Genomic DNA, 56,288 nt, shown 5'->3' with positions numbered 1-56,288 from the left:
GATTCGAACAGCGTGTTCTCCTCCTCGAAGTCGAACAGCGCGCGCGAGGAAATGGCCACCACGAGCTGGTGGCCGTCAAGGGTCGGTGCAGCCATGCCCGGATGATAGGGCCCCGGTGCCGGCGCCCCCTGCACCGGGGACGCCGGCTACTGCACGAAGCCGATCGGCGAGCGGCGCGGGCCGCCCTCGGGCAGGTCGCGCAGCTCGACGCGGCCGCGCCCGTCGAGCTTGGCGTTGCCGAAGGCGGTCATCCAGGCGCGGCGCATCTCGCGCGGCGCGAGCTCGCTCATGCGCTCGAGCACCGCGTCGCCCGGCTCCGGCTCGAAGCGCGAACCCCAGTCGTGCTCGCCGCGCAGCGTCCTGTAAAGACGCGTGGCGATCTTGCGCGCCGCGTCGCGGTCCGGGGGCGCGACCTCGTAGACGTTCATCCGGTTGAGGATCGGGTCGGGGATGGCGCGCTCGTCGTTGGCCGTGGCCACCCAGATCATCTGGCTGGTGTCGATCGCCACCTCGGCGAACTCGTCGGTGAAGTTCGACGCCGTGTCGTGCTCGAGCAGGCTGTAGAGCGCGCCGAGCGGGTCGTAGGCCGACTCGCCGCCGGCCTTGTCGATCTCGTCGACCACCATCACCGGGTTGGCGTACTGGCCGTCGACCAGCGTCTCGAACACCTTGCCGGGGCGCGCGCCCTTCCACTGGCTCGAGGCGCCCGACAGCACCCAGCCGGCGGTGAGCGAGCTCATCGACACGAAGCCCATGCCGGTGCCGAGCAGCTGCGCGAGGTGGCGCGCGAAATGGGTCTTGCCGATGCCCGGGGGGCCGAGCAGCAGCATCGGCGTGATCTCCAGCGCGTCGCGGCTGTCCTCGCACAGCGCGAGCTGGCGCTTCACGTCGTCGAGCACCTCGGCGAAGTTCGGCAGCTCCTCGTACAGCGTCTCCATCGCGGGCAGGCCCGAGGGCTTGACCTGGAAGCGCTCGGGGCCGCGCTCGAGCATGCGCTCGTAGGTGGCGCGCAGGTTCTCGTGCTCCTTCTTCGGCAGCTTGTCGAGCCTCTTTTCCACCTCGTCGAGGCGGTAGACATGCCGCATATGGGCAATCGGGATCGCCGTGGAACGCACGGGCACCAGGTCGCGAGCACTCATGAAGATCCTCCAACGCTCAGGGGCGGCCGGCGCCTCTGCCGTCGGTGCCGCGGCGCGCCGGTTCCTGCAAAGGATTTAAGCATGAACCGTGCCGCCCCTGTCAAGCCGTGGCGACCCCGGAGGGCTCCCGGTGCGGAGGCGGGGCGGCGCTACTTGACCCAGGTGTTGAGCTGGATGATCGGCAGCAGCACCGCGAGCACGATCAGCATCACGATGCCGCCCATGCCGACGATCAGCAGCGGCTCGAGCAGCGTGGCGAGCTGCATCGCGCGGCGCTGCACCTCCTGGCCGAGCTGGCGTGCGGCGCGGTCGAGCATCGCCGGCAGCGTCCCGGTCTGCTCGCCGAGACGCGAGAACATGCTCAGCAGGCCCGGAAAACGCTTGCGCCCGGCCAGGGCGGAGGCCAGCGGCGCGCCCTCGCGCACCTGCACCAGCGCGTCGAGCGCGTCGGCGCGCATCGCGCGGTTGTGCAGCGTCTCGGCCGCCGCCTGCAAGGCCTTGAGGATCGGCACGCCCGCGCCGGCGAGCATCGCCAGCGTGCCGGCGAAGCGCGCCGCGTTGTAGCCTCGCGCGAGCCGGCCGATCAGCGGCAGGCGCAGCCAGCCGGCGTCGAAGCGCTCGCGGAAGGCCTCGTTGCGCAGGCTGACGGCGAGCAGCGCGCCGCCGGCGGCGAGCACGAGCGCGACCAGCCAGCCCCACTGCCGCACGAAGGCGCTCAAGCCCAGCATCGCCTCGGTCAGCACCGGCAGCGACTGGCGCGTGCCGGCGAACACCGAGGCCACCTGCGGCACCACGTAGCTGACGAGGAAGATCACGATCACCACCGCGATCAGCGACACGATCGCGGGGTAGAGCGCCGCGCCGATCAGCCGCGCGCGCAGCGCCTGGCGTTCCTCCAGGTCGTCGGCGAGGCGCTCGAGCACGAGGCCGAGGTTGCCGCTCTGCTCGCCGGCGGCGACCACCGCGCGGTAGACGTCGTCGAACTCGCGCGGCGCGGTGGCCAGCGCCCGGGCGAAGGGGGCGCCCGCGTTGACCTCGCTCCGCAGGTGCGCGACGAGCTCGCGCTGGCGCTCGTTGTCGGACTCGTCGGCGAGCGCGGTCAGCGCGCGCTCGAGCGGCAGGCCGGAGACGACCAGGCCGGCGAGCTGGCGGGTCCAGATCGCGAGGCCGGTGCTGTTGAAGACGCGGCCGCGCAGCTTCAGCCCGGGGCTGCCGGCAGTGCCTTCCTGGGCGACCGGGTTGACCTCCATCGGCACCAGTTGCTGCGCGCGCAGCTGTGCGCGCGCGGCGCGCGCGTTGTCGGCCTCGATCAGCCCGGTGCTGGTGCGCCCGGCGCTGTCGAGCGCTTCGAATCGGTAGGCAGGCATGGAGGCAGTGGAGTGAGGGGGGCCGGGTTCAGTCGCGCGTGACGCGCATCAATTCCTCGAGCGAGGTGGTGCCGTCGGCGACGAGGCGTTCGCCGTCCTCGCGCATCGTGCGCATGCCGTTGCGGCGCGCGGCCTCGAACAGCTCGCTCTCCGGCGCGCGGTTGTGGATCAGCGACTGCACCTGCTCGTCGACCACCAGCAGCTCGTACACGCCGGTGCGGCCGCGGTAGCCGGTCTGGCCGCAGTCGGGGCAGCCCACCGGGTGCCAGCGGCCCTCGCCGTCCTGGCGCCGGCAGGTGGGGCAGAGCTTGCGCACCAGGCGCTGCGCCTGCACGCCGAGCAGGCTCGAGCTCAGCAGGAAGGGCTCCACGCCCATGTCGGTCAGGCGCGTGACGGCGCTGACCGCGTCGTTGGTGTGCAGCGTCGCGAGGACCAGGTGGCCGGTGAGCGAGGCCTGCACCGCGATCTGCGCGGTCTCGAAGTCGCGGATCTCGCCGATCATGATCACGTCCGGGTCCTGGCGCAGGATCGCGCGCAGCGCCTTCGCGAAGCTCAGGTCGATCTTCGCGTTGACCTGCGTCTGCCCGACGCCGGCGAGTTCGTACTCGACCGGGTCCTCGACCGTCAGCACGTTGGTGGTGCTGGTATCCAGGCGCCCGAGGCCCGCGTAGAGCGTGGTGGTCTTGCCCGAGCCGGTGGGGCCCGTGACGAGCACGATGCCGTGCGGCTGCTGCAGCAGCCGGTCGAAGCGCGAGAGGACGTCGCCGCTCATCCCGAGGCTCTCGAGCGAGAACTTGGTCTCGCCCTTGTCGAGCAGTCGCAGCACCGCGCGCTCGCCGTGCGCCGAGGGCAGCGTCGAGACGCGCACGTCGATCGCGCGCCCGCCGATGCGCAGGGAGATGCGCCCGTCCTGCGGCAATCGCTTCTCGGCGATGTCGAGCTCGGCCATGATCTTCAGCCGCGAGATCAGCGCTGCGTGCAGCGCGCGGTTGGGCTGCACCACCTCGCGCAGGGTGCCGTCGACGCGGAAGCGCACCGCGGAGCTGCGCTCGTAGGGCTCGATGTGGATGTCGCTCGCCCCGTCCTTGGCGGCCTGCGTCAAGAGCGCGTTGAGCATGCGGATGATCGGCGCGTCGTTGACGGCCTCGAGCAGGTCCTCCACCGCGGGCAGGTCCTGCATCATGCGCGAGAGGTCGACCTTGCTCTCGACCTCGCCGATCACGGTCGCGGCGCTCGACTCGCCGCCGGCGTAGGCGGCGGCGATGCGGCTGACGAGCGTGCTGCTGGCCTCGCGCTCCATCGCGTCGACGCGGAAGTGGCGCAGCACCTCGGACAGCGCGGCCGGCGAGGGCGAGTCGCCGGCCCACAGCACGAGCCGGTCGCCGTCGTCCTCCAGCAGCAGCGTGTTCGCCTTCGCGAAGGCGTAGGGCAGGGGATGTCGGGCACTCATGGCGGATGGTCTCAGCTTTGCGGCTGCACCGGCGCCGCTTCGGGCGGCAGCGGCACGGCGGAAGGTGCCGGCTGTTGCGGCACCGGCTGCGGGATGGCCGGCGGCTGGGCCGCCGGGCCCTGCGGCTGCGCGGGCGCCTGGCCCGGCACCGGGCCGGAGGGCTGCAGCGGCGTGCCGGGCAGCGCGGGCAGGCCCAGCGGCGCGGCCTGCAGCGGCGCGATCGGGTGCACCGCCGGCAGCACCGGCGCGTCGTTGAGCTGCATCACCGGGCTCTGGCGCGGCTGCACGCCCTGCTGCTGCGCACGGATGAAGTCGTAGCGGTCCAGCGTCAGCGTGGTCGCGTCCTGCGCGGTGCGCATCACGACCGGCCGCAGGAAGACCATCAGGTTGGTCTTGTTGCGCGCGCGGCTCTCGCTGCGGAACAGGCCGCCGAGCACCGGCAGGTCGCCGAGCAGCGGCACCTTGGAGCGGTTGGTCGTGTACTGGTCCTGGATCAGGCCGCCGAGCACGATGATCTGGCCGTCGTCCACCGCCACGGTCGACTCGATCGAGCGCTTGCTGGTGGTGGGGCCGGCGTTGGCGGTGCCGGTGGCCACGTCCTGCACGGCCGAGGACTCTTGGAAGATCGTCATGCGCAGCGTGCCGCCCTCGCCGATCTGCGGCCGGATGCGCAGCGTCAGGCCGACGTCGCGGCGCTCGATGGTCTGGAAGGGGCTGGTCGTGCCGGTGCCGGTGTTGGTGTACTGGCCGGTGATGAAGGGCACGTTCTGGCCGACGACGATCTTCGCCTCCTCGTTGTCGAGCGTGATCAGGTTCGGCGTCGACAGGATGTTGACGTCGCCGTTGTTCTGCAGCGCGCGCGCGAGGATGCCGAGCCCGTAGGTGCCGCCGAAGTTGTGCACGAGCCCGACGTTGATGCCGGTGCCCGGCAGGCTCGCGAGGGTGCCGGTGGCCGCCTGCTGCGTCAGGTTCAGGATGTTGTTGCCGCCGCTGCCGAAGTTGGTGCCGACGCCGACGATGTTGCTGTCGCCGCTGTTGCCGAGCACGCCCTGCCACTGCACGCCCAGCTCGGACGCCTTGTTGGCGTTGACCTCGACGATCAGCGACTCGACGTAGACCTGCGCGCGGCGCGAGTCGAGCTGGTCGATCACCGAGCGCACCTGGCGGTACAGCGGCTCGGGCGCGGTGATGATCAGCGAGTTGGTGCTCGGGTCGGCCTGGATGAAGCCGCCGGTGGCCGGGCCCTCCCCGCCGAGGTTGGTGCCGAAGTTGGCCGGGCCGGTGCTGAGCCCGCCGCCGCCGCTGCCGGTGCCGGTCGTGCCGGCGCCGCTCGTGCCTGTGCCAGCCGTGGTGCGCACCGGGGTCGTCGTGGCGCCCCCACCGCCCCCGCCGCCTGCGCCGCCGCCCGCCGTGCCCTGGGCCTCGCCGCTGAAGGCGGCGCGCAGCGTCTGCGCCAGCCGCGTCGCGTCGGCGTTGCGCAGCGGCACGACGAAGATGTTGCCGGTGGCCCGCACCCCGCTCTGCAGCGGCTGGTCGAGCTTCTCGACGATGCTGCGCAGGATCTGCAGGCGCTGCGGATTGGCGGCGCGCAGGATCAGCGCGTTGCTGCGCACGTCGGCGAGCACCTGCCCCGCCCCCGCCGCGGCAGCGGCCTGCGCGGGGGCGCCCGGCACGGTGGCGCCCGGCTGGTCGCTGGCCAGGCGCTGCACCAGCGGCGCGATCTCCGAGGCGAGCGCGTGCTGCAGCGGGATGATCTCGACACCGGTGCTGCCCGGCAGGTCGAGCGCGGAGATGATGCGCGCGAGGCGGCGCAGGTTCGTCGTGTAGTCGGTGATGACGAGCGAGTTGTTGCCCGGGTTGACGTTGATCGTGTTGTTCGGGCTGATCAGCGGGCGCAGCACCGTCACGAGGTTGTTCGCGTTCTCGTGGCTGAGCCGGAAGATCTGCGTCGCGATCTGGTCGCCGCGCTGCGGCACCGAGCCGACCGCGCTGCCGACGCCGACGCTGTCGGTCTGCAGCTTGGCCTCGGCCTCCGGCACGATCTTGTGGAGCCCGCCGCTCTCGACCACCGCGAAGCCGAGCCCGCGCAGCGCCGCGAGGAAGCTGCGGTAGGCCGCCGCCGGGGGCATCGGCTGCTCGCTGTAGAGCGTGATCTGGCCCTTGACGCGCGGGTCGACGACGAACTGGCGGTCGAGGATCGTGCCCATCGCGCGCGCGACGCCGTCGATCTCGGCGTTGACGAAGTTCAGCGTCACCGGCGCGGCATTGCGCTGGGCGAACGCCACGGGCGCGGCGGTCTGCAGCGCCAGCGCCAGCAGGGCGCCGGCCAGCGGCGCGACGGAGGGCGATTTCTTGCAGCTTTTCATGTTCATCCGATCGAGATGACCGAGCGGTCGCCGTCGCGCCGCCCGATGATGTTCAGCAGGTTGTTGAGCACCGGCTGCTGCGCCTCGGCGGCGCGCGCCTCGCCGCGGAAGCGCACGCCCTGCGGGCTCCAGGTGCCTTCGCCGCTGAGCCGCAGCGCCCCGTCGAGCGTCTGCAGCGTGAGCGTGGCCGGGCCGCCCTCGGGCTTGCCCTGCAGTTGCAGCCGGTAGCTGCCCAGCGTGTCGAGCGTGGTTAGCCGCGACGAGGCGTGCAGCAGCTCGACCGAGGCGCTGCCGAGCAGCCGCCAGCGGCCCTGCACCAGCTCCATGCGCAGCCCCGGCGATGCGAGCCGCACCGAGCCGCCGAGCTGCAGCGTGTTGAAGGGGGTGCCGAGGCCGCGCAGCACGTCGCTCGGCCACTGCGCCAGCCAGTCGCGCCCGCCGGGGAGCTCGACGCCCAGACGCCCGATGCCGGGGTCCAGCCGCAGCGCCAGCGTGCCGTTCAGGCAGCAGTCCTGGCGCAGCTCGAGCTGCACGCCGCTCCAGCCGGCCGGCCGCAGCCGCCAGTGCAGCGGGCTCGGCAGCACGGTCGCGTCGCGGCTGCCGGCGCCACCGGTGAACACCAGCAGCGCCTCGCCCGACCAGACCGTGCCGCGCGAGGCCACCAGCAGCACCTGCTGGTCGGTGGCCGCGGCGACGGCGCGCGCCAGCCAGCTCGCCGGCGCGAAGGCGATCAGCGCGACGAGCGCGCCCACCATCGCGCCGAGGATCGCCCAGCGGCGGTGCGCGCGCGTGTCGCGCGTCCCGGGGCCCGCCCGCGAACGGTCGGAGCGGGCGCGCAGCACCGTGGGTCCCCGCCTCATGCAGCGCCGGCCAGGTTGAGCACGACGGTGCCGCTGTAGCCCTTCGGGGTGCGGGCGAGTTGCGCCTCCACCGGCCGGGCGCGCGCGGCGCTGCGGGCCTCGCTCATCCAGTTCCACAGCGCGTCGCCGGGGATGTCGGTGGCGGTGAGGGTGGCGCGGTCGCCCTGCACCTGCAGCCGCGCGCCGGGCCCGAGCCGCGCGGTGGCGGCCTCCAGCGCCTTCCTCGACTGCGCGTCGCTGATCGCGGCGGTGCCGGCGAGCGCGCGCGACTCGGCCGCCAGCCGCTGCATCTCGGCGAGCTGCAGGTCGAGCGCGCCGATGCGCGCGGGCGCCTCGCGCAGCGTGCGCAGCGCCGGCTGCAGCGCGACCCACCACAGCAGCGCCGCGGCCACGCACAGCGCCGCGACGGCCACGAGTCGCCGCTCGCGCGGCGCGAGCGCGTCCCAGCGCGTGGCGGCCAGGCGCCGCAGTTCGGCCGCCGTCACGAGCTCGCCCCCGCGGCGGCGCGGCGCAGCACGAGCCGGCTGCCTTCGCGCTGGACCTGCCAGCCGCCGGGCTGCAGGGTGCTTGCGAATCGGTTCATCTCGTCCTCGTTCCAGTTGCTCGCGTCGAGCGTCAGCACGCCGGGCTCGAAGCGCAGGCCCTGGATCTGCCGGCCGCGCGGCCAGGCGGTCGCCGCCGCCTGCAGCAGCGTCTCCAGGTCGCCGTCGCCGGGACGGCCCGCGCGCACGCGCAGCAGCTCGGTCTCGCGCCGCATCTGCACCGGCGCGTCGAGCACCGCGCGCACCTGCGGATGGGCCTGCTGCAGCATCGCGACCATCGCGCGCTGGCGCTCGGCCACGGCCTGCCGCTGCTCCCAGGCCCAGGCGTTCAGGCCGATCACCTGCACGACGAGCAGCGTCGCGAGTCCCCAGCGCACCGGAGCCCAGGCCGGTGTCAGGAAGGCGCGCCACTGGTCGCGCAGCGCGCGCACGCCGCGGTGGCGCAGCGTCAGCTCGAACTGGCGCAGGTTCCAGGCCGAGCCGGCCGCGCGCAGCGCCAGGTCCGCGCGCGACAGCACGCTGACGCTGTGGCCGAGCCACTGCTCGGCCGCGGCCGCGGCGGTGGGCTCGGCGGTCCAGGTCGTGTCCGCGGGCAACGGCGAGGGCAGCAGCGCGCGCGCGAGCGTGCCGCCGGCGGTGCCGACCGGCATCGTCACGGCGCCCCGCTCGTCCGCCCACAGCAGGCGCAGCGCCGCGTCCTCGTCGTCCGGGGCATCGCGCTCGAAGTGGCCCCAGGGCGTCGCGCGCGGCTCGAGCTGCGGCACCACCCGGTCCACGACCACGCCGGCGCTCTCCAGCGCCTGCAACTGCATCGTCAGCCAGGGGCGGTGCACCACCGCGACCCAGCCGGCCTGCCCGGGACGCGCATCGGGGCCGAGCGCGAAGTGGGCGTCGGCCGGATCCTCGAGCAGCGCGTCCTCGAGCACGCCCGCGAGCGCGGCGCGCAGCCGCCCGGCCGGCGCCTTGGGGATCTCGATGCGGTGCCAGCTCAGGTCCCCGGCCGGCACGACCGCCACCACGCTGTCGGCGCGCGGCAGCAGCGCGGCCGCGGCGCGCCCCTCGCTCAGCTGCGAGCCGGCGCTGAACACGTGGCTCCATTCGGCCGGCACCCGCAGGACCGCGTCGGCCTCGCGGGCGGCGAGCCGGGGGCGGGGGGCGAGGCGGATGATGAGGGTGCTCATGCGTGGTGTGCGAACGGCGGCGCGGCCGCCGGGGCTGTCAGGGAGCGGGCCATTGTACGAATCGCCCCGGGCCTGTCCGCGAGGGCGCGCACAGCCCCATTTTTGTCACGGGCGCAGCAGGCCGCCACCCTCGGACAGGTTGACGCGCTGGCGCTGGAGCGTGACGACCTCGCGGCCGCGGCGATGCACCAGCGAGCGCTCCTCGACCGCCCGCTCGGCGATGCGCATGCGCCCGCGCACCTCGAAGAAGCTGCTCTCCACGCCGACGAGCTCCGGGTCGGGCTGGACGGCGTTGCCGAGCAGCGGGATGACCTCGCTCACGTTGCGGAAGGGGCTGCGCTGGCGCTGCTGCACCAGGCGCTCGGCGCTCGCCAGGTCCAGGCCCTCGATGCCGGCGGCGATCACCTCGCGCGATGCGGTGTTGAGGTTGATGCGCGTGCGCGCGGGCAGCAGCGCGACATGCGGCGCGAGCCGCTCCAGCGTTGGCGCGTCGAGCCCGAGCCAGCCCAGGTCCTCGAGCCGCGTGGGCAGCAGCGCCGCGTCGCCGCCGTCGCCGCTGCCGCTGCCGCGCTGCGTGCCGGCCTCCCCGCCGCCGCTGTTGCTGCCGGGCGCGGCGGGCGTGGCGCGCTGCAGCTCGACGGCCAGCCGGTCGGCCACGCTCGGGGCCAGGCCGAGCTGCTCGACGAGCCGCCGCAGCGCCCCCAGGTCGCGCTCCGAGATCTCGCCGTTGCGCACCAGGTTGTTCAGGTTGAAGCGCGACTGCAGGTCGACGATCGCGCCGGACAGGAAGGCGTCCGGCGCGTCCTGCGTGTTGTCGCGGTCGGCGGCCAGGAAGGTCGACAGCCGCGCCTCGGCCAGCGGCACCGCCCAGGGCTCGCCCAGGTGGTCGATGCCCTTGTTGTCCTCGCGCAGGATCAGCCGGGCCCAGTCCAGCGCGCCGGAGAGCATCCAGCCCGACTGCACGCGGCTGCGCTCGGCGGCCTCGATCTGCACCGCGCGCCACTGGCGCCACATCATCCCCGCGCTGAGCGTGGCCACCAGCGTGACGATCACCATCGCGGTCAGCAGCGCGGCGCCGCGCTGGCGCAGGGGGCGGCTGCGGCCGGAAGGGGGGCGGGTCATTGGATCATCTGCCGGTTGCGCAGCACCACGTCGCGCGTGACGCTGCCGGACAGCCCCGAGGGCGGGGCCAGCAGCAGCTCCAGCCGCACGCCCTCGGGCAGCAGCTCGCGCGTGCCGGCGCCGGCGCTGTCGTCGACGTCGCCGCTGGACTGCGGGTTGGACCAGGCGTTGTTGCGCCAGAAGAAGACCTGCCAGCCGGCCACCCCGGGCAGCGCCACGAGCGTGCCGGGCTCGCCGCCGATGAGCTGCTGCGAGCGCATCCACACGTCCTGCAGCGCCGGGGCGCGCGTCACCGCCTCGCTGCTCCAGCGCTGCCAGCCGCCGTCGCGCAGCGTCCACACGACGAGGCGCACGCCGTCCTCGTCGCGCCGCGTCAGCCGCAGCGTCGAGCCGTTGAACTGCAGCGCCGGCACATGCTGCGTGTCGTGCACCGCGGCGAGGTCGGCCTCCCATTGCGCCATCACGGTGCCGAGCCGCAGCACCGCGTCGAGCCGGGCCTCGTTGACCTCGCGCGCGCGCAGGATGCCGTCGATGCCGCGCCAGGCCATCGTCGCCATCACCGCCAGCAGCGTGATCGTCACCAGCAGCTCGATCAGCGTGAAGCCGGGCGCCGCGCGGCGGCCGCGGCGGCGCTGCTGTCGGGGAGCGTAGTGAAGGCCCACGGTCAGTATCTCGGCAGGATCGTGGAGAGCGTCAGCAGCGGCTCGCCCTGCGCGCTGAGGATGCGTGCGTCGACGCGGCGGAAGTTCGGGTTCGGCGTCGGGCGCACGACGAGCTGGCCCTGGTAGACCTGGCCGGCCTGCTCGCAGCTGAAGTCGCTGTCGCCGATCGGCGGGAACTGCCGCGCCAGCACCAGCGCGCCGAGGTGGTTGTCGGCGCACCACTGCGCCGCGGTCACGTCGCCCAGGCGCTGCGCGTTGCGCGTCAGCGCGCCCGAGGCCTTCACGCCCGCGGCGAGCGTGATCGCGACGATCGCCAGCGCCACCAGCACCTCCACGAGCGTGAAGCCGCGCGCGCCGCGTCGTTCAGCGTGCCGCACCGCCCGCCTCCGTCGAGACCACCGCGAAGGGCTGCAGCCCGTCGGTCGCCAGCGTGATCTGCCGCTCCTCGAGGCGCAGCGTGACGCGCTGCGCGCCGATCAGCGGCTCGGGCCCGAGCCTGAGCGCATTGGCGCCGTGAATCGTGGCACGCACCTCCGGGTCGAGGAAGCGCTCGGGCAGCCGGATCGACTCGGGCAGCCCGACGAAGCGGAAGTCGCGCGTCGCCGGCTGCCCGGGCTCGGGCGCGATGGGCGTCCAGTACACCGCGAGCCCGGCGCCGCGCGCCTCGGCGCGCGCCGACTCCAGCAGCGCGACGAGCCGGTCCGCCTCGCGCTCCAGGCGCGTGAGCGCCGGGTCGCGCAGCGACAGCGCCACGGTGCCGATCACCACCGCCATCAGCGACAGCACGACGAGCAGCTCCAGCAGCGTGAAGCCGCGGGCGGGTTTCACTGCCAGGAGCCGATGTCCGCGTTGGGCCCCTCGCCGCCGGCCTGCCCGTCGGCGCCGTAGCTGAAGACGTCGATCTCGCCCTTCACGCCGGGGCTCAGGTACTGGTAGGGGCGGCCCCAGGGGTCGTTGGGCAGCTTGTCGAGGTAGGGCTTCCAGTTCGCCGGGACCGGGCCGCTCTGCGGCCGTGCCACCAGGGCCTGCAGGCCCTGCTCGGTGCTCGGGTAGCGCTGGTTGTCGAGCCGGTAGAGCTTGAGGGCCTGCATCAGGTTGTTCACGTCGGTGCGCGCCGCGGTCACGCGCGCGTCGTCGGCGCGGTTGAGCACGTTGGGCACGATCAGCGCGGCCAGCACGCCGATGATGACCAGGACCACCATCAACTCGATCAGCGTGAAGCCGCGGGCGGCGGCGCGTACGGCGGGACGGAGCAGGGAGGGGTGCTGTTTCATTGCGGGGGAGTGAGGTCGGAGGAAGGGCCCGGGGAGGTCCGGGAAGGGAAGAGGCCGGCATTCGCCTCGGGATGCCGGAGCGTTCAATGATAATCGTCGCAGATGGCACGACTCACCGCATTCCTTGTATGGGCCCTGGCCGCCGCGACCGCGGTGTTCTGGGGCCTGCGCGTGTTCTCGCAGCCGCTGGCGGTGCCGGCGCATGCGCAACCGGTGGCCGCGGCCGGCGGCAGTCCGGCGGCGGTGGAGCGCCTGTTCGCCCCCGAACCCTCGGCGGCCGCGAGCGCCGCGGCGCCGCCGGCCGCCAGCACGCGCTTCAAGCTCCTCGGCGTGATGGCGCCGCGCGAGGGCGGCCGCGGCGGCGTGGCGCTGATCTCGGTCGACGGCCAGCCGCCGCGCGCCTACCGGCCCGGCGCCGAGGTGGGCGAGGGCTACGTCGTGCAGCGGCTCGGCCAGCGCTCGGCCACGCTCGGGCCGGCCGGCGGCGGAGGCGACGGCGGCTTCACGCTCGAGCTGCCGCCGCTGCCCCAGCCGCAGACCGGCACGCTGCCCGCCGCCGACGGCCTCGCGACGAACCGGCCCGGCTCGACCGGCCGGCCGGCACCCGCGAACGCGGGGGGCGCCCCCCAGCCGGGGGTGTCTCCCCAGCCGGGGGAGCAGCCCGCGGAGCAGCCGGCGGAGGAAGAGCCCTCGCACCGCCGCCCCAGCTGAAGAGCCGAAAGCGGGCGGCGCGCCTCGTCCCGCCTCAGCGCAGGAAGAGCCGGTAGACCGGGTTGTCGGTCTCGTCGGCGCGCGGGTAGTCCAGCGTGTCGAGGAACTCGTGGAAGGCGCGCGTGTCGCCCGCCGGCACCTGCAGGCCCACCAGGATGCGGCCGTAGTCGGCGCCCTGGTTGCGGTAGTGGAACAGGCTGATGTTCACGCCCGGCGGCATGCAGGAGAGGAACTTCATCAGCGCGCCCGGGCGCTCCGGGAAGATGAAGCGGTAGAGCCGCTCGTCGCGCGCGAGCTCCGAGCGCCCGCCGACCATGTGGCGCACGTGCTGCTTGGCGAGCTCGTCGTGCGTCAGGTCCAGCGCCGCGAAGCCCTGCTTCTTGAAGGCCGTGGCGAGCTTCTTCGACTCGCCGCGGTTGCGCGTCGTCACGCCGACGAAGATCTGCGCCTGGCGCTCGTCCGAGATGCGGTAGTTGAACTCGGTCACGCTGCGCTCGCCGAGCAGCTCGCAGAAGCGCAGGAAGCTGCCGCGCTCCTCGGGGATCGTCACCGCGAACAGCGCCTCGCGCTCCTCGCCGACCTCGGCGCGCTCGGCGACGAAGCGCAGCCGGTCGAAGTTCATGTTCGCGCCGCAGGTGATCGCGACGAAGGTCTTGCCCTTGCTGCGGTGCTTCTCCGCGTACTGCTTGATCGCCGCCACGCCCATCGCGCCGGCGGGCTCGAGGATCGAGCGCGTGTCCTGGAACACGTCCTTGATCGCCGCGCACACCGCGTCGGTGTCGACCACGACATAGTCGTCCACGAGCTTGCGCGCGAGGCGGAAGGTCTCCTCGCCGACGATCTTCACCGCGGTGCCGTCGGAGAACAGGCCGACGTCGCTCAGCTGCACGCGCTTGCCGGCCTTGACCGAGCGCACCATCGCGTCCGAGTCCTCCATCTGCACGCCGATCACCTGGATCTCCGGGCGCACCGCCTTGATGTAGGCCGCGACGCCCGAGATCAGGCCGCCGCCGCCGATGGCGCAGAACACCGCGTCGATCGGCCCCTGGTGCTGGCGCAGGATCTCCATCGCGATCGTGCCCTGGCCGGCGATCACGTCCGGGTCGTCGAAGGGGTGCACGAAGGTCAGGCCCTGCTTCTTCTCGAGCTCGAGTGCGTGCAGGTAGGCGTCCGAGTAGCTGTCGCCGTGCAGCTCCACCTCGCCGCCGAGGCGGCGCACCGCGTCGATCTTCACCTGCGGCGTCGTCACCGGCATCACGATCACCGCGCGGCAGCCCAGGCGCTGCGCGCTCAGGGCGACACCCTGCGCGTGGTTGCCGGCCGACGCGCAGATCACGCCGCGCTTGAGCTGGGCGCCGCTCAGGTGCGCCATCTTGTTGTAGGCGCCGCGCAGCTTGAAGCTGAACACCGGCTGGTTGTCCTCGCGCTTGAGCAGCACGCGGTTGCCGATGCGCTCGGACAGCGTGCGCGCCGGCTCCAGCTCGGTCTCGATCGCGACGTCGTAGACGCGCGCGGTCAGGATCTTCTTCAGGTAGTCGGCCGGCTTCAGGGCGCGCGGGGCGCGGGCCGGGACGTCAGCGGCGGGGGATGCGTTCTTGGTGTGGGTGGCGCGCGCCATGAGGGTCCTCCAGGGGCGCCGCATGATACGCCAGCACCCGGGGCGGGCCCGGCGCGCTGCATCCCCAAAGAAAAAAGCCCCAAGCCGCGAGGCTTGGGGCTGAATCCACCAAAGGAGGAGGTGGAGGAGACAATCGGGGAACGCAGAGGGCGCTCGGCGCCGGGGCAACTCGTGCCGCCACTGCATTCGACGGCTCCGATTCTAGGCCGATGCATGGTGCGACGCAACAAGCGGGACGCGGGTGGGAGCGAGGAAACCCGCACTTGCGTGCCAAAATCCTCGCGCCGCGGCGCTTTTGCGGCCTCCGGCATCTTTCCTCCACGTTCAACAGCAGCAGGTTTCTTCCATGGAATGCACCATCAACTGGGTCCCGGCTTCGGGCATGGCCTTCATCGCCGAGACCGGCAGCGGGCATGTGCTGACGATGGACGGCGCCCCCGACGGCGGCGGGCGCAACCTGGCGCCGCGGCCGATGGAGACGGTGCTCGCCGGCACCGGCGGCTGCACCGCCTACGACGTGGTGCTGATCCTCAAGCGCGGCCGCCACGACGTGCGCGGCTGCCAGGTGCAGGTCAAGGCCGAGCGCGCCGACACCGAGCCGAAGGTCTTCACACGCATCCACATGCACTTCACCGTCACCGGCAAGGGGCTGCCCGAGGCGGCGGTGGCGCGCGCGATCCAGATGTCGCACGACAAGTACTGCTCGGCGAGCATCATGCTCGCCAAGACCGCCGAGATCACCACCGGCTTCGAGATCGTCGAGGGCTGACGCGCCCCGGCCCTCTCCCCGGGGCCCGCCACCGCAGGCCCGGCGGGCGGCTCAGACGTAGTGCGCGGTGGTGGTCATGACCTTGGCCGCCGCGCGCATCGCGAGCTTGACCGGCAGCGGCAGCGCCATGGCGCCTGCCTCGTCCGCGGCCACCGCGTGCCGGACCTCGTCGTCCTTCATCTGCTCGACCACCGCGCGCGACACGGTGTCGTGCGCCGGCAGTCGGCCCAGGTGGCTTTCGAGGTGCTGCTCGACCTGTCGCTCGGTCTCCACGACGAAGCCGAGGCTCACGGCGTCGCCTCCGAGCCGGCCGGCCACCAGCCCGATGCCGAAGGCGCCCGCGTACCACAGCGGGTTGAGCACGCTCGTGCGCGAGCCCAGGTCCTTCAGGCGCTGCTGCGTCCAGGCGAGATGGTCGGTCTCCTCGCGCGCCGCGGCCTCGAAGTGGCGCTTGAGCGCCGGGTCGCGCGTGACCAGCGCCTGCGCCGTGTAGAGCGCCTGCGCGCAGACCTCGCCGACGTGGTTGACGCGCATCAGCGCGGCTGACAGGCGCCGGTCCGCATCGGTCGCGGCCGACTCGTCCGGCTCCTGCGCGGGGCGGGGCATCGGGCGCGCGGCATGATGGCCGCCGAGCACGGTCTTCAATGCGTTGTCGGCGGTACACAGCAGGGTGTCGATGGCATTGGGCATCTTCGGGGACTCCGGCGTTCAGTTTCGCGCGCAGCATAAGTCAGCGAGGCGCCTGCCGCCTTTGCCCGCATCAGGGATGTCGCTTCTCGACCTCGGCGCCGGCAGCGGCGAGCGGTCGTCCCTCCGTCGTGCCCCCGGATCCCCCTACCGGCCACCGCGCACATCCCTTGCTCACTCCCCCTGTTGATCGAGCGGCGCCGCGTCCGAGAGCAGACGGCGGCCGGGTGGCCTTGCCGCCGGCGGGCGCCAGATCAAGGCAGTTCATCCAATACAAGGGGTAGTCACATGAAGAAGTCGCTTGTCGCATTGGCCGTGCTGGGAGCCTTCGCCGGCGGGGCCGCAGCCCAGTCCTCGCTCACGCTCTACGGCATCGTCGACCAGGGGGTGTCGCGGCTGAACAACGGCCAGTCCTACATCGGCCTCACCCCGGACCAGGTCGGTCGGCCCGACGAATGGACGATCCGCTCGTCCACGCCCAGCCGGCTCGGCTTCCGCGGCACCGAGGACCTGGGCAGCGGGCTGAAGGCCAACTTCCAGCTCGAGCACCGCTTCGCCCCGGACCAGGGTGACGTAGAGGGCAACAACCGCTTCTGGCACGGCTCCTCCTGGCTGGGGCTGAGCAGCCAGAGCCTGGGCGAGGTCCGCCTGGGACGCGACTACACGCCCGCCTACTACGTGTCGCGGGCGGGCGACCCCTGGAGCTACGACTACAACGTCGGCGGCTTCCGCGGCTTCGCGCAGGCCGGCAACCGGGCCGGCACGCCGACCTCCCATCGCGCGAACAACCAGCTCAGCTACAAGACGCCCAGCTTCGGCGGCTTCAGCGCCATGGCCTCGGTGTCCGCGCGTGAAGGCGGCACCGGCCCCAATGGCCGCAACGCGGGCGCCAACCTGATCTACGAGGCCGGCCCGCTGTTCGCGGGCATCGGGTTCAACGACATCGACGACGTGGTCGACAACCGCATGGGAGTCGTCACCGTGGCCTACGACTTCGGCGTCGTGCGCCCGAGCCTGATGTACGCGAAGGCGCGCAACCCGAACAACGCGCTCGCCCCGACGGCTCCAGCCACCGGGGCGATCGAGGGGGACGCCTGGGTGCTGGGCGCGACCGCGCCGCTCGGCTCGGGCGTGCTGAAGGTGGGCTACGGCGTGCTGGACAACCCGGCCGGCACTTTTGTCGGCGCCGATGCCGCGCCGGCCGCCTCCCTGGCTACCACGGTGGAGACGAAGAAGTTCGGCGTGGGCTACCAGTACAACCTGAGCCGGCGCACGAGCGTGCACGCCGACGTCGGCGTCGCCAAGGGCGATGGCCTGAGCCGCACGCACGGCTTCGAGGTCGGGGTCAAGCACGTGTTCTGAACCCCGTCTCTCCAGAGGTTCGGAAGCCGCCTTCGGGCGGCTTTTTTGTTGCTGTCGTGCTTGCGCCGCTGGAGCGGGTGCCCCTTCGATCCCCCTGGCATGCCACGCAATGCCTTGCCGATCAGGGCCTTCCCAGGGGGCAAGGGCTCGTTGTGAAAAGGCAACAGATCAGTCCGCAACTGGTCTTCTACGCTGGTAAGCCGTGTCTCAGTCTGTTGGAATACCGCCAGCTTCCCGATGAGGAGGTCGGCCCGGTCCGCCAGGAGCTGCTTGCCCGAACGGGGTCGGGACCTCTTGTTCAACCTTGGAGATAGTCGAAATGAAAAAATCTCTTATCGCCCTCGCCGTGCTGGGTGCGTTCGCGGGTGCCGCTTCGGCGCAATCTTCGGTGACGGTTTATGGCCGTGTGAACCTGGGTCTGGTCAAGGATCAAGGCGTCTCGACCCGGATCGATGCTTCCAACGGTGCCAACCGCCTCGGCTTCCGTGGCGTCGAGGACCTGGGCAACGGCCTGAAGGGCACGTTCAACATCGAGCACCGCTTCTCGCCGGAGTCGGGCGGCCAAGACGGCACCAACAACGGCCGCGTGTTCTGGCAGGGCACCGCCAAGCTGGGCCTGAACCACGCTTCCCTCGGCACGGTTGAAATCGGCCGCATGCTGACCGCCTTCCAGGCACCGATCAACGCGACCGACCCCTGGGGCACCGAGACCGTCGGCTCCACCGCGGTTCTGGCCAGCGGCTACGCGACCGATGCCCGCCAGCCGGACGGCTCGGGCCTGGGCCGTACCGACGTGATCACCTACCTCAGCCCGAAGTTCGCTGGCCTGACCCTGAGCGGCAGCGTCGGCCCGAAGCGTTCGGCTGCTGCTCCCGCGAACCCGCAGCCCGCTGGCGCGAAGAACCTGTACGCCCTGTGGCTCGGCTATGAGCTCGGCCCCCTGGCCGTCGGCGCTGGCTATGAGCAGAACCGTTCGGACGACGACGTGATGGCGATCCTGGCTTCCTACAACCTCGGCTTCGCCAAGGTCATGGGCGGCTTCAGCCAGGTTGACACCGTCGCGATCGCCGGCGACGAGCGCAAGAACTTCAACGTGGGCGTGAGCGTTCCGGTGGGTTCGCTCAACCTGAAGGCCGGCTTCAGCCGCTTCGAGGCTGAAGGTACGGGTGCCGAGACCGACAAGCTGGGCGTGGGCGCGGAGTACCTGCTGTCCAAGCGTACCTATGTCTACACCACCTATGGCCGCACCAACCCGGCCGTGGGCCGTACCGGCAACGCCTTCGACCTGGGCGTGAACCACAACTTCTGATCCCGGCCCCGGCTGGAATCCAGAACAGAAAAGCCGCCTTCGGGCGGCTTTTTCCTTTTCCGGCGAAACGTCCCTCCCAGGACACCTGCTTACGCCGTGCACTCCCTTCCTGCGGGCATCGGTCTTGCAGCGACATGGTTCTGACACACTGGCTTCGATGTCGAGGCTCATCGTCTTCCGAACCACCCTGGATCTGCCGCACTTCGCCGCCGCTTCGCGCCCGGGCGTGGAGGAAAGCGAGGGCCTTGCCTGACATGCTGCTTCCCCACCCGCACGGCGTCTTCCGCCACATCGCCCGCCACCATCCGGAACTCACCGCCTTCCGCCGCGACCTGCACGCCCATCCCGAGCTCGGCTTCGAGGAGGAGCGCACCGCCGCGCGCGTCGTCGAGGCGCTCAAGCTCGCGCGCGTCGACGAGATCCACACCGGCATCGCGAAGACCGGCGTCGTCGCCGTGGTACGCGGGCGGTGGCACGGCTCGGGCCGCAGCATCGGGCTGCGCGCCGACATGGATGCGCTGCCGATGCGCGAGGAGAACGACTTCGCGTGGCGCTCCTGCCGCGGCGGCCTGATGCACGGCTGCGGCCACGACGGCCACACGACGATGCTGGTCGGCGCGGCGCGCTACCTCGCCGAGACGCGGCGCTTCGACGGCACCGCCTACCTGATCTTCCAGCCCGGCGAGGAGGGTTGCGCCGGCGCGCGCCGCATGATCGAGGAGGGCCTGTTCGAGCGCTTCCCGGCGCAGCAGGTGTTCGCGATGCACAACTGGCCGAGCTTGCCGGCGGGGCAGGTCGGCGTGGCGCCCGGGGCGGTGATGGCGGCCTCCGACCGCTTCGAGATCACGATCAACGGCCGCGGCGGCCACGGCGCGCACCCGCACCTGACGGTGGATCCGGTGGTGGTCGCGGCGCAGATCATCACCGCCGCGCAGAGCCTCGTGTCGCGCAACACCAGCCCGCTCGACAACGCGGTGGTCAGCATCTGCGCGATGCAGGGGGGCGACCTGGGCGCGATGAGCGTGATCCCGCGGCAGGCGAAGCTCGTCGGCACCGTGCGCACCTTCCGGCCCCAGGTGCAGGACATGATCGAGGAGCGGCTCGGCCGGCTGGTGGAGTCGCTCGCGCTCGGCTTCGGCGCCACCGCGCGCCTCGACTACGAGCGGGTCTACCCGGCCACCGTCAACGCCGAGGCCGAGGCCCGCTTCGCGGCCGACGTGGCCGAGAGCCTTGTGGGGCCGCAGCAGGTGGTGCGCAACGTGCAGGCGAGCATGGGTGCGGAGGATTTCTCCTTCATGCTGCAGGTGCGCCCGGGCGCCTACCTGCGGCTCGGCCAGGGCCGCTCCGCGGAGGACCCGGGCAGCTTCCTGCACAACAGCCGCTACGACTTCAACGACGAGGTGCTGCCGCTCGGCTCGGCGCTGTTCGCCTCGCTCGTCGAGCGGGCGATGCCGCTCGCCGACGAGGCCTTCGGCAAGTAGGCGCTCAGCGCGGCAGCGTGCGCTCGAGCCGGAAGAGCTCCGCCGCGTCCTCGCGCTCGCGGATCAGGTGCGCCTGCGAGCCGGCCACCATCACCTCGGCGGCGCGGCCGCGCGTGTTGTAGTTGCTCGCCATGCTCATGCCGTAGGCACCGGCCGACAGCACCGCGAGGCGGTCGCCCGGCTCCACCGCGAACTCGCGGTCGCGGCCGAGCCAGTCGCCCGATTCGCACACCGGGCCGACCACGTCCCAGGTCTGCGCCGGGGCGTCGCGCCGCACGCAGGGCACGATGCCCATCCAGGCCTCGTACATCGCGGGACGCATCAGGTCGTTCATCGCCGCGTCGACGACGCAGAAGTTCTTCGTCTCGCCGGGCTTGAGGTACAGCGTCTCGGTGAGCAGCACGCCGGCGTTGCCGACCAGCGAGCGGCCCGGCTCGAACATCAGCTTGCGCCGGGCGTGGCCGCGCGCGTCGATGCGCGCGAGCAGCTGGGCGATCAGCTCGTCGGCGCCGGGCGGCGTCTCGTCGGTGTAGGTGATGCCGAGCCCGCCGCCGAGGTCGAGGTGATGGATCTCTATGCCCTCGGCCTCCAGCGCCTCGACCAGGTCGAGCAGGCGCTCGAGCGCGTCGAGGTAGGGGCCGGTGTCGGTGATCTGCGAGCCGATGTGGCAGTCGATGCCGACCACGCGCAGGCCCGGCAGCGACGCGGCGCGCCGGTAGGCGACGAGCGCGCGCTGGTGCGCGATGCCGAACTTGTTGTCCTTGAGCCCGGTCGAGATGTAGGGGTGCGTCTTCGCGTCGACGTCGGGGTTGACGCGCAGGCTCACCGGCGCGCGCGTGCCGCACTCGAGCGCCACCTGCGACAGCACCTCGAGCTCGGCCTCGCTCTCGACGTTGAAGCACATCACGCCCGCCTCGAGCGCGCGGCGCATCTCGGCGCGAGTCTTGCCCACGCCCGAGAACACCACCTTGGCCGGGTCGCCGCCGGCGGCGAGCACCCGCTCGAGCTCGCCCGCCGAGACGATGTCGAAGCCGCAGCCCGCCTGCGCGAAGGTCTGCAGCACGGCGAGGTTCGAGTTCGCCTTCATCGCGTAGCAGATCAGGTGCTCGCGGCCGGCGAGCGCGCGGCGGTAGGGCTCGAGCGCGGCCAGCATCGCGGCCTGCGAGTAGACGTACAGCGGGGTGCCGAAGCGCGAGGCGAGCGCATCGAGCGCGCAGTCCTCGAGGAAGAGCTCCTCACCGCGGTAGGCAAGGAACGGGGAGCCGGGAAGGGTCATCGCGAGGCGGGGGGAAGGGGCAGGGGGGCGGCGGGCGCGGAGGCGCGAGGCGCCGGGGCGCTCGCCGCGGAAGCCGTCGCCGCAGCCGGCGCCGGGAGATAGAGCGGGCCTTTCTGGCCGCAGCCGGCCAGGCCGAGCGCCAGCAGGGTGCGGCAGCAGGCGTCTAGAATCTTTGGCACCCGTTTCGACATCCCTCCATTCTACCGGCGCCCATGAACGACCAGCCTACCCCCCTGAGCGACAGCGAATTCCACGCCAAGGCCGGCGCCGTGCTGTCGGCCATCGAGACGCGCGTGGACGCGCTGCTGCAGGACGACGTGATCGACATCGACACCCAGCGCACCGGCGGCCTGCTCGAGTTGAGCTTCCCCAACGGCAGCAAGCTGATCATCAACACGCAGCCGCCGCTGCACGAGATCTGGCTCGCAGCCCGCCGCGGCGGCTACCACTACCGCTGGGCGGGCGAGGACCGCTGGGTCGACACGCGCAGCGGCCAGGAGTTCTTCGCCGCGCTCAACGAGTGCGCGAGCGAGCAGGCGGGCAAGCCGCTGAGCTTCGGCCCCTCGGCCTGACGGAGAACCCGCGCGCCCCGGGAAGCCCTCGGGCCGCGCCCGGCGCGGGCGCTCAGTTGCGGAACAGGTCGAGGATGCTGCGCTTCTCCTCGGGCGCGGGTGCCGTCGCCGACGGCTCGTCCAGGCCCAGGCTGCGCACGCCGCTCTGGTGCGTGAACTCGTCGTAGTACCACTCGCCGTTGACGTGGACCACGCCTTCGGGCGCCGAGGGCTCCTGCACCGGCACGCCCTTGAGCGCGTGCGACATGTAGTCGATCCACACCGGCAGCGCGAGTCCGCCGCCGGTCTCGCGGTCGCCGAGCTTGCGCGGCGTGTCGTAGCCGATCCAGACCACCGTCGTGAGGGTCGGGTGGTAGCCGGCGAACCAGGCGTCGTGGGAGTCGTTGGTGGTACCGGTCTTGCCGTAGATGTCGGGGCGCTTGAGGGCGGCCTGCGCGCGCGCGGCGGTGCCCGAGCGGGTCACGTCCTGCATCAGGCTCGTCATCACGAAGGCGTTGCGCGGGTCGATGCTGCGCCGGGACTCGTCGAGCGCGGGCGGGCTGGCCTGCACCAGCACCTGCCCGCGCGCATCGGTGACGCGCGAGATCAGAGAGGGATTCACCCGGTAGCCGCCGTTGGCGAACACCGAGTAGCCGGTGGCCATCTGCATCGGCGTGACCGAGCCGGAGCCGAGCGCCATCGGCAGGTAGGCCGGATGGCGGCTCGCCTCGAAGCCGAAGCGGGTGACCCACTGCTGGCCGTAGTCGGTGCCGATGGCCTGCAGCACGCGGATCGAGACCATGTTCTTCGACTTCGCCAGCGCGCGGCGCAGGCTCATCGGCCCCTCGAAGGTGCCGTCGTAGTTCTTCGGCTCCCAGGGCTGGCTGCCGGTGCTGCCGGCGCTGAAGAACAGCGGCGCGTCGTTGACCACGGTGGCGGGCGTGAAGCCCTTCTCGAGCGCGGCCGAGTAGATGAAGGGCTTGAAGCTCGAGCCGGGCTGGCGCCAGGCCTGCGTGACATGGTTGAACTTGTTCTTCGCGTAGTCGAAGCCGCCGACGAGCGCCTGCACGCTGCCGTCGCGCGGATCGATCGCGACGAGCGCGCCCTCGACCTCGGGCAGTTGCGTGATGCTCCAGTCGCCCTTGCCGCTGCGCACCACGCGGATCACGGAGCCGCGGCGGATCTGGATCTGCGGGGTGGCCTTGTCCGACAGCCCGGACTGCGCGGGCCTGAGCCCGTCGCCTGAGATCGTGATCGACTCGCCGCTCTGGAGCGAGGCCACCACCTTCTTGGGGCCCGCGCTCAGCACCACCGCGGCGCGGACCTCGTCGTTGTCGGGGTAGTCCACCAGGGCCTCGGCGATGCGCGCGTCCAGTTCGGCCGATCCCGTCGGCAGGTTCACGAAGCCTTCGGGGCCGCGGTAGGCCTGGCGCCGCTCGTAGTCCATGATGCCGCGGCGCAGCGCACGGTAGGCCACGGACTGGTCCTCGGAGCGGATCGTCGTGTAGACGTTGAGGCCGCGGGTGTAGGTCTCCTCGCCGTACTGCGCGTAGATGAGCTGCCGCGCGGTCTCCGCGAGGTACTCGGCATGCACCGGGATCTGGCCGGGCGTGCGGTAGCGCAACGTCTGGGCCTTGGCGTCGGCGTGCTGCTCGGCGGTGATGAAGCCGTTCTCCAGCATGCGGTCGATGATGTACTGCTGGCGCACCGTGGCGCGGCGCGGATTGACGACCGGGTTGTAGGCCGACGGCGCCTTGGGCAGTCCGGCGAGCATCGCGGCCTCGGCGATCGTGATCTCCGCCAGCGGCTTGCCGAAGTAGGTCTCGCTCGCGGCGCCGAAACCGTAGGCCCGCTGACCCAGGTAGATCTGGTTCATGTAGACCTCGAGGATCTGCTCCTTGCTCAGCTGGCTCTCGATCTTGAGCGACAGCAGGATCTCGTAGATCTTGCGCGTGAAGGTCTTCTCGCTGGAGAGGTAGAAGTTGCGCGCGAGCTGCATCGTGATCGTCGACGCGCCCTGGCTCTTGACGTCGCCGACGTTGGCGAGGCCGGCGCGGATGATGCCGAGGTAGTCGACGCCGCGGTGCTCGTAGAAGCGCGAGTCCTCGATCGCGAGCACCGCGTTCTGCATCACCTTCGGGATCTCGCGGATCGGCACGAAGCGGCGCCTTTCCTCGCCGAACTCGCCGATCAGCACGCCGTCGCGCGAGAACACGCGCAGTGGCTGCTTGGGGCGGTAGTCGGTCAGCCCCTGGATGTCGGGAAGGTTCGGGTAGGCGAGGGCGAGGGCCAGCCCCACCAGCATCACGCCGGTCAGGGCCGCGGCCGCGGTCAGGCCGACGAGCCAGGCGAGGCTGCTCAGCAGCCAATGCCCCCTGGCCGGGAACTTGGGCGCGCCAGCGCGCGGCGCGGGGCGCTCGGAATCGGTCATGTCAGTCCACCAGATGAACGGCGGATTATAGGAAGCCGTCTCCCGCCCCTTCCGTGGCCGGGGCCCACGTGGAAGCGGGCGGCAGGAACTAGCTCACGAGGCGTTGCGCCGACGCAGTCCGTGTGTTGCCACTCGCTCAGATCGTGATTTTGTCTTTGTTGAGCGCCCGCCTTTACTGCTAGCATGCCGGCAATTTGTTAACAATTCGGCGCATTTTTTGCGAGTTGGGGGACACGCCGTGGGCTTTCTTGACGGCTTGCTGGGCGGCAAGAATCCGCCCCTGATCGGGCTGGACATCAGTTCCTCGAGCGTCAAGCTCGTCGAGCTGGGGCAGGAGCCGGGCGGCGCTTACGTGGTGGAGCGCTTCGCCACCGAGAGTCTCGAGAAGGGCTGGATCACCGACGGCCAGATCGAGCGTTTCGACGAGGTGGCCGACGCCGTGCGCCGGGTGGTGGCCAAGAGCGGCACCCGGACCAAGCAGGTGGCGCTCGCGATGCCGCAATCGGCCGTCATCACGAAGAAGATCATGCTGCCGGCCGGGCTGCGCGAGGAGGAGCTCGAGGTGCAGGTCGAGTCCGAGGCCAACCAGTACATCCCCTTCTCGCTCGACGAGGTGAGCCTCGACTTCTGCGTGATCGGGCCGAGCACCACCTCCATCGGCGACATCGAGGTGCTGATCGCGGCCTCGCGCAAGGACCGCGTGCAGGACCGCCAGGGCCTGGCCGAGGCGGCGGGGCTCAAGCCGGTCGTGCTCGACATCGAGTCCTACGCCTCGCGGCTCGCCGTGGGGCGGCTGATCGCGGAGCTGCCCAGCGAAGCGGGCGAGACGCTGGTCGCGCTGTTCGAGATCGGCGCCGAGAACACCAGCCTCAAGGTGCTGCGCGGCGAGGAGCTGCTGTACGACCGCGACCAGGCCTTCGGCGGAGCGCAGCTGACGCAGATCATCTCGCGCCAGTACGGCTTCTCCCTTGAGGAGGCCGAGCAGAAGAAGCTGTCGGGCGAGCTGCCCGAGGACTACGAGAGCGCGATCCTGAAGCCCTTCGTCGAGAGCCTCTCGCAGGAAATCGGCCGGGCGCTGCAGTACTTCTTCACCAGCACGCCCCACCACAAGGTGCACTACATCATGCTGGCCGGCGGCTGCGCCGCCCTCAACGGGCTCAAGGAGAGCGTCACCGCGCAGACCGGCTTCTCCGCGATGGCCGTCAATCCCTTCGAAGGCATGAAGCTCGACTCGCGCCTGCGCGAGAGCAAGCTGCGCCGTGACGCGCCGGCCTATCTGACCGCCTGCGGCCTGGCGATGCGGAGGTTCCTGCAATGATCCTGATCAATCTGCTGCCCCACCGGGCGGAGAAGCGCAGGCGCCGCAAGCAGGCGTTCTTCACCCTCCTCGGGCTTTCCGCGCTCGGGGGACTGCTCGTTTCCGCGCTCTGGTACGTCTACCTGCAACAAATGATTTCCGCGCAGCAGGAACGTAACCAGTTCATGGAGGCGGAGATCGCCAAGCTGGATACCGAGATCAAGGACATCGCGACGCTGCGCGCGGAGATCGAGGCGCTCAAGGCGCGCCAGAAGGCGGTCGAGGATCTCCAGACCGACCGCAACATGCCGGTGCACCTGCTCAACGAACTGGTGCGCCAGACGCCCGAGGGCGTCTACCTGACCTCGCTGCGCCAGGAGGGGCAGGTGGTCACGCTCGCCGGCGTGGCGCACAGCAACGAGCGTGTCTCCGAGTTGCTGCGCAACACTGGCTACCACTCCGAGTGGCTCGAGAAGCCCGAGTTGGTCGAGGTCAAGGCGACGAACATGCAGGTGTCGCAGCGCGAGCAGAAACGCCTGTTCGAGTTCTCGATGCGGGTGTCGCTGAAGAAGCCCGGCACTCCGGAGCCCGCAAATCCGGGCGCCCCTGCCACGGTGGCGCAGAAGTCCTGAAGAAGCGGTATCGGCATGGCAAAGAAAATCACGATACCCAAGGTGGACCTGAATCAGGCCTTTGCGGAGCTGCAGTCCCAGTTCCAGGACCTCGATCCCAAGGAGCCGGGCCAATGGCCGCTGGCTCCGAAGGTGATGGCCTGCGCGGCCGCCACCGCCGGCGCCGTCGCGCTCTGCTGGACGCTGGTGCTGACCGGGGAGGCCGACATCCTCGAGGCCGAGCACAACCGCGAGCCCGTACTGAAGTCGCAGTACCGCGACAAGCTCGGCCAAGCGGTGAACCTGGGCGAGCTGCGCAAGCAGAAGCTGCAGGTGCAGGAATACGTCACGCAGCTCGAGCGCCAGCTGCCGGGCAAGGCGGAGATGGATGCACTGCTGTCCGACATCAACCAGGCAGGTCTCGGGCGCTCGCTGCAGTTCGAGCTCTTCCGTCCGGGTTCGGTGGCGGTGAAGGATTACTACGCCGAGCTGCCGATCTCCATCAAGGTGACCGGTCAATACCACGATGTCGGCGCTTTTGCCGCCGATGTGGCGAGCCTGTCGCGGATCGTCACTTTGCACGGTCTGAACCTCTCGATGCAGGGGGCGAGTGCTGGCGGAGGTGGCGCAGCACTGCGCGACAGCGGGGGGGCGCTCTCGATGGAGGCCACGGCACGCACCTATCGCTATCTCGACCCTGCCGAGGTCGAGGCTCAGCGCAAGGCGACTGCCAAGGGCGGTGATGCCCAGGGAGCGAGGAAGTGATGCGACGTATGCCGGAATTCCGCTGCCTGCGAGTACTGAAAGGCCTTCCGCTCGTGGCGCTGCTGCTGGGGGGCTGCAGCAGCGGGCAGGACGACCTGCAGTCCTGGATCGAGCAGCAGCGCCTCGAAGTCAAGCCGAGCGTCAAGCCGATCGAGCCGCCGAAGAAGTTCGACCCGCAGACCTACGACACCGCTTCGGCCGTCGAGCCCTTCAGCCGCCAGAAGCTGCTGGTCGCCCTCAAGCAGGACGACCGCCAGCCCAACTCGCTGCTCGCCGGCGAGCTCCAGCGCCGACGCGAGCCGCTCGAGGCCTATCCGCTCGACAACATGACCATGGTCGGCAGCGTGGTCCGGCAGGGGCAGCATCAGGCGCTGCTGAAGGTGGACACCCTGCTGTACCAGGTGCGGGTGGGCAACTACCTCGGCCAGAACTACGGCCGCATCACCCAGATCACGGAAACCGAGATTTCCCTGCGGGAGATCGTTCAGGACGGCGCCGGCGAGTGGATCGAGCGTCCGGCCAGTCTCCAGCTTCAAGAGCAAGCACGATGAAGAAAATGCAAAAGAGCCAGGTGCTGATCTCACTGCGGGCCGCAGCCCTCGCTTGCGCCGTGCTGCTCTCCCCGCTGCCCTCCTGGGCGCAGAACAGCGTGCGCTCCATCCAGAGCAGCCAGCAGTTCGGAGCCGACGTGGTCCGCGTCGAGCTCGCCGAGCCGCTGGCAACCGTTCCGAACGGCTTCGCCATCCAGGCGCCGCCGCGCATCGCGATCGACCTGCCCGGCGTGGCCAACGGCATCGGGCGGCCCAACGTGGATCTCAACCAGGGCAACCTGCGCTCCGTGAACATCGCGCAGTCCGGCGAGCGCACCCGCCTGGTGCTCAACCTGAAGCAGGCCGCCAGCTATCGCGCACAGGTCCAGGGCAAGGTGCTGCTGCTGGTGCTCGACAAGAGCGCCGAGGCGGCGGCCGCGAAGGGCGGCGAGCCGCTGCACTTCGCCGAGAGCCTCAATCGCGACACGGTGGCGCTGCGCGACATCGACTTCCGCCGCGGCCAGGAGGGCGCCGGCCGCGTGGTGGTCGACCTGCCCAACAACCAGGTCGGCGTCGACATCAGCCAGCAGGGCCAGAGCCTGGTGGTCGAGTTCCTGCGCTCCTCGCTGCCGGAGAAACTGCGCCGCCGGCTCGACGTGAGCGATTTCGGCACCCCCGTGCAGAACATCTCCGCCTCGCAGTCGGGCGACCGGGTACGCATGGTCGTCGAGCCGCGTGGCAACTGGGAGCACAGCGCCTACCAGAGCGACAACCAGTTCGTGCTGGAGGTGCGCACGCGCAAGGAGGACCCCAACAAGCTCGTGCAGGGGTCCGGCTACAACGGCGAGAAGCTGTCGCTGAACTTCCAGAACATCGAGGTCCGCTCGCTGCTGCAGGTCATCGCCGACTTCACGAACTTCAACGTCGTCACCAGCGACAGCGTGACCGGCAACGTCACGCTGCGCCTGAAGGACGTGCCCTGGGACCAGGCGCTCGACATCATCCTGCAGGCCAAGAACCTCGGCGTGCGCAAGTCCGGCAACGTGCTGTGGATCGCGCCCAAGGACGAGATCGCAGCCAAGGAGAAGCTCGAGCTCGAGTCCCAGGCGCAGCTCGCGGCGCTCGAACCGGTGCGCACCCAGTCCTTCCAGCTCAACTACAGCAAGGCGGAGCAGGTCGCCAAGGGCCTCGTCGGCGAGGGCGGGGGCGACGGTGCCGGGGCACGCATCCTGACCAACCGCGGCAGCGTGATCGCCGAGACCCGTACCAACCAGCTCTTCATCACCGACATCCCCTCCAAGCTCGAGGAGATCCAGCGCCTGATCTCGAAGATCGACATCCCGGTGCGTCAGGTGCTCATCGAGGCGCGTATCGTCGAAGCCAATGATTCCTTCGGCCGATCGCTGGGGGTGAAACTCGGTGCCACAGACCTGAAACAGGCAAATACAGGCACCTTGACCGGGTATCCAGTAGGTGAAGGCAACCGCGTTGCGCTGGGAGCCAATTATGGTGCGGTTGGCATCGCCACCGGCCAAGGCGGCTCATCCTCCACGACGACTGGGGACGCTCAGTTCTTCACCCTACCCGCAGTCGGCTTAGGAGGTTACAACCCCGCCACCTTTGCGCTGTCGCTGTTCAACGCCTCGGCGCAGCGTTTCCTGAATCTCGAGCTTTCCGCGCTCGAGGCCGACGGGAAGGGCAAGATCGTCTCCAGCCCCCGAGTCATTACGGCCGACCAGGTCAAGGCGCTGATCGAGCAGGGCACCGAATTGCCCTATCAAGCAGCGACCTCCAGTGGCGCAACGCAGGTGCAGTTCAAGAAGGCCAATCTCAAACTGGAGGTGGTGCCGCAGATCACGCCCGAAGGTAACGTGATCATGGATGTGGACGTTAACAAGGACAGCGTTGGCCAGCAGACGGCGGCAGGCTTTGCAATCGATACCAAGCACGTGAAGACGCAGGTGCTGGTGGAGAACGGCGGCACGGTGGTGATCGGCGGCATCTTTACGATGGAGGAGCGCAATACCGAGACCAAGGTGCCCCTGTTGGGGGATATCCCGGCTCTAGGCTATCTCTTCAAGACCCGCACGCGCTCGTCCGAGAAGAAGGAACTGCTGATCTTCATCACGCCGAAGATCGTGTCTGAACGGACGGCGGCGCGATGAATGAGAACGAACAAGGAATGCAGAGGGGCTTGCAAATGAAAATTGTTGGATGGTTGGCTGCAAGCGCATTGGCGCTGGGACTGGTCGCCTGTGGAGGGGGAGGGAGTGTGCCGGTTCCAGGCAAGCCTGTGAGTAAAAATCCGGAGAACCCTGTCGATTTACCCGTTGCCAAGCTGATCGTTCAGCTTGACAAGACGAACGTCGGTAATAGCGAGGGCGAGAAGGTCAATGTGACAGTCAGGGCCGCCGATGAAAAGAATAACCTGATGCCCGGCACTGCCGTTTCAGTAAGTGTGGATGGAGGGGCGGTTCTCGAGCCTTATCCCAGCAAAACTGACGAAACTGGGAAGTTGACGGCAGCCATCCTCGTGGGCTTGCAGGAACGTTCCAATCGCGTTGTGACGGTGACGGTGAAGTCGGGAACACTGTCCAGTACGGCAAAGTTCGACGTGATCGGTGCCAAGCTCAAGGCCACCGCAGTTCCCAAGGTGGTCGACCCCGACAGCAAGGCGCTGATCATCTATCAATTGACGGATGTCAACGGTAATCCCATGACGAAGCAGGCGATCAAGGTCGAACGATCTGGTGCCCTCGTCTCCAGCGGATATACCGACATCAACGGCGGCTATACCTTCAGCTACACCGCACCCTCTCAGGAGGGAGTTGTGCGATTTATTGCATCGGCGGGTGGGGTCTCGATGGAAGAGGCTGTGACGGTGATGAAGTCGGGTAGCAACACGATCGATGCGGTGCCGGCGGGCTCGATCAAGTCGGCCTCGGTCGAGGCCAATCCGAGCGTGGTCGTCATGAATACATCCTCCACTTCCAATCAAGCGGCGGTCCGGGCGCTTTTTGTCGGTTCTGACAATAAGCCGATTCCGAACGTGAGGGTGCGTTTTGAAGAGGTCGGCGCCACGAAGTATGGCGTTTTCACGACAGGCAGCACGATCGTCTATTCGGACAGGAACGGTGAAGCTACTGCTGCCTATATCCCGGGCTCACGTTATAGCCCGACGGACGGTGTGACGGTGAGGGCTTGCTACGGCTATACGGACGCGGATTTGAGCGGCGGCGCATGCCCCAATCAGACGGCAACCACGTTGACTGTCGTTGCGGAAGCCATTTCTGTGACGGTCGGCACCAATAACAAGTTAATCTCGAACTTGCTCACCTACGGTCAGGATTTCGTGGTGCAGGTGGTGGATTCCGCTGGCAATGCGATGCCGGGGGTGTCGATCGCTGCCTCGGTCGACCTGCTTCGCTTTGCAAAGGGGGAGTGGTTCTTTAATGGTGAAGATAAGGTTTGGGTACGTTCCGCTACTCAAGACTTCAGGGATTCTCGCCCCGCTCTCACGGATCCGGACACGGGGTTTCCGGTGCCAAATCCTGACTTCGGGAGGGCTTGGTATCTTGAAGATCCACGAACCAGCGAGCAGCAGGTGCTTGATCCAAAGGGTGGGCCGCTGATCAATGATAAATTTGCGGCCTGCTGGAACGAGGATCGGAATCGAAATGGCGTGAGGGAGATCGAAGAAGATAGCCTCACAAAGGACGGAGTGGTTCATTACAGCAAGGACTTCGGTGGAAACGGGAACGGAAAACTGGACCCGTCGAAGTCGGACTTGGCCATCAAGATTCTTACGCCCGATGGCAAGACGGATGAAAAAGGGCAGGTGACGCTTCGCATCGAATATCCTCAGAATTTGGCGAGTTGGCTGGAGTATCAGATCCTCGTGTCTGGTAAGGTGGGGGGGACGGAAGGCCGTGCGACTTGGATCGATACGCTGGGTGTTCCCGCGGAAGCAACCAAGCAGGAGGGCGAGCCGCCGTTCGTGAGGAGTCGTTATGGTGTGGAGGGCACTCGTAATGGTCTGAGTGGGTGCGCCAATCCTCGTTGATTCTCTGGAGCCATCGAACTGACCGCACCTCTCTCCCTCATCGGCCTCCCCGGCGGTGGCAAGTCCACCGTCGGGCGGCAGTTGGCCCGGCGGCTCGGCTGGCCCTTCCTCGACTCGGACACGGTGATCGAGGAGCGGCTCGGCTGCTCGATCCGGGCCTACTTCGAGCGCGAGGGCGAGGTCGCCTTCCGGGATGTCGAGCAGGCGGTGATCGCGGAACTGGCTATGCGCGAGCGCATCGTGCTGGCCACCGGCGGCGGCGCCGTGCTGCGCGAGGCGAACCGCCAGGCGCTGCGCGAGCACACGACGGTGGTCTACCTGCGCTCCACGCCCGAGGACCTCTACCGCCGGCTGCGCCACGACACGCAGCGCCCGCTGCTGCAGGTGAAAGACCCGCTCGCGAAGCTGCGCGAGCTCTACGCGCAGCGCGACCCCCTCTACCGCGAGACCGCGCACTTCACCGTCGACACCGGCCGGCCCTCGGTGCAGACGCTGGTCAACATGATCGCCATGCAGCTCGAGCTCGGCGGCGTGCTCGACGGGCAGGGCGTCCCGCCTGCGCCGCCGGATGCGCCCGATCGCCCCGCCGGCGATCGAGACTGAGCCCGCCGCTACACTGCTCGTCATCATGAGCAGTGCACCTCGCCCCCTCCAGACTGTCGCCATCGATCTGGGCGACCGCAGCTACCCCATCCACATCGGCTCCGGCCTGCTGGCGCAGCCGGCGCTCCTCGATGCCCTGCCTGCGGCGCAGACCGCGCTGATCGTCACCAACACGACGGTCGCGCCGTTCTACGAGGCGCGGCTTGCCGAGACGTTGGGCGCGCGTTTCAAGCGCGTGCTGTCGGTGCGGCTGCCCGACGGCGAGGCGCACAAGGACTGGGCCTCGCTGAACCAGATTTTCGACGCGCTGCTCGGCCAGGGCTGCGACCGCAAGACAGTGCTGTTCGCGCTCGGCGGCGGCGTGGTCGGCGACATGACGGGCTTCGCGGCCGCTTGCTACATGCGCGGCGTGCCCTTCGTGCAGGTGCCGACCACGCTGCTCGCGCAGGTCGACTCGTCGGTCGGCGGCAAGACCGCGATCAACCACCCGCTCGGCAAGAACATGATCGGCGCCTTCTACCAGCCGCTGCTGGTGCTGGCCGACCTCGACACGCTCGACACGCTGCCCGAGCGCGAGTTGTCGGCGGGCCTCGCCGAGGTGATCAAGTACGGGCCGATCGCGGACGCTGGCTTCCTCGACTGGATCGAGGCCAACCTCGATGCGATGCGCGCGCGCGACAAGGCGGCGCTCGCGCACGCGGTGCAGCGCTCCTGCGAGATCAAGGCCTGGGTCGTGGGCCAGGACGAGAGGGAGAGCGGTCTGCGCGCGATCCTGAACTTCGGCCACACCTTCGGCCACGCGATCGAGGCCGGCCTCGGCTACGGCGAATGGCTGCACGGCGAGGCGGTCGGCTGCGGCATGGTGATGGCGAGCGAGCTGTCGGTGCGGCTCGGCTTGATGCCGGCGGACTTCGTCGAGCGCATGCGGCGCCTGGTCGAGCGCGCCGGCCTGCCGGTCGTTGGACCGGCGCTCGGCGTCGAGCGCTACATGGAGCTGATGCGCGTGGATAAGAAGTCCGAGGCGGGCGAGATCCGCTTCGTCGTCATCGAGGCGCTCGGTCGCGCCGGCGTGCGCGGCGCGCCCGACGCGCTGGTCGCCGGGGTGATCGGCGCGCACACCGCCTGAAGCCGATGCTGGCGCCCTACGCCTGCTGGCCGGAACGCTCGCGCGGGCGGCGCCACGCGGAGGCGCCGGCGCCGACGCGCAACGACTTCCAGCGCGACCGCGACCGCATCGTGCACAGCACGGCGTTCCGGCGCCTGGTCTACAAGACGCAGGTCTTCCTGAACCACGAGGGCGACCTGTTCCGCACGCGGCTGACGCATTCGCTGGAGGTCGCGCAGCTCGGCCGCTCGGTGGCGCGCTCGCTCGGGCTGCACGAGGACCTGGTCGAGGCGGTCGCGCTCGCGCACGACCTCGGCCACACCCCCTTCGGCCACGCCGGCCAGGACGAGCTCAACGCCTGCATGCGCGAGCACGGCGGCTTCGAGCACAACCTGCAGAGCTTGCGCGTGGTCGATGCGCTCGAGGAGCGCTACCCGGCCTTCGACGGGCTCAACCTCACCTTCGAGACGCGCGAGGGCATCCTGAAGCACTGCTCGCGCGCCAACGCGCAGCGGCTCGGCGAGCTCGGGCGGCGCTTCCTGGAGGGCACGCAGCCGGGCCTCGAGGCGCAGCTGTGCAACCTCGCCGACGAGATCGCCTACAACGCGCACGACATCGACGACGGCGTGCGCTCGGGGCTGCTCGCCTTCGAGCAGCTCGATGCCGTGCCGCTGTTCCGCGACTGCCGCGACGCCGCGCTGGCCGAGCATCCGCAACTGCAGGGCCGCCGGCTGCTGTTCGAGACGATCCGTCGCATGCTGACCGAGCAGGTCTACGACCTGATCAACGCGACCCGGGCGCGTCTGGCGCAGCATGGGCCGCAGAGCGAGGACGAGGTGCGCCGCGCGCCGCCGCTGGTGTGCTTCAGCGAGGCGATGAAGGCCGAGAGCACGGTGCTCAAGCGCTTCCTGTTCGCGAACCTGTACCGCCATCCGCAGGTGGTGGAGACCACCGGCAAGGCCCGGCAGGTGGTGCGGGAGCTCTTCGACGCCTACGTCGCGGCTCCCCAGGAGCTGCCGGCCGGCTACGCGCAGGCGCAGGACCGCATGCGCGCGGTGGCCGACTACATCGCCGGCATGACCGACCGCTTCGCCCTGCGCGAGCACGAGCGGCTGACCGGGCAGCGGGTGTTCTGAAGCGCAGCCGGGCGCACATGTCGTGGTAGCGGGAAGAGGTGGGCGCCCGCTCCGGTTGCCGTGGCGGATGCTGCCGGGCGCCTCGCCGCTGCTCTTAGAATGCGCGGCCCCAGCTCCGCTCCCGTCATGGCCCGCCTGCCCCGCCTCGTCCTGCCAGGCCTTCCCCACCTGCTGATCCAGCGCGGCCACAACCGCCAGCCGGTGTTCGTCGACGACACCGACCGCGAGGCCTATCTTGCCGCGCTGCGCGAGGCGGCGGCAAACCAGCGCGTCGCGGTCCATGCCTACGTGCTGCTGCCCGACGAGGTGATGCTGCTCGCGACGCCGCCGGACGCCGAGGCGCTGGGCCGCATGATGCAGGCGCTCGGCCGGCGCTACGTCGCTGCCTTCAACGCCCGGCACGGGCGCAGCGGCACGCTGTGGGAGGGGCGCTACCGCGCCGCCGTGCTGGAGCCGACGCGCTACTTTCTGCCCTGCTGCTGCTACATCGAGCAGAGCCCGGTGCGCGCCGGGCTGTGCGAGCGGGCTGAGGACTGGCGCTGGTCGAGCCATGCGCACCACCGGGGTGCCCGCAACGACCCGCTCGTGTCGGGGCATGCGCTGTACTGGGCGCTCGGTAACACGCCCTTCGAGCGCGAGGCCGCCTACCGGCGCTTGTTCGAAACGCTGCCGAGCGCGGCGGACCTGCGGGCGCTGAGCGAATCGGCGCTGCGCGGCTGGCCACTCGGCTCGCCGGCCTTCCTGCAGCAACTGCAGCGGGCCGGCCATGCCGCAGCCCCGAAACCGCCAGGCCGGCCCCGCAAGACGCCTGAGTCCGTCGCAGTGAAAGGGGGCGTGGCAATGCCCGCTGTCGGGGCGAAAATCACTCTGTCCCCAAAAAAATCGCACAATCCTGGTGCTGCTTGAGTAATTTGACTCTGACCCCGATTTATTCGGCTTGAAGGGAAAACCCCCTTGCTTTACGCTTGCGCCCCTCCCTAACGTTGAACAGGAGTGCGCCATGAGCAAGGCCACCACCGGGGCAACCCAGCCCGCAGAAATCGCAGCACTGGCCTCGCACGGCCTGTACAACCCGGCGAACGAGAAAGACGCCTGCGGCGTCGGTTTCGTGGCGCACATCAAGGGCCAGAAGGCGCACTCGATCGTCGAGCAGGGCCTGAAGATCCTCGAGAACCTCGACCACCGCGGCGCGGTCGGTGCCGACCCGCTGATGGGCGACGGCGCCGGCATCCTGATCCAGATCCCCGACGAGTTCTACCGCGCCGAGATGGCCGCGCAGGGCGTCGAGCTGCCGCCGCCCGGCGAGTACGGCGTCGGCATGGTCTTCCTGCCGAAGGAGCACGCCTCGCGCCTCGCCTGCGAGAACGAACTCGAGCGCGCGATCAAGGCCGAGGGCCAGGTGCTGCTCGGCTGGCGCGACGTGCCGGTCGACCGCGAGATGCCGATGAGCCCGACGGTGCGGGAGAAGGAGCCGGTGATCCGCCAGGTCTTCATCGGCCGGGGCCCGGACATCATCGTCCCCGACGCGCTCGAGCGTAAGCTCTACGTGATCCGCAAGACCGCGTCCAGCGCGATCCAGAAGCTGCAGCTCACCCACAGCCGCGAGTACTACGTGCCCAGCATGAGCTGCCGCACGATCATCTACAAGGGCCTGCTGCTCGCCGATCAGGTCGGCAAGTACTACCTCGACCTGCAGGATGCTCGCACGGTCTCGGCGCTGGCGCTCGTGCACCAGCGCTTCTCGACCAACACCTTCCCCGAGTGGCCGCTCGCCCACCCCTACCGCATGGTGGCGCACAACGGCGAGATCAACACCGTTAAGGGCAACTTCAACTGGATGCGCGCTCGCGAGGGCGTGATGAAGTCGCCCGTGCTCGGTGACGACCTGCAGAAGCTCTACCCGATCAGCTTCGAGGGCCAGTCCGACACCGCGACCTTCGACAACGCGCTCGAGTTGCTGACGATGGCCGGCTACCCGCTTGCGCACGCGGCGATGATGATGATCCCGGAGGCCTGGGAGCAGCACACGCTGATGGACGAGCGCCGCCGCGCGTTCTACGAGTACCACGCTGCGATGGTCGAGCCCTGGGACGGCCCGGCCGCGATGGTCTTCACCGACGGCCGCCAGATCGGCGCGACGCTCGACCGCAACGGCCTGCGCCCGGCGCGCTACATCGTCACCGACGACGACCTCGTCGTGATGGCCTCCGAGTCCGGCGTGCTGCCGATGATCCCGGAGACCAAGATCGTCAAGAAGTGGCGCCTGCAGCCGGGCAAGATGTTCCTGATCGACTTCGAGCAGGGCCGCATCGTCGACGACGAGGAACTGAAGAACCAGTTCGCGTCCGCCAAGCCCTACCGCCAATGGATCGAGAACGTGCGCGTGCGCCTCGACGGGATCGAGGCCCAGGCCGCGCCGGTGCAGTTCGGCGAGTCGCTGCTCGACCGCCAGCAGGCCTTCGGCTACACGCAGGAGGACCTGAAGTTCCTGCTCGCGCCGATGGCGACCTCCGGCGAGGAGGGTATCGGCTCGATGGGCAACGACAGCCCGCTGGCCGTGCTGTCCGACAAGAACAAGCCGCTGTACAGCTACTTCAAGCAGCTGTTCGCGCAGGTCACGAACCCGCCGATCGACCCGATCCGCGAGGCGATCGTGATGTCGCTGGTGTCCTTCATCGGCCCGAAGCCGAACCTGCTCGACATCAACGCCGTCAACCCGCCGATGCGTCTCGAGGTGGCCCAGCCGGTGCTGGACTTCGACGACATGGCGCGCCTGCGCTCGATCGAGAAGCACACCGGCGGCAAGTTCAAGAGCTACGAGCTCGACATCACCTACCCGTTCGCCTGGGGCCGAGAGGGCGTCGAGGCCAAGCTCGCGTCGCTGTGCGCTGAGGCGGTCGATGCCATCAAGGGTGGCAACAACATCCTGATCATCACCGACCGCCGCATGGACCGCGGCCACGTGGCGATCCCGGCGCTGCTCGCGCTGTCCGCGATCCACCAGCACCTGGTGCGCGAGGGCCTGCGCACGACCGCGGGCCTCGTGGTCGAGACCGGCTCCGCCCGCGAGGTGCACCACTTCGCGGTGCTCGCCGGCTACGGCGCCGAGGCCGTGCACCCCTACCTCGCGCTGGAAACCCTGGTCGCGACGCACAAGGACCTGCCGGGCAACCTCTCGGCTGAGAAGGCGGTCTACAACTACATCAAGGCGATCGGCAAGGGTCTCTCGAAGATCATGTCGAAGATGGGCGTGTCGACCTACATGTCGTACTGCGGCGCGCAACTGTTCGAGGCCATCGGCTTGAACCGCGAGCTGGTCGACAAGTACTTCCGCGGCACCGCCAGCCAGGTCGCCGGCATCGGCGTGTTCGAGGTCGCCGAGGAAGCGCTGCGCATGCACATCGCCGCCTTCGGCGAGGACCCGACGCTCAAGAACATGCTCGACAGCGGCGGCGAGTACGCCTGGCGCGTGCGCGGCGAGGAGCACATGTGGACGCCCGACGCGATCGCCAAGCTCCAGCACAGCACCCGGGCCGGCAAGTTCGAGACCTACAAGGAATACGCGCAGATCATCAACGACCAGTCGCGCCGTCACATGACGCTGCGCGGCCTGTTCGAGTTCAAGGTCGATCCGAGCAAGGCGATTCCCGTGGACGAGGTCGAGCCCGCGGCCGAGATCGTCAAGCGCTTCGCCACCGGCGCGATGTCGCTCGGCTCGATCAGCACGGAAGCGCACTCGACGCTGGCGATCGCGATGAACCGCATCGGCGGCAAGTCCAACACCGGCGAGGGCGGCGAGGACCCGGCGCGCTACCGCAATGAACTGAAGGGCATCAAGATCACCACCGGCACCAAGGTGTCGGACGTGGTCGGCCCCCAGGTGATCGAGGCCGACTACGAGATGCAGGACGGCGACTCGCTGCGCTCGAAGATCAAGCAGGTCGCGTCGGGCCGCTTCGGCGTCACGACCGAGTACCTGGTCTCCGCGGACCAGATCCAGATCAAGATGGCCCAGGGCGCCAAGCCCGGCGAGGGCGGCCAGCTGCCCGGCGGCAAGGTCTCCGACTACATCGGCTTCCTGCGCCACTCGGTGCCGGGCGTGGGCCTGATCTCGCCGCCGCCGCACCACGACATCTACTCGATCGAGGACCTGGCGCAGCTCATCCACGACCTGAAGAACGTCAACCCGCGCTCGGACATCTCGGTGAAGCTGGTGTCCGAGGTCGGCGTCGGCACGATCGCGGCAGGTGTCGCGAAGGCCAAGGCCGACCACCTGGTGATCGCCGGTCACGACGGCGGCACGGGCGCCTCGCCCTGGTCGTCGATCAAGCATGCCGGCACCCCGTGGGAGCTGGGCCTGGCCGAGACGCAGCAGACGCTGGTGCTCAACCGCCTGCGCAACCGCATCCGCGTGCAGGCCGACGGCCAGATGAAGACCGGCCGCGACGTGGTGGTCGGCGCGCTGCTCGGCGCCGAGGAGTTCGGCTTCGCCACCGCGCCGCTGGTGGTCGAGGGCTGCATCATGATGCGCAAGTGCCACCTCAACACCTGCCCGGTGGGCGTGGCCACGCAGGATCCGGATCTGCGCCGGAAGTTCTCGGGCAAGCCCGAGCACGTGGTGAACTACTTCTTCTTCGTTGCCGAGGAAGCGCGCCAGATCATGGCGCAGCTCGGCATCCGCACCTTCGACGAGCTGATCGGCCGCTCCGACCTGCTCGACACGAAGAAGGGCGTGGAGCACTGGAAGGCGCGCGGCCTGGACTTCAGCCGCGTGTTCTACCAGCCGGCCGTCGCGGCCGACGTGCCGCGCCTGCAGGTCGAGACGCAGGACCACGGCCTCGATCGCGCGCTCGACGTGCGCCTGATCGAGAAGTCGAGGGCGGCGCTCGAGCGCGGCGAGAAGGTGCAGTTCATGGAGACCGCGCGCAACGTCAACCGCACCGTCGGCGCGATGCTGTCGGGCGAGCTGGTCAAGCGCCATCCCGAGGGGCTGCCGGACGACACGATCCGCATCCAGATGGAGGGCACCGGCGGCCAGAGCTTCGGTGCCTTCCTGGCGCGCGGCATCACGATGTACCTGATCGGCGACGCCAACGACTACACCGGCAAGGGCCTGTCGGGTGGCCGCGTGGTGGTGCGCCCGAGCATCGAGTTCCGCGGTGATTCGACCAAGAACATCATCGTCGGCAACACCGTGCTCTACGGCGCGACCGAGGGCGAGGCCTTCTTCCGCGGCGTGGCGGGCGAGCGCTTCGCGGTGCGCCTGTCGGGCGCGACCACCGTCGTCGAGGGCACGGGCGACCACGGCTGCGAGTACATGACCGGCGGCACCGTGGTCGTGCTCGGCAAGACCGGCCGCAACTTCGCGGCGGGCATGTCGGGCGGCGTGGCCTATGTCTACGACGAGGACGGCAAGTTCGCCTCGCGCTGCAACACCGCGATGGTCTCGCTCGACAAGGTGCTTGGCACCACCGAGCAGCAGGCGACGGTCGATCCGGCGATCTGGCACAAGGGCCAGACCGACGAGGCGCTGCTGAAGAAGCTCGTCGAGGACCACCACCGCTGGACCGGCTCGCTGCGCGCCCGCGAGATCCTCGAGAACTGGAACGAGGCCCGCGCCAAGTTCGTGAAGGTGTTCCCGAGCGAGTACAAGCGCGCGCTGGGCGAGATCCACGCCCGCAAGCAGGCCGACGCGACCATCGCGAAGGCACGCGGCGACGAGAAGAAGGGCAGCAAGGCCGTCCCGGCCAAGTGATGTAGAGAACGACGAGTGGGCGCGGTCGGCTCCAGGAGCCGGCCGCGCCCAGGCCCCCGGGGCGCGCGAGGCGCGCGTTCCCGGGCGGCTCTCCGACATGGAATCTGGAGCACAACAATGGGTAAGGTCACCGGCTTCATGGAATACGAGCGCGTGGAAGAGGCTTATGAAGCCCCCTCGCAGCGCCTGAAGCACTACAAGGAATTCGTCGCGGTGCTGCAGGAGCCGCAGGCCAACGTGCAGGCCGCGCGCTGCATGGACTGCGGCATCCCGTTCTGCAACAACGGCTGCCCGGTCAACAACATCATTCCGGACTTCAACGACCTGGTGTACCGCAACGACTGGGCCAACGCGTCCGCGGTGCTGCACCAGACCAACAACTTCCCCGAGTTCACCGGCCGCATCTGCCCGGCGCCCTGCGAGGCGGCGTGCACGCTGAACGTGAACGAGGAGCCGGTGGGCATCAAGTCGATCGAGCGCGCCATCGCCGACCGCGCTTGGGCCGAGGGCTGGCTCGCGCCGCAGCCGCCGAAGCGCAAGACCGGCAAGAAGGTCGCGATCGTCGGCTCCGGCCCCGCCGGCATGGCCGCGGCGCAGCAGCTCGCGCGCGTCGGCCACGACGTCACGGTGTTCGAGAAGAACGACCGCGTCGGTGGCCTGCTGCGCTACGGCATCCCCGACTTCAAGATGGAGAAGGGCCTGATCGACCGCCGCGTCGAGCAGATGCGGGCCGAGGGCGTGACCTTCCGCACCGGCGTGATGGTGGGCGAGCTGCCCGCCGGCTCGCGCGTGGCGAACTGGTCCATCGAGACAATCAGCCCGGCGCAGCTGCAGCAGGACTTCGATGCCGTGCTGCTGGCCGGTGGCGCCGAGCAGCCGCGCGACCTGCCGGCCCCGGGACGTGAGCTGGACGGCATCCACTTCGCGATGGAGTTCCTCGCGCCGCAGAACAAGGTCAACGCCGGCGACAAGCTCGACGGCCGCCTGATGGCCACCGGCAAGCACGTCATCGTCATCGGCGGCGGCGACACCGGCAGTGACTGCGTCGGCACGTCGAACCGCCACGGCGCGGCCAGTGTCATCCAGTTCGAGCTGATGCCGATGCCCCCGGAGCACGAGAACAAGGCGCTGACCTGGCCGTACTGGCCGTACAAGCTGCGCACCTCCTCGAGCCACGAGGAGGGCTGCGATCGCGAGTTCGCGATCTCGACCAAGGAGTTCATCGGCGAGAACGGCAAGGTCACCGCGATCAAGACCGTGCGCATCGAGCTCAAGGACGGCAAGATGGTCGAGGTGCCGGGCTCCGAGCAGATCCTCAAGGCCGACCTCGTGCTGCTGGCGATGGGCTTCGTGAGCCCCGTGGCCACCATCCTCGACGGCTTCGGCGTCGAGCGGGAGGCCCGCGGCAACGCGCGCGCCTCCACCGACTTCATCGGCGGCTACGCGACGAGCGCCGCGAAGGTGTTCGCCGCCGGCGACATGCGCCGTGGCCAGTCGCTGGTGGTGTGGGCGATCCGCGAGGGCCGCCAGGCCGCGCGCGCGATCGACGAGTTCCTGATGGGCGCGAGCGACCTGCCGCGCTGAAGCCCGCGAGCCGTCGCGGGGCGGGACGCCGCCCCCGTCGGTCCTGCCAAGCCGCCTCCGGGCGGCTTTTTTCATCGGGCCGTCACGTGGGGGAACTGCAACGGTCCTGACTTCATGAGCCCGTGTTTTCCCCTATCATCCAGTCGCCGGTGTCTTGACGACGCCGGCTTTTTGTTCTGCGCCCCCGATGAATTTGTCCGCACCCGCCCTCGCTCCGCTGCCCAGGAACCCGCCGCTCGTCGAGTTGCGCGGCGTGCGCTTCGGCTATGGGGAGCGCGTGGTGCTCGACGACATCTCGCTGGTCGTGCCGCGCGGCAAGGTGGTGGCGCTGATGGGCACCTCGGGCGGCGGCAAGACCACCGTGCTGCGGCTGCTCAGCGGCCAGGTGCGGCCGCAGGCCGGCGAGGTGCGCTTCGACGGGCAGGACATCGCGAAGATGGACCAGGCGCAGCTCTACGCGATCCGCCGCCGCATGGGCATGCTGTTCCAGTTCGGCGCGCTCTTCACCGACCTGTCGGTGTTCGAGAACGTGGCCTTTCCGCTGCGCGAGCACACCGACCTGCCCGAGGCGCTGATCCGCGACCTGGTGCTGATGAAGCTCAACGCGGTGGGGCTGCGCGGCGCGCGCGACCTGATGCCGAGCGAGGTCTCGGGCGGCATGGCGCGGCGCGTGGCGCTGGCGCGCGCGATCGCGCTCGACCCGGAGCTGGTGCTGTACGACGAGCCCTTCGCCGGACTCGACCCGATCTCGATGGGCATCGCCGCGCGGCTGATCCGCGAGCTCAACGACACGCTGGGCCTGACCAGCATCGTCGTGTCGCACGACGTCGACGAGACCTTCCTGATCGCCGACCACGTGGTCTTCCTCGCCAACGGCCGCATCGCCGCGCAGGGCACGCCGGCCGAGATGCGCGCCACCGACGACCCGCTGGTGCGCCAGTTCGTCGACGCGCAGGCCGACGGCCCGGTGCGTTTCCATTACCCCGCGGCCGACGTCGCGAACGACTTCCGGGTGGCGCGATGAACCGGCTCCATCCGGCGAACCTCGGCTTCGCGGTGCGCCAGAAGCTGCACGACATCGGCTATGCCGCGCGGCTGCTGCTGCGGCTGGTGCTGCTCGGCGGGCGCAGCTTCGGGCGGCCGCGGCTGGTCGTCGACCAGCTGCACTTCCTCGGCAACCACTCGATGGCGATCATCGTCGTCTCGGGCCTGTTCATCGGCTTCGTGCTCGCGCTGCAGGGCTACTACATCCTGCAGCGCTACGGCTCGGCCGAGTCGCTCGGGCTGATGGTGGCGCTCTCTCTCGTGCGCGAGCTCGGGCCCGTGGTCGCGGCGCTGCTCTTCGCCGGGCGCGCCGGCACCTCGCTTACCGCCGAGATCGGCCTGATGAAGGCCGGCGAGCAGCTCGCGGCGATGGAGATGATGGCGGTCGACCCGGTGCAGCGCGTGCTCGCGCCGCGCTTCTGGGGCGGCGTGATCGCGATGCCCCTGCTGGCGGCGATCTTCAGCGCGGTCGGCATCCTGGGCGGCTGGGTGGTGGGCGTGCCGCTGCTCGGCGTCGACGCGGGTGCGTTCTGGTCGCAGATGCAGGGCGGCGTCGACGTGTTCCGCGACGTCGGCAACGGCCTGCTCAAGAGCCTGGTGTTCGGCGTCACGGTCACCTTCGTCGCGCTGCTGCAGGGCTACGAGAGCCGCCCGACGCCCGAGGGCGTGTCGCGCGCGACCACGCGCACCGTGGTGGTGGCGTCGCTGGCGGTGCTGGGGCTCGACTTCGTGCTCACGGCGCTGATGTTTTCGATTTGATGAAGTCGGGGCAGGGCGGGCATGCGAGCACGCACGGCCCCGAGGGAGAAGACGGTGCAGAAGTCACGTCATGATGTGTGGGTGGGGCTGTTCGTGCTGATCGGCGCGGCGGCCATCCTGTTCCTGGCCCTGAAGGCCGGCAACCTGCTGAACCTGTCCCTCTCGGAGGGCTACGAGGTCGAGACGCGCTTCGACAACATCGGCGGCCTGAAGCCGCGTGCGCCGGTCAAGAGCGCCGGGGTCGTGGTCGGCCGTGTCGCGTCGATCGGCTTCGACGACAAGACCTTCCAGGCACGCGTCGTGCTGGAGCTGGACAAGCGCTTCGCCTTCCCGAAGGACAGCTCGGCCAAGATCCTCACCTCCGGCCTGCTGGGCGAGCAGTACATCGGACTGGAGCCGGGCGCCGAGGAGGAGAACCTCGCCGCCGGCGACGTGATCCGCCAGACCCAGTCCGCCGTGGTGCTCGAGAACCTGATCGGACAGTTCCTCTACAGCAAGGCGGCCGATGGCGCTGCGGCGCCGGCACCCGCGCCGGCCGCCGGTACGGGAGCGAAGCGATGAAGCCAGACCTGCGATTGCGCTGGATGCGAACGGCCGCGGTCGCGGCGGTGTGCCTGTCGCTGTTCGGTTGCGCCACCGTCGACGCGCGCGATCCGCGCGACCCGCTGGAGTCCTGGAACCGCTCGGTGTTCCGCTTCAACGAGGCCGCGGACCGCGCCGTGCTCCAGCCCGCCGCCAACGTCTACCAGGACGTGGTGCCAAGCTTGGTGCGCCAGGGCGTCACGAACGTGTACGCGAACTTCTCCGACGCCTGGTCGGCGGTCAACAGCCTGCTGCAGCTCAAGCCCACCGCGACGGTGCACAACACGATGCGCGTGGCGGTGAACACCGTCTTCGGCATCGGCGGGCTGCTCGACTGGGCCAGCGCGATGGGCATCGAGGCGCAGCCGGAGGACCTCGGGCAGACGCTCGGCCGCTGGGGCGTGCCCTCGGGGCCCTATCTCGTGCTGCCGATCCTCGGCGCCTCGACGCTGCGCGACGCGTCGGCGCTGCCGCTGGACCTGCAGGCCACGCCGAACCTGGTGGTCAACGAGGTGGCCGCCCGCAACTCGCTGACCGGGCTGCAGCTGGTGCACACCCGGGCGCGGCTGCTCGGCGCGAGCGGCGTGGTGGAGGACGTCGCGATCGACAAGTACCTGTTCGTGCGCGATGCCTACCTGCAGCGCCGCCGCTCGCTGGTCCACGACGGCAACCCGCCGGAGGCCGAGAAGGAGGTGCGCTGGGACCTGGACGAGGAGGAAACCTCGCTCGCGTCTTCGCCCGAGTCCGCGTCGGCCGCCGACGCCGACGCCTCTGCCGCCGCACCGGGCCCGACGGCCGCCGGTCCCGAGGGGCGCGCCGCGCCGGATCCGAAGCCCTGACCGGGGCGCGGCCGGGTCGCCTCGGGGGCGAACCATCGGCCGCCCCGGGAGTCTCAATGCCGGGCCCGAGTGCCCGTCACGAAAGGATGTCATGTCATTGTTGAACCGCCGCCTCTTCGTCGCCGTCTCGATCGGCGCCGCCGCGCTGCTGGCCGCGCCGGCCTGGGCGCAGACCGCGCCCAGGGCGCCCGATGCGCTGATCCGCGACATCTCCACCGAGGTGATCGAGGCCGTCAAGGCCGACAAGGCCATCCAGGCCGGCGACACGCAGCGCATCATCGCGCTGGTCGACAGCAAGATCCTGCCGCACGTGAACTTCCGCCGCATGACCGCCTCGTCGGTCGGCCGCTACTGGCGCCAGGCGACGCCCGAGCAGCAGAAGCGCCTGCAGGACGAGTTCAAGACGCTGCTGGTGCGCACCTACGCCGGCGCGCTCACGCAGGTGAAGGACCAGTCGGTGCAGCTCAAGCCGATGCGCTCCGCCCCCGATGACAAGGAAGTCATCGTGCGCACCGAGGTGCGCGGCGGCGGCGAGCCGATCCAGCTCGACTACCGGCTCGAGTCCACGCCCGCCGGCTGGAAGATCTACGACGTCAACGTGCTCGGCGTGTGGCTGGTCGAGAACTACCGCAGCAGCTTCGCGCAGGAGATCAGCCAGGGCGGCATCGACGGCCTGATCGCGCGCCTGGCCGAGCGCAACAAGGCGGCCGCCGGCGGCAAGGGCTGAGCGGAGTCCGGGACGTGCTGCTGCTGCCCGACACGCTGACCGTCCGCGAGGCCACGGCCACGCTGCGCATGCTGCGCCAGAGCCTGCGCGCGCAGTCCGGCGAGCTGCTGCTGATCGACGCCTCGGGCCTCAAGCGCTTCGACTCGTCGGCGCTCGCGGTGCTGCTCGAGTGCGAGCGGCTCGCGGTGGCCTGGGGCAAGCGCTTCGAGGTGCGCCACCTGCCGCCGCGGCTCGCGGCGCTGGCCGAGGTCTACGGCGTCGCCGGCATCATCCCGGTGGCCGCCGCCGGGGCCTGAGGCCGCTCGCCTTCTCCGGCCCGCCGACGCCGCCTGCGGGCGGCGTTCTTCTTCTTCATTCCGCCGGCGCATGGCGCTTCACGCGCAGGTTGTGCTTCATCTCCTGCAGCATCGGCCGCAACGACTCGCCGAGCCGCAGCGCGACACCCGTGTTCAGGATGTCGATGATCGTCAGGTGCAGCAGCCGCGACACCATCGGCGTGTAGCGGTCGTGGTCCTCGGGATGGTTGGCCGCCAGCAGCAGCTGCGCCTGCTGCGCCAGCGGCGAGCCGCTCGCGGTGATCGCGATCGTCGCCGCGCCCTTGCCCTGCGCGATGCGGGCCGCGTCGAGCAGGTCCTGGCTGCTGCCGGAGTTGGAGATCAGCACCACGCAGTCGCCCGGCTGCAGCATCGTCGCCGCCATCACCTGCACATGGCCGTCGCAGCAGGCCACTGCGTTCATGCCGAGGCGGAAGAACTTGTGCTGCGCGTCCTGCGCGACGATGCCCGAGTTGCCGACGCCGTAGAAGCCGATGCGGCGCCCGCTGCGCGCCGCCTGCGCGAGCAGCTCTATCGCGCGCTCGTAGGCCGTGCCCGGCGCCTCGTTGCGTAGCCGCAGCATCGCCGCCACCGCATTGTCGATCACCTTGACGATCAGCTCGGGCGCGCGGTCGTCCGCGTCGACCGCGCGGTGCACGAAGGGCACGCCCTCGTTGACGCTGCCGGCGAGCTTGCGCTTGAAGTCCGCCAGCCCGTCGTAGCCGACGCTGCGGCAGAAGCGCACCACGGTCGGCTTGCTGACCTGCGCGCGCGCGGCGAGCTGGCCGACGGCCGAGCGGGCGAAGGCGGCCGGCTCCTCGAGCACCAGCTGCGCGACGCGCTGCTCGGCCGGCGACAGCGCGGCGAGCGAGGCGCGGATGCGCTCGAGCATCGCGACGCTCGGCTCGGGCAGGCGCGGCGCCGCGCCCTCCTGTTCCTGGCCTTCGGGCGCCGAAGGCTCGGCGGGGGCCGAGCGGGCGTCGTGCTCCGCGAGCCTCACTGCTCCTCGCTCCATGCGTTGCCGTCGCGCGCGACCAGCGCGCTCGCGGCGGCCGGCCCCCAGCTGCCGGCGGCATAGGTGCGCGGTCCGGCGTTGTCGCGCGCCCAGGTGTCGAGGATCGGCTCCACCCAGCGCCAGGCCTGCTCCTGCTCGTCCGAGCGCACGAACAGGTTCAGCCGCCCGGCGATCGCGTCGAGCAGCAGCCGCTCGTAGGCGCCGACGCGCTCGGTCGGGAAGGCACGGTCGAAGTCGAGGTCGAGAGAGACGGGGGCGAGGTGCTCGTGCTGGCCGCTGCCCTTGGCGGCGAGCAGGTGCAGCTCCAGCCCGTCCTCGGGCTGCAGCTTGATCACGAGCTTGTTCGCGGTGTGCATGCCGGGGAAGATGCAGTGCGGCACCGGCCGGAAGTTCACGACGATCTGCGCGTCGCGCGCCGCGAGCCGCTTGCCGGTGCGCAGGTAGAAGGGCACGCCGGCCCAGCGCCAGTTCTGCACCTCGGTGCGCAGCGCGACGAAGGTCTCGCAGCGGCTGCCCGGCGGCACCTTCGCCTCCTCGAGGTAGCCCGGCACCGGCTGGCCGCCCACGGTGCCGGCGCGGTACTGGCCGCGCACCACGTCGCGCGCCACCGACTCGGGCGTGAAGGGTTTCAGCGAGCGCAGCACCTTGAGCTTCTCGTCGCGGATCGCGTCGGCGTCGTGGCTCGACGGCGGCTCCATCGCGATCATCGTCAGCAGCTGCAGCGCATGGTTCTGGACCATGTCGCGCAAGGCGCCTGTGCGGTCGTAGAAGTCGCCGCGCGTGCCCACGCCCAGGCTCTCGGCCAGCGTGATCTGGATGTTGGCGATGCTCTCGCGCCGCCACAGCGGCTCGAACAGGGCGTTGCCGAAGCGCAGCGCCGACAGGTTCTGCACCGAGGGCTTGCCGAGGTAGTGGTCGATGCGCAGCGCCTGGTTCTCGGCGAACACCGAGCGCACCACGCGGTTGATCTCCTGCGCGCTCTTCAGGTCGTGGCCGAGGGGCTTTTCCAGCACCACGCGCACGCGCTCGTCGTTGAGCCCGGCGGCGCCGAGCTGCTCGCAGATCACCGGGAAGAGGTGCGGGCTGGTGGCGAGGTACATCACCACCGTGTCGGCCGGACGGCCGCCGTCCCGGTGCGCCAGCCAGTCCTTGAGCCGCAGGTAGTGCTCCGGCTGCGACAGGTCCATGCGCCGGTAGAAGATCAGCCGCGCGAAGCGCTCGAACTCCTCCTCGCTCGGCCGCTTGGACGCGTCGACCGAGCGCAGCTTCTCGTGCAGCCAGGCGCGGTACTGCTCGTCGCTCTGATCGTCGCGGGCGACGGCGAGGATGCGCGCCTCGCCCTGCTCGGCCCCGGGCAGCTTGCCGTGCCGGAAGGCCTGGAACAGCGCCGGCATCAGCTTGCGCCAGGTGAGGTCGCCGGTGCCGCCGAAGAAAACGAGGTCGAAGGACATGGTGGGAATGCAGTGCGCGAAAGGGCCTGTCGCGCGGAAGGCGCGGCCGGTCGGATCCTCCGGCAAGGCTCGGACCCGCGTTGTAACGCGGTTACGACCGATGATGCCCGCGCCGGCGGAGAGCGTCAATTTTGCAGGAGCCTGCCGGTGTCCCCGCGTGCATCGCGAGGCGAGACCTGCAGGTAACCTCGTTACTTGCTCCGCGTGCCCGAGCTTGCGGCAGCCTGCGTGCGCTGCCCGGCACGGCTCATGCCCGCAAGGCATGACAATCGGGCGCATCTTGTCCCTTGTGCCAGCAGGACCCGCATCCATGACGACGACCCTCGACGCCCTCAAGCAACACACCATCGTGGTGGCCGACACCGGCAACTTCATGCAGCTCGCCGCCTTCTCGCCGCGCGACGCCACCACCAATCCCTCGCTGATCCTCAAGGCGGTGCAGCAGCCCGACTACGCGCCGCTGCTGGCCGAGGCGGTGGCCACGAACCCCGGCAAGCCGCTCGACGAGCTGGTCGACCAGGTGCTGGTGCGCTTCGGCCTGGAGATCCTGAAGGTGGTGCCGGGGCGCGTGTCGACCGAGGTCGACGCGCGGCTGAGCTTCGACACGGCGGCGACCGTCGCGCGCGCGCGCCGCATCATCGACCTCTACGAGCTCGCCGGCGTGCCGCGCGAGCGGGTGCTGGTCAAGATCGCCGCCACCTGGGAAGGCATCCAGGCCGCGCGCGAGCTCGAGCGCGACGGCATCCACTGCAACCTGACGCTGCTGTTCGCGTTCTGCCAGGCGGTGGCCTGCGGCGCCGCCGGCGTGAAGCTGATCTCGCCCTTCGTCGGCCGTATCTACGACTGGTACAAGAAGTCCGCCAGCGCGAAGTGGGACGAGGCAGCCAACGCCGGCGCCAACGACCCCGGCGTGAAATCCGTGACGCAGATCTACAACTACTACAAGCACTTCGGCATCGGGACCGAGGTGATGGGCGCGAGCTTCCGCAACACCGGCCAGATCCTGGCGCTCGCCGGCTGCGACCTGCTGACGATCAGCCCCGAGCTGCTCAGCGAGCTGCAGGCCTCCACCGCCCCGGTCGAGCGCCGGCTCGACCCGGCCGCAGCGCGCTCGGCAGCGGTGGAGGAGGTGCGCTACGACGAGGCCTCGTTCCGCTTCGCGCTCAACGAGGACGCGATGGCCACCGAGAAGCTCGCCGAGGGCATCCGCGCCTTCGCTGCCGACGCGATCAAGCTCGACCGCCTGATCGAAGCGCAGGGAGCGAAGTGATGGAGGCGGCCGCACCGCGCTGCGACCGCACCCTCGCCTGGACCGCGCTGCGGGGCCACTGGCAGGCGCACGGCCGCGACTTCGACCTGCGCGAGGCCTTCGCGCGCGACCCCGGCCGCTTCGAGGCCTTCTCCTTCGCCGCGCCGGAGCTGTTCGCCGACCTGTCGAAGAACCTGATCGACCAGGCCGGGCTGCGCCTGCTGCTCGAGCTCGCGCGCGAGTGCCGGCTCGAGGCGCGGCGCGACGCGATGCTCGCCGGCGAGCCCGTCAACGCCACCGAGGGCCGTGCGGTGCTGCACACCGCGCTGCGCGCCCCGCGCGGGCAGGGCCCGTTCAGCGAGGACGTGCACCGCGTGCTCGACGCGATGCTCGCCTACGCCGAGCAGGTGCGCGACACCGCCGCGAGCGGCATCCGCCATGTCGTCAACATCGGCATCGGCGGCTCGGACCTCGGGCCGCAGATGGTGGTGCCGGCGCTCGACGCCTTCGTGCACCCGGGCATCACGCTGCACTTCGTCTCCAACGTCGACGGCCACGACATCGCGCCGCTGCTGCGCCGCCTGAAGCCGGAGGAGACGCTCTTCATCGTCGCGTCCAAGACCTTCACGACGCAGGAGACGATGGCCAACGCGCAGGTCGCGCGCGAGTGGTTCCTCGCCCAGGGCGGCAGCGACATCGCGAAGCACTTCGTCGCGACGACGACCAATGTCGAGGCGGCGGCGGCCTTCGGCATCGACACCACCTTCGGCTTCTGGGACTGGGTGGGCGGGCGCTACTCGCTGTGGAGCGCGATCGGGCTGCCGATCGCGATCGCCATCGGCAGCGAGCATTTCCGCGCGCTGCTGGCCGGCGCGCACGCGATGGACCGGCATTTCGCCACCGAGCCGCTCGAGCGCAACCTGCCGGTGCTGCTCGGCCTGCTCGACGTCTGGTACCGCAACTTCTTCGGCTGCGCGAGCCGCAGCGTCGCGCCCTACCACCAGGGATTGAAACGGCTGCCGGCCTACCTGCAGCAGCTCGAGATGGAATCGAACGGCAAGCGCGTCGACCTCGACGGCGAGCCGCTGCCCTACGGCACCAGCCCCGTGGTCTGGGGCGAGCCCGGCACCAACGGCCAGCACGCCTACTTCCAGATGCTGCACCAGGGCAGCGACCTGATCCCGGTCGAGTTCATCGCGGTGCGCCGCCCGACGCACCGGCACCCGGACCTGCACGTGAAGCTGCTCGCGAACTGCCTCGCGCAGAGCCAGGCGCTGATGCTCGGCAAGAGCACCCAGGAGGCGCTCCACGAGAAGGCGCCGACCGCGGCGCAGGACATCGACCCGCTCACGCTCGCGCGCCACCGCACCTTCCCCGGCAACCGCCCGAGCACGACGCTGCTGCTGGAGCAGCTCACCCCCGCCTCGCTCGGCGCGCTCGTCGCGCTCTACGAGCACCGCGTCTTCACCAGCGGCGCGCTGTGGGGCATCAACAGCTTCGACCAGTGGGGCGTGGAGCTCGGCAAGGCGCTGTGCAACGCGCTGCTGCCGCGCTTCGCCAGCGGCGACACCGCCGGGCTCGACCCTTCCACCGCCGCGCTGCTGCGACGCCTGACGGGGACGGGCTCGTGAGGACGGCGCCGATGAACCTGGTGTTCGACTTCGGCGGCGTGCTCTTCACCTGGCAGCCGGCGCGGCTGCTGCGCGAGTGGCTGCCGCACCGCGCGGTATGCGACGAGAGCGCGGCGCGGCTCGTCGCCGAGATCTTCCAGGGCTGCGTGCCCGGCAGCGACTGGGCCAGCTTCGACCGCGGCGAGCACGAGGCCGAGGCGCTGGTCGAGCGCATCGCGCGGCGCACCGGCCACCCGGCCGACGAGGTGCGTCGCATCGTGGACGCGGTGCCCTCGCACCTGACGGTGCAGCGCGACACGGTGGCGCTGATGGCCGAGCTGAAGGAGCGCGGCCACCGGCTGTTCTACCTGTCCAACATGCCCGCGCCCTACGCCGACCACCTGGAGGCGGCGCACGACTTCCTCGACTGGTTCGAGGCCGGCGTGTTCTCGGCGCGGGTGGGCCTGATCAAGCCCGAGCCGGCGATCTTCCGCCATGCCGAGCGGGTGTTCGGCGTGCCGGGCGAGCGCTGCGTCTTCATCGACGACGTGGCGCACAACGTCGAGGCGGCGCGCGCCTGCGGCTGGCAGGCGCTGCAGTTCACCGGCGCGGCGCCCTGCCGCGAGGCGCTGGTCGCGCTCGGCGCGCTGGACTGAGGGCGGGGGCCGGGCCTCGTTCAGGCCGGCGTCGCCCGCTGCAGCGCGCGGCGCAGCTGCTGCTCGGAGCTGAAGCCGGCGAGTTTCGCCGCCCGGGCGCGGCTCGCGCCGTGCTCGAGCGCCTGCCGTGCCATCGTGCGGCGCAGTTCCTCGACGTAGTCGCGCGGCGTGACGCCGGCATGCTCGCGGAACAGCCGCGTCAGGTGGCGCGGCGTCACGTGCGCGAGCTCGGCCATGCGCGCGAGCGGCCAGTCCTGCGCCGGCGCGGCGCTCACCGCGTCCTGCACGCGGTGCAGCGCCGGGTGCAGGTGGCGCCGCCAGGCGAGCATCGGCGACAGCTCCGGGTCCTGCGGGCCGCGGCGCACGAACACCACCATCGTCTGCGCGACGGCGGCGGCGAGCGACGCGCCGCAGTGCTCGCCGATCAGGTGCAGCGCGAGGTCGATCCCGGCGGTGATGCCGGCGCTCGTCGCGAGCGGCCCGTCGAGCACGAACACCCGGTTGGCCACCACCTCGGCCTGCGGCGCCATGGCCCTGAGCGCATCGAGCATCTCGTGGTGCGTCGTCGCGCGCCGCCGGCCCACCAGCCCCGCGTCGGCCGCGAGCAGCGCGCCGGTGCACACCGTCAGCAGTCGGTGCCCGCCGGGCGCGCCGTGCAGCAGCGCGGGTGCGAGCCGGCGCGACAGCCAGTCGCGCGTGTCGATCCAGGCCGGCCCGCGCTGCACGACGCTCTGCGCCTCGCCGGGGCGGCCCAGCAGGAACACCCAGCTCGGCGCGTCGAGCGTTGCGGGCAGCGGCTCGAGCCCGGCGAGCTGCAGCCCGACCGAGGAACTGGCGCCCGCGTCGGGCCCCAGGTAGCGCAGCCGGAACGCCGGCGGCTGTCCGCGCCGCGCGAGCTGCTGGTTCGCGAGCCGGAAGGCCTCGGCCGGACCGGCGAGGTCCAGCAGCAGCGTGTCGGGCAGCACGAGGAAGAGCAGGTCGATCATCGCGGCAGGTGGCGGGGCGTGACGGGAAGCGCCAAGTGTGCCGTGTCCGGAGCCCCGACGCGCGTGCCGCCGAGCGTCACGCCGCGTTCCAGCCAGTCGACGTCCATCTGGCGTGCGGTGCGCAGCGCCAGCCCGCGGCCGGCAAGCCGCTCGACCAGGTGCAGGCTCATGTCGATCCCGGCCGAGATGCCGGCCGAGCTCACGACGCGGCCGGCATCGACCCAGCGCGGCCCGTCGAGCACCTCCAGGCCCGGGCGCAGCGCGCGCAGGTCCTCGACGTCCTCCCAGTGCGTCGTCGCCGGCAGGCCGTCCAGCAGCCCGGCGGCGGCGAGCAGGAAGGAGCCGGTGCAGACCGAGGCCAGCAGCCGGCAGGACGGCGCCTGGTGCCGCAGCCAGTCGAGCGTCTGCGGGCGCCGCAGCTCGGCGTCGACGACGCCGCCGGGCACGACCAGCAGGTCCACCGGTGGGTGCGAGGCGAAGCCGTGGTCCGCCTGCACCGTCAGCCCGGCGCGCGCGCGGCGCGGGCCCGGCTCGGCGGCGACCGTGAACACCTCGAACGGCGCCGCCGCGCCGCCGCGCCGCGCCAGGCGGCTGGCGGTGGTGAACACCTCGTAGGGCCCCGCGAAGTCGAGCACCTCGACCTCGTCGAACAGCAGGATCGCGACCTTCAGCGACATGCCGGGTCCCTTTCGTTCAGGCGGCGCGCTCGAGCGCCTGACCGACGCTGCAGATCGTCGCGAAGCGGCCGGCTAGCACGGTCTCGGTGCGCTCCGCGATCGCCGCCGCGTCCAGCAGCCCGCCGCGCGGCGTGCGCATGTCGAAGGTCAGCGTCGCCTCGGTGACGTAGTCGACCTCCCAGCCCTCGTCGCTCGCGTGGCGCGTGGTGGTCTCGCAGCATTGCTCGGTACGGATGCCCGAGACGATCAGGCGCCGGATGCCCCGCTGGTGCAGCCAGACCGGCAGTCCGGTGCCGACCAGCGCGCTGTGGCGGTGCTTCGTGAACTCCGCAGCGGGCGCGATCCCGGGCAGGCCCTCGATCGGCCGGATCAGCCCGCTCGACGGTGCGAAGGGATTGTCCGGCCGGTCCTCGCCGTCGGCATGGAGGATGCGCACCACCGGGATGCCGCGCGCGGCGGCGCCGTCGAGCAGCGCGGCGGTGCGGGCGAACCAGGGAGCGGCGTGGGATTCGCTCCAGTAGGGGCGGTGGCGGAAGGATTCCTGCGCGTCGATCAGCAAGAGGGCGGTCTGCATCGCGATTCCTCGGGCGGTGTGGAAGAGGACCTCATCGTCGCCCGCAGCGGCGCCCGCCGCCCGTCGCGAACGGACCGCTCGGCATCGAAAAAGGACATCGCGTGCCCTCGGCGGCTCGCACTCGGGGGCCGCCGGAAAGGGCGGAGGGCTCAGGCCCGCGGTGTTGCCAGCCAGCGCTCGGCCAGCCGCACCCACAGCGTCGCGCCGAGCGGGATCAGCTCGTCGTTGAAGTCGTAGCTCGGGTTGTGCAGCATGCAGGGCCCGAGCCCGTGGCCGCCCTCGCGGTGCGCGCCGTCGCCGTTGCCGATCAGGAAGTAGCAGCCGGGCTTCTCGAGCAGGAAGTAGCTGAAGTCCTCCGCGCCCATCGTCGGCTCGGCGGCGAGCACGTTCTCGGGCCCCACCACCTCGGCCGCGACGCGGCGCACGAAGGCGGTCTCGGCCGGGTGGTTGATCGTCGGCGGGTAGCTGCGCACGAACTCGAACTCGCAACTCGCGCCGAAGGCGGCGCTGGTGTGCTCGGCGATCTCGCGCATGCGCCGCTCGATCAGGTCGAGCAGCTCGACCGTGAAGGTGCGCACCGTGCCCTGGATCTCGCAGCTCTCGGGCACGACGTTGGTGGCCTCGCCGGCGTGGATCATCGTCACCGAGATCACGCCGGCCTCGATCGGGCGCTTGTTGCGCGTGATGACGGTCTGGAAGGCCTGCACTATCTGGCAGGCCACCGGCACCGGGTCGATGCCGTTGTGCGGCAGCGCGGCATGCGAACCCCTGCCGCGGATGACGATGCGGAACTCGTTGCTCGACGCGAAGCAGGGGCCGTCGGTGATGCCGAACTGGCCGGCCTGCATGCCGGGCCAGTTGTGCATGCCGAACATCGCCTCGATCGGGAACTGCTCGAACAGCCCGTCGCGCATCATCTCGAGCGCGCCGCCGCCGCCTTCCTCGGCCGGCTGGAAGACGAAGTACACGGTGCCGTCGAAGTGGCGCTGCTGCGCCAGGTGCTTGGCCGCGGCCAGCAGCATCGCGGTGTGGCCGTCGTGGCCGCAGGCGTGCATCTTGCCGGGGTGGCGGCTCGCGTGCGGGAACTGGTTGCGCTCGGTGACGGGCAGCGCATCCATGTCCGCGCGCAGGCCGATCGTGCGTTCGCTGCTGCCGTTGCGCAGGATGCCGACCACCCCGGTCCTGCCGAAGCCGCGCCGCACCTCGATGCCCCAGTCGGCGAGCAGCCGCGCCACGAGGTCCGCGGTGCGCACCTCCTCGAAGGAGAGCTCGGGGTGGGCGTGGAGGTCGCGGCGGATGGCGGTGAGCGCCGCGCTGTCGGCAAGGATGGATTCGATCAGACGCATGGCAGGGGGGCTCCCGGGGAATTTTGAGTTTATCCCCCGGGGCGGCGGCGCGCCAAATCCCTCCCCCCGGCCTGTGCGGGGCCGGGTCTCAGCGCCGCACGCGGCCGTCCTCGCCCAGCATCGACATCTCGACGAAGCGCGAGGCGACGTGGTTGCCCGGGCTGAAGCCGACATGGAAGCCGCCGAGCGACAGGTTGTCGATCGACTCCAGCCCGGCGATCAGCCCGTCGCGACTGAGCCGCGGCGCACGGCGCAGGCCCTCGGCGAAGACCTTCGCGGCGATGTAGCCCTCGATGCTGGTGTAGTCGGGCTGCAGCTCGCCGCCGGCGCGCTTGAGCGCGTCGAGGTACTCGCGCGCGATCGGGCTGGTGCCGCCGTAAGGGTAGGGCATCACCTGGCTGACCATCACGCCGCGCGCGTCGCGGCCGAGCTCGCTGGCGAGCGCCTGCGTGCCGACGAAGGACACGTTGTAGAACAGGCCGCCGTAGCCGGCCTTGCGCGCCTCGCGGATGAAGGCGGCGCAGGACTTGTAGGCGCTGACCTGCACCACGGCTTCCGGTGCGGCCGCCCCGATCGCGCGGACCGCGGCGGCCACGTCGGTCGAGTTGCGCTCGACGGTGCCGACCGCCACCGGGGCGAGGTTCGCGCCCTTGAGTGCGCGCGTCACGCCCTCGAGGCCGGCCGCGCCGTAGCTGTCGTTCTGGTGGAAGACGGCGATCTTCTTCACGCCGGTCGACACGAGCTGCTTGACGATGCGCGCGGTCTCGTCGAAGTAGGAGGCGCGCACGTGGAAGAGATACCGTTGGCGAAATCAAGCTGGCGTGGGAGCCAGCTTGGCGAAGCGGGAGACAC

At 70.4% G+C, this 56,288-nt stretch carries 51 protein-coding genes and 1 pseudogene (1 of these 52 running past the window's edge); 27 read left to right on the top strand and 25 right to left on the bottom strand.

All coding sequences use genetic code 11. The features are described 5' to 3' along the window. The 13 genes from D3A59_RS18625 to gspG form a co-directional block, all read right to left on the bottom strand. On the bottom strand, positions 1 to 95 hold the 5' end (the start) of the coding sequence (locus D3A59_RS18625; protein ID WP_119156827.1) for a 5'-nucleotidase. It extends 838 nt beyond the left edge of the window; 95 of the gene's 933 nt are visible here — the first part of the coding sequence; the start codon lies at positions 93 to 95; its stop codon lies off the left edge, out of view. Positions 96 to 146: 51 nt separating this feature from the next. After that, positions 147 to 1,139 (bottom strand): AAA family ATPase, encoded by a 993-nt coding sequence (locus D3A59_RS18620; protein ID WP_119156826.1) that lies wholly within the window; start codon positions 1,137 to 1,139, stop codon positions 147 to 149. A 149-nt stretch (positions 1,140 to 1,288) separates the two neighbouring features. Next, entirely contained in the window at positions 1,289 to 2,506 is a 1,218-nt protein-coding gene (gene gspF / locus D3A59_RS18615) for a type II secretion system inner membrane protein GspF (protein WP_119156825.1), read from the bottom strand. A gap of 28 nt (positions 2,507 to 2,534) precedes the next feature. Next, positions 2,535 to 3,956, bottom strand: a complete 1,422-nt coding sequence (gene gspE / locus D3A59_RS18610; RefSeq protein WP_119156824.1) for a type II secretion system ATPase GspE — start codon at positions 3,954 to 3,956, stop codon at positions 2,535 to 2,537. An 11-nt stretch (positions 3,957 to 3,967) separates the two neighbouring features. After that, a complete protein-coding gene (gspD, locus tag D3A59_RS18605; protein ID WP_240636119.1) occupies positions 3,968 to 6,322 on the bottom strand; it encodes a type II secretion system secretin GspD in 2,355 nt (784 codons plus the stop codon). A gap of 2 nt (positions 6,323 to 6,324) precedes the next feature. Continuing rightward, positions 6,325 to 7,182 (bottom strand): type II secretion system protein N, encoded by an 858-nt coding sequence (gene gspN, locus D3A59_RS18600; protein ID WP_240636118.1) that lies wholly within the window; start codon positions 7,180 to 7,182, stop codon positions 6,325 to 6,327. Next, the gene (gspM, locus tag D3A59_RS18595; protein ID WP_240636117.1) at positions 7,179 to 7,667 is read right to left on the bottom strand and encodes a type II secretion system protein GspM; all 489 of its coding nucleotides are present in this window, start codon (positions 7,665 to 7,667) and stop codon (positions 7,179 to 7,181) included. Before gspM ends, gspN begins: the two co-directional genes overlap by 4 nt. Further along, positions 7,664 to 8,905: a type II secretion system protein GspL gene (gspL, locus tag D3A59_RS18590; protein ID WP_119156822.1), complete on the bottom strand. Its 1,242-nt coding sequence runs from the start codon at positions 8,903 to 8,905 to the stop codon at positions 7,664 to 7,666. The genes gspM and gspL overlap by 4 nt, the downstream gene beginning before the upstream one ends. 105 nt (positions 8,906 to 9,010) lie before the next feature. Next, entirely contained in the window at positions 9,011 to 10,027 is a 1,017-nt protein-coding gene (gene gspK, locus D3A59_RS18585) for a type II secretion system minor pseudopilin GspK (RefSeq protein WP_119156821.1), read from the bottom strand. Beyond that, on the bottom strand, positions 10,024 to 10,689 hold the full coding sequence (locus D3A59_RS18580; protein ID WP_119156820.1) for a prepilin-type N-terminal cleavage/methylation domain-containing protein: 666 nt from the start codon (positions 10,687 to 10,689) through the stop codon (positions 10,024 to 10,026). Before D3A59_RS18580 ends, gspK begins: the two co-directional genes overlap by 4 nt. A gap of 2 nt (positions 10,690 to 10,691) precedes the next feature. Continuing rightward, the gene (gspI, locus tag D3A59_RS18575; RefSeq protein ID WP_119156819.1) at positions 10,692 to 11,066 is read right to left on the bottom strand and encodes a type II secretion system minor pseudopilin GspI; all 375 of its coding nucleotides are present in this window, start codon (positions 11,064 to 11,066) and stop codon (positions 10,692 to 10,694) included. After that, on the bottom strand, positions 11,053 to 11,517 hold the full coding sequence (locus tag D3A59_RS18570) for a prepilin-type N-terminal cleavage/methylation domain-containing protein (protein WP_240636116.1): 465 nt from the start codon (positions 11,515 to 11,517) through the stop codon (positions 11,053 to 11,055). The genes gspI and D3A59_RS18570 overlap by 14 nt, the downstream gene beginning before the upstream one ends. Then, complete coding sequence (gene gspG, locus D3A59_RS18565) at positions 11,514 to 11,963, bottom strand: type II secretion system major pseudopilin GspG (protein ID WP_119156818.1); 450 nt, start codon at positions 11,961 to 11,963, stop codon at positions 11,514 to 11,516. Before gspG ends, D3A59_RS18570 begins: the two co-directional genes overlap by 4 nt. A 102-nt stretch (positions 11,964 to 12,065) precedes the next feature. Here gspG and D3A59_RS26005 point away from each other — a divergent pair, with 102 nt between their 5' ends. Beyond that, positions 12,066 to 12,674 carry a hypothetical protein gene (locus tag D3A59_RS26005; RefSeq protein ID WP_205665227.1) on the top strand — a complete coding sequence of 203 codons (609 nt, stop codon included), beginning with the start codon at positions 12,066 to 12,068 and terminating at the stop codon, positions 12,672 to 12,674. A gap of 34 nt (positions 12,675 to 12,708) precedes the next feature. Here D3A59_RS26005 and ilvA read toward each other — a convergent pair whose 3' ends face one another. Next, the gene (ilvA, locus tag D3A59_RS18555; RefSeq protein ID WP_119156817.1) at positions 12,709 to 14,292 is read right to left on the bottom strand and encodes a threonine ammonia-lyase, biosynthetic; all 1,584 of its coding nucleotides are present in this window, start codon (positions 14,290 to 14,292) and stop codon (positions 12,709 to 12,711) included. A 346-nt stretch (positions 14,293 to 14,638) separates the two neighbouring features. On the opposite strand from ilvA, the gene D3A59_RS18550 reads away from it, so the two are divergent. Next, positions 14,639 to 15,061 (top strand): OsmC family protein, encoded by a 423-nt coding sequence (locus tag D3A59_RS18550; protein WP_119156816.1) that lies wholly within the window; start codon positions 14,639 to 14,641, stop codon positions 15,059 to 15,061. A 51-nt stretch (positions 15,062 to 15,112) separates the two neighbouring features. On the opposite strand, the gene coq7 is transcribed toward D3A59_RS18550, so the two are convergent. Continuing rightward, positions 15,113 to 15,751: a 2-polyprenyl-3-methyl-6-methoxy-1,4-benzoquinone monooxygenase gene (gene coq7, locus D3A59_RS18545; protein WP_119156815.1), complete on the bottom strand. Its 639-nt coding sequence runs from the start codon at positions 15,749 to 15,751 to the stop codon at positions 15,113 to 15,115. Positions 15,752 to 16,036: 285 nt separating this feature from the next. Here coq7 and D3A59_RS18540 point away from each other — a divergent pair, with 285 nt between their 5' ends. The 3 genes from D3A59_RS18540 to D3A59_RS18530 all read left to right on the top strand — a co-directional run bounded on the left by D3A59_RS18540 (position 16,037) and on the right by D3A59_RS18530 (position 19,900). Then, positions 16,037 to 17,110: a porin gene (locus tag D3A59_RS18540; RefSeq protein ID WP_119156814.1), complete on the top strand. Its 1,074-nt coding sequence runs from the start codon at positions 16,037 to 16,039 to the stop codon at positions 17,108 to 17,110. Between the two features lie 319 nt (positions 17,111 to 17,429). Continuing rightward, the gene (locus D3A59_RS18535) at positions 17,430 to 18,419 is read left to right on the top strand and encodes a porin (protein ID WP_119156813.1); all 990 of its coding nucleotides are present in this window, start codon (positions 17,430 to 17,432) and stop codon (positions 18,417 to 18,419) included. A 254-nt stretch (positions 18,420 to 18,673) separates the two neighbouring features. Continuing rightward, positions 18,674 to 19,900, top strand: coding sequence for a M20 aminoacylase family protein (locus D3A59_RS18530; RefSeq protein WP_119156812.1), 1,227 nt, complete (start codon positions 18,674 to 18,676; stop codon positions 19,898 to 19,900). Between the two features lie 4 nt (positions 19,901 to 19,904). Here the strand turns inward: D3A59_RS18530 and lysA are convergent, their stop codons facing one another. Then, positions 19,905 to 21,176 carry a diaminopimelate decarboxylase gene (gene lysA / locus D3A59_RS18525; protein ID WP_119156811.1) on the bottom strand — a complete coding sequence of 424 codons (1,272 nt, stop codon included), beginning with the start codon at positions 21,174 to 21,176 and terminating at the stop codon, positions 19,905 to 19,907. Beyond that, complete coding sequence (gene lptM / locus D3A59_RS26870) at positions 21,173 to 21,367, bottom strand: LPS translocon maturation chaperone LptM (protein ID WP_119156810.1); 195 nt, start codon at positions 21,365 to 21,367, stop codon at positions 21,173 to 21,175. Before lptM ends, lysA begins: the two co-directional genes overlap by 4 nt. A gap of 42 nt (positions 21,368 to 21,409) precedes the next feature. Between lptM and cyaY the strand changes: the two genes are divergently transcribed. Next, complete coding sequence (cyaY, locus tag D3A59_RS18515; protein ID WP_119156832.1) at positions 21,410 to 21,748, top strand: iron donor protein CyaY; 339 nt, start codon at positions 21,410 to 21,412, stop codon at positions 21,746 to 21,748. Between the two features lie 52 nt (positions 21,749 to 21,800). On the opposite strand, the gene D3A59_RS18510 is transcribed toward cyaY, so the two are convergent. After that, positions 21,801 to 24,158 (bottom strand): penicillin-binding protein 1A, encoded by a 2,358-nt coding sequence (locus D3A59_RS18510; protein ID WP_119156809.1) that lies wholly within the window; start codon positions 24,156 to 24,158, stop codon positions 21,801 to 21,803. A gap of 238 nt (positions 24,159 to 24,396) precedes the next feature. On the opposite strand from D3A59_RS18510, the gene D3A59_RS18505 reads away from it, so the two are divergent. The 18 genes from D3A59_RS18505 to D3A59_RS18425 all read left to right on the top strand — a co-directional run bounded on the left by D3A59_RS18505 (position 24,397) and on the right by D3A59_RS18425 (position 45,854). After that, positions 24,397 to 25,476: a pilus assembly protein PilM gene (locus tag D3A59_RS18505; RefSeq protein ID WP_119156808.1), complete on the top strand. Its 1,080-nt coding sequence runs from the start codon at positions 24,397 to 24,399 to the stop codon at positions 25,474 to 25,476. Further along, on the top strand, positions 25,473 to 26,087 hold the full coding sequence (locus tag D3A59_RS18500; protein ID WP_119156807.1) for a PilN domain-containing protein: 615 nt from the start codon (positions 25,473 to 25,475) through the stop codon (positions 26,085 to 26,087). The genes D3A59_RS18505 and D3A59_RS18500 overlap by 4 nt, the downstream gene beginning before the upstream one ends. 15 nt (positions 26,088 to 26,102) lie before the next feature. Beyond that, entirely contained in the window at positions 26,103 to 26,831 is a 729-nt protein-coding gene (locus D3A59_RS18495) for a type IV pilus inner membrane component PilO (protein WP_119156806.1), read from the top strand. 8 nt (positions 26,832 to 26,839) lie between these two features. Next, positions 26,840 to 27,382: a pilus assembly protein PilP gene (locus D3A59_RS18490; RefSeq protein ID WP_119156805.1), complete on the top strand. Its 543-nt coding sequence runs from the start codon at positions 26,840 to 26,842 to the stop codon at positions 27,380 to 27,382. Between the two features lie 5 nt (positions 27,383 to 27,387). Further along, entirely contained in the window at positions 27,388 to 29,526 is a 2,139-nt protein-coding gene (locus D3A59_RS18485; protein WP_119156831.1) for a type IV pilus secretin PilQ, read from the top strand. Continuing rightward, the gene (locus D3A59_RS25480) at positions 29,523 to 31,424 is read left to right on the top strand and encodes a hypothetical protein (protein ID WP_157991585.1); all 1,902 of its coding nucleotides are present in this window, start codon (positions 29,523 to 29,525) and stop codon (positions 31,422 to 31,424) included. Before D3A59_RS18485 ends, D3A59_RS25480 begins: the two co-directional genes overlap by 4 nt. Before the next feature lie 18 nt (positions 31,425 to 31,442). Continuing rightward, positions 31,443 to 32,027 (top strand): shikimate kinase, encoded by a 585-nt coding sequence (locus D3A59_RS18480; protein WP_119156804.1) that lies wholly within the window; start codon positions 31,443 to 31,445, stop codon positions 32,025 to 32,027. A gap of 25 nt (positions 32,028 to 32,052) precedes the next feature. After that, positions 32,053 to 33,153 (top strand): 3-dehydroquinate synthase, encoded by a 1,101-nt coding sequence (gene aroB, locus D3A59_RS18475; protein ID WP_119156830.1) that lies wholly within the window; start codon positions 32,053 to 32,055, stop codon positions 33,151 to 33,153. Positions 33,154 to 33,158: 5 nt separating this feature from the next. Next, entirely contained in the window at positions 33,159 to 34,268 is a 1,110-nt protein-coding gene (locus D3A59_RS18470; protein WP_119156803.1) for a deoxyguanosinetriphosphate triphosphohydrolase, read from the top strand. 126 nt (positions 34,269 to 34,394) lie between these two features. Then, positions 34,395 to 35,174 carry a transposase gene (locus D3A59_RS18465; RefSeq protein WP_240636114.1) on the top strand — a complete coding sequence of 260 codons (780 nt, stop codon included), beginning with the start codon at positions 34,395 to 34,397 and terminating at the stop codon, positions 35,172 to 35,174. 94 nt (positions 35,175 to 35,268) lie between these two features. Further along, positions 35,269 to 40,023, top strand: coding sequence for a glutamate synthase-related protein (locus D3A59_RS18460; protein WP_119156802.1), 4,755 nt, complete (start codon positions 35,269 to 35,271; stop codon positions 40,021 to 40,023). A gap of 117 nt (positions 40,024 to 40,140) precedes the next feature. Beyond that, positions 40,141 to 41,607 (top strand): glutamate synthase subunit beta, encoded by a 1,467-nt coding sequence (locus tag D3A59_RS18455; RefSeq protein ID WP_119156801.1) that lies wholly within the window; start codon positions 40,141 to 40,143, stop codon positions 41,605 to 41,607. A gap of 187 nt (positions 41,608 to 41,794) precedes the next feature. Beyond that, positions 41,795 to 42,631, top strand: coding sequence for an ABC transporter ATP-binding protein (locus D3A59_RS18450; protein WP_119156800.1), 837 nt, complete (start codon positions 41,795 to 41,797; stop codon positions 42,629 to 42,631). Further along, on the top strand, positions 42,628 to 43,410 hold the full coding sequence (gene mlaE / locus D3A59_RS18445; RefSeq protein ID WP_119156799.1) for a lipid asymmetry maintenance ABC transporter permease subunit MlaE: 783 nt from the start codon (positions 42,628 to 42,630) through the stop codon (positions 43,408 to 43,410). Before D3A59_RS18450 ends, mlaE begins: the two co-directional genes overlap by 4 nt. Positions 43,411 to 43,464: 54 nt before the next feature. Then, entirely contained in the window at positions 43,465 to 43,971 is a 507-nt protein-coding gene (gene mlaD, locus D3A59_RS18440; RefSeq protein WP_119156798.1) for an outer membrane lipid asymmetry maintenance protein MlaD, read from the top strand. Next, entirely contained in the window at positions 43,968 to 44,831 is an 864-nt protein-coding gene (locus tag D3A59_RS18435) for an MlaA family lipoprotein (RefSeq protein WP_240636113.1), read from the top strand. The genes mlaD and D3A59_RS18435 overlap by 4 nt, the downstream gene beginning before the upstream one ends. 91 nt (positions 44,832 to 44,922) lie before the next feature. After that, positions 44,923 to 45,558 (top strand): MlaC/ttg2D family ABC transporter substrate-binding protein, encoded by a 636-nt coding sequence (locus tag D3A59_RS18430; protein WP_119156796.1) that lies wholly within the window; start codon positions 44,923 to 44,925, stop codon positions 45,556 to 45,558. A 14-nt stretch (positions 45,559 to 45,572) separates the two neighbouring features. Further along, positions 45,573 to 45,854: an STAS domain-containing protein gene (locus tag D3A59_RS18425; protein WP_119156795.1), complete on the top strand. Its 282-nt coding sequence runs from the start codon at positions 45,573 to 45,575 to the stop codon at positions 45,852 to 45,854. A 55-nt stretch (positions 45,855 to 45,909) separates the two neighbouring features. On the opposite strand, the gene D3A59_RS18420 is transcribed toward D3A59_RS18425, so the two are convergent. Together D3A59_RS18420 and zwf are read right to left on the bottom strand one after the other, a co-directional pair. Further along, a complete protein-coding gene (locus D3A59_RS18420) occupies positions 45,910 to 46,764 on the bottom strand; it encodes an SIS domain-containing protein (protein ID WP_119156829.1) in 855 nt (284 codons plus the stop codon). Between the two features lie 104 nt (positions 46,765 to 46,868). Then, positions 46,869 to 48,338: a glucose-6-phosphate dehydrogenase gene (gene zwf / locus D3A59_RS18415; RefSeq protein ID WP_119156794.1), complete on the bottom strand. Its 1,470-nt coding sequence runs from the start codon at positions 48,336 to 48,338 to the stop codon at positions 46,869 to 46,871. 310 nt (positions 48,339 to 48,648) lie between these two features. On the opposite strand from zwf, the gene tal reads away from it, so the two are divergent. From tal to D3A59_RS18400, 3 genes are read left to right on the top strand one after another with little or no spacing between them, the layout of a single operon-like run. Then, complete coding sequence (gene tal, locus D3A59_RS18410; RefSeq protein WP_119156793.1) at positions 48,649 to 49,608, top strand: transaldolase; 960 nt, start codon at positions 48,649 to 48,651, stop codon at positions 49,606 to 49,608. Further along, complete coding sequence (pgi, locus tag D3A59_RS18405) at positions 49,608 to 51,218, top strand: glucose-6-phosphate isomerase (RefSeq protein WP_119156792.1); 1,611 nt, start codon at positions 49,608 to 49,610, stop codon at positions 51,216 to 51,218. The genes tal and pgi overlap by 1 nt, the downstream gene beginning before the upstream one ends. An 11-nt stretch (positions 51,219 to 51,229) precedes the next feature. Then, on the top strand, positions 51,230 to 51,853 hold the full coding sequence (locus D3A59_RS18400) for an HAD family hydrolase (protein ID WP_119156791.1): 624 nt from the start codon (positions 51,230 to 51,232) through the stop codon (positions 51,851 to 51,853). A gap of 20 nt (positions 51,854 to 51,873) precedes the next feature. Here D3A59_RS18400 and D3A59_RS18395 read toward each other — a convergent pair whose 3' ends face one another. The 5 genes and pseudogenes from D3A59_RS18395 to D3A59_RS18375 form a co-directional block, all read right to left on the bottom strand. Continuing rightward, the gene (locus D3A59_RS18395; RefSeq protein ID WP_119156790.1) at positions 51,874 to 52,839 is read right to left on the bottom strand and encodes a GlxA family transcriptional regulator; all 966 of its coding nucleotides are present in this window, start codon (positions 52,837 to 52,839) and stop codon (positions 51,874 to 51,876) included. Beyond that, positions 52,836 to 53,516 (bottom strand): DJ-1/PfpI family protein, encoded by a 681-nt coding sequence (locus D3A59_RS18390; protein ID WP_119156789.1) that lies wholly within the window; start codon positions 53,514 to 53,516, stop codon positions 52,836 to 52,838. Before D3A59_RS18390 ends, D3A59_RS18395 begins: the two co-directional genes overlap by 4 nt. A gap of 16 nt (positions 53,517 to 53,532) precedes the next feature. After that, the gene (locus D3A59_RS18385) at positions 53,533 to 54,090 is read right to left on the bottom strand and encodes a cysteine hydrolase family protein (protein WP_119156788.1); all 558 of its coding nucleotides are present in this window, start codon (positions 54,088 to 54,090) and stop codon (positions 53,533 to 53,535) included. 149 nt (positions 54,091 to 54,239) lie between these two features. Continuing rightward, positions 54,240 to 55,436: a M20 aminoacylase family protein gene (locus D3A59_RS18380; protein WP_119156787.1), complete on the bottom strand. Its 1,197-nt coding sequence runs from the start codon at positions 55,434 to 55,436 to the stop codon at positions 54,240 to 54,242. 88 nt (positions 55,437 to 55,524) lie between these two features. Next, positions 55,525 to 56,238, bottom strand: a pseudogene (locus D3A59_RS18375) (ABC transporter substrate-binding protein); the annotation flags it as partial. Positions 56,239 to 56,288 lie beyond the last annotated feature (50 nt).

The sequence above is a fragment of the Caldimonas tepidiphila genome, from assembly GCF_003569765.1.
Lineage (GTDB): Bacteria > Pseudomonadota > Gammaproteobacteria > Burkholderiales > Burkholderiaceae_C > Caldimonas > Caldimonas tepidiphila.
Note: the sequence above shows the minus strand (reverse complement) of the source record. Positions and strands in the feature narration are given on the sequence as shown.

Bases quoted from the DNA above. Each gene is read 5' to 3' on its own strand.
- D3A59_RS18530 (WP_119156812.1), top strand. From the start codon at position 18,674: ATGCTGCTTCCCCACCCGCACGGCGTCTTCCGCCACATCGCCCGCCAC.
- D3A59_RS18465 (WP_240636114.1), top strand. From the start codon at position 34,395: ATGGCCCGCCTGCCCCGCCTCGTCCTGCCAGGCCTTCCCCACCTGCTG.
- D3A59_RS18495 (WP_119156806.1), top strand. From the start codon at position 26,103: ATGGCAAAGAAAATCACGATACCCAAGGTGGACCTGAATCAGGCCTTT.
- pgi (WP_119156792.1), top strand. From the start codon at position 49,608: ATGGAGGCGGCCGCACCGCGCTGCGACCGCACCCTCGCCTGGACCGCG.
- D3A59_RS18395 (WP_119156790.1), bottom strand. From the start codon at position 52,839: ATGATCGACCTGCTCTTCCTCGTGCTGCCCGACACGCTGCTGCTGGAC.
- D3A59_RS18620 (WP_119156826.1), bottom strand. From the start codon at position 1,139: ATGAGTGCTCGCGACCTGGTGCCCGTGCGTTCCACGGCGATCCCGATT.
- coq7 (WP_119156815.1), bottom strand. From the start codon at position 15,751: ATGCCCAATGCCATCGACACCCTGCTGTGTACCGCCGACAACGCATTG.
- D3A59_RS18485 (WP_119156831.1), top strand. From the start codon at position 27,388: ATGCAAAAGAGCCAGGTGCTGATCTCACTGCGGGCCGCAGCCCTCGCT.
- D3A59_RS18450 (WP_119156800.1), top strand. From the start codon at position 41,795: ATGAATTTGTCCGCACCCGCCCTCGCTCCGCTGCCCAGGAACCCGCCG.
- D3A59_RS18380 (WP_119156787.1), bottom strand. From the start codon at position 55,436: ATGCGTCTGATCGAATCCATCCTTGCCGACAGCGCGGCGCTCACCGCC.
- D3A59_RS18455 (WP_119156801.1), top strand. From the start codon at position 40,141: ATGGGTAAGGTCACCGGCTTCATGGAATACGAGCGCGTGGAAGAGGCT.
- gspF (WP_119156825.1), bottom strand. From the start codon at position 2,506: ATGCCTGCCTACCGATTCGAAGCGCTCGACAGCGCCGGGCGCACCAGC.
- ilvA (WP_119156817.1), bottom strand. From the start codon at position 14,292: ATGGCGCGCGCCACCCACACCAAGAACGCATCCCCCGCCGCTGACGTC.
- D3A59_RS18400 (WP_119156791.1), top strand. From the start codon at position 51,230: ATGAACCTGGTGTTCGACTTCGGCGGCGTGCTCTTCACCTGGCAGCCG.
- gspN (WP_240636118.1), bottom strand. From the start codon at position 7,182: ATGAGGCGGGGACCCACGGTGCTGCGCGCCCGCTCCGACCGTTCGCGG.
- D3A59_RS18490 (WP_119156805.1), top strand. From the start codon at position 26,840: ATGCCGGAATTCCGCTGCCTGCGAGTACTGAAAGGCCTTCCGCTCGTG.
- lysA (WP_119156811.1), bottom strand. From the start codon at position 21,176: ATGACCCTTCCCGGCTCCCCGTTCCTTGCCTACCGCGGTGAGGAGCTC.
- lptM (WP_119156810.1), bottom strand. From the start codon at position 21,367: ATGTCGAAACGGGTGCCAAAGATTCTAGACGCCTGCTGCCGCACCCTG.
- D3A59_RS18470 (WP_119156803.1), top strand. From the start codon at position 33,159: ATGCTGGCGCCCTACGCCTGCTGGCCGGAACGCTCGCGCGGGCGGCGC.
- gspL (WP_119156822.1), bottom strand. From the start codon at position 8,905: ATGAGCACCCTCATCATCCGCCTCGCCCCCCGCCCCCGGCTCGCCGCC.
- gspE (WP_119156824.1), bottom strand. From the start codon at position 3,956: ATGAGTGCCCGACATCCCCTGCCCTACGCCTTCGCGAAGGCGAACACG.
- D3A59_RS26005 (WP_205665227.1), top strand. From the start codon at position 12,066: ATGGCACGACTCACCGCATTCCTTGTATGGGCCCTGGCCGCCGCGACC.
- gspG (WP_119156818.1), bottom strand. From the start codon at position 11,963: ATGAAACAGCACCCCTCCCTGCTCCGTCCCGCCGTACGCGCCGCCGCC.
- D3A59_RS18550 (WP_119156816.1), top strand. From the start codon at position 14,639: ATGGAATGCACCATCAACTGGGTCCCGGCTTCGGGCATGGCCTTCATC.
- gspK (WP_119156821.1), bottom strand. From the start codon at position 10,027: ATGACCCGCCCCCCTTCCGGCCGCAGCCGCCCCCTGCGCCAGCGCGGC.
- aroB (WP_119156830.1), top strand. From the start codon at position 32,053: ATGAGCAGTGCACCTCGCCCCCTCCAGACTGTCGCCATCGATCTGGGC.
- D3A59_RS18460 (WP_119156802.1), top strand. From the start codon at position 35,269: ATGAGCAAGGCCACCACCGGGGCAACCCAGCCCGCAGAAATCGCAGCA.
- D3A59_RS18385 (WP_119156788.1), bottom strand. From the start codon at position 54,090: ATGCAGACCGCCCTCTTGCTGATCGACGCGCAGGAATCCTTCCGCCAC.
- D3A59_RS25480 (WP_157991585.1), top strand. From the start codon at position 29,523: ATGAATGAGAACGAACAAGGAATGCAGAGGGGCTTGCAAATGAAAATT.
- D3A59_RS18540 (WP_119156814.1), top strand. From the start codon at position 16,037: ATGAAGAAGTCGCTTGTCGCATTGGCCGTGCTGGGAGCCTTCGCCGGC.
- D3A59_RS18500 (WP_119156807.1), top strand. From the start codon at position 25,473: ATGATCCTGATCAATCTGCTGCCCCACCGGGCGGAGAAGCGCAGGCGC.
- D3A59_RS18430 (WP_119156796.1), top strand. From the start codon at position 44,923: ATGTCATTGTTGAACCGCCGCCTCTTCGTCGCCGTCTCGATCGGCGCC.
- D3A59_RS18510 (WP_119156809.1), bottom strand. From the start codon at position 24,158: ATGACCGATTCCGAGCGCCCCGCGCCGCGCGCTGGCGCGCCCAAGTTC.
- D3A59_RS18390 (WP_119156789.1), bottom strand. From the start codon at position 53,516: ATGTCGCTGAAGGTCGCGATCCTGCTGTTCGACGAGGTCGAGGTGCTC.
- gspD (WP_240636119.1), bottom strand. From the start codon at position 6,322: ATGAAAAGCTGCAAGAAATCGCCCTCCGTCGCGCCGCTGGCCGGCGCC.
- D3A59_RS18435 (WP_240636113.1), top strand. From the start codon at position 43,968: ATGAAGCCAGACCTGCGATTGCGCTGGATGCGAACGGCCGCGGTCGCG.
- mlaE (WP_119156799.1), top strand. From the start codon at position 42,628: ATGAACCGGCTCCATCCGGCGAACCTCGGCTTCGCGGTGCGCCAGAAG.
- zwf (WP_119156794.1), bottom strand. From the start codon at position 48,338: ATGTCCTTCGACCTCGTTTTCTTCGGCGGCACCGGCGACCTCACCTGG.
- D3A59_RS18420 (WP_119156829.1), bottom strand. From the start codon at position 46,764: ATGCTCGAGCGCATCCGCGCCTCGCTCGCCGCGCTGTCGCCGGCCGAG.
- D3A59_RS18535 (WP_119156813.1), top strand. From the start codon at position 17,430: ATGAAAAAATCTCTTATCGCCCTCGCCGTGCTGGGTGCGTTCGCGGGT.
- tal (WP_119156793.1), top strand. From the start codon at position 48,649: ATGACGACGACCCTCGACGCCCTCAAGCAACACACCATCGTGGTGGCC.